The organism is Micromonospora sp. NPDC005163 (assembly GCF_053599835.1).
Genome location: NZ_JBSFYP010000006.1, coordinates 110,397 through 161,668, shown reverse-complemented (window position 1 = coordinate 161,668; position 51,272 = coordinate 110,397). Strand labels below are relative to the sequence as shown.

Below are 51,272 nucleotides of genomic sequence, written 5' to 3'. Positions count from 1 at the left end.
ATGTGCAGTACCCGGTTGATCTGTCGGTTCCCGGCGCGGGAGAGGCGGTGGCGTACTTGCTCGCCGGATGACGCGTCGATGGGGGCGGTGCCGTTTCAGGAGGCGAAGTGGGCTCGGTTCGGGAACCGGGTGATGTCGCTGATTTCGACCAGCAGCCGGGCGGCGCCGGACGGTCCGATGCCGTGCAGGTCCATCAACCGCTTAACCCTGCACCGGGAAGGAAGAGGCGTTGATCATCACTACGACGGGGCCCCGCCGACGCGTACGTGCGGCCACCGCGGTGCTGGCCGTCGCCGGCGCCGGGTGCTCCTCCTTCACCGAGGCTCCCACCAGCACCCCGTCAGCGACCGCCGCCGCCCCGTCCTCGACCGAGGATGCGGAGGCCGCCGAGGCCCGGGCCGACGCCCTGGCCGCCTACAACAGCTATCGGGAGGCGCAGCTGGCCGCGATGGCGACCAGTGACGTCTCGGGCGGGGATTTGCGGCGGTACACGGCTGACCCGCTGCTGACGCAGATCCGGCTGACTCTGCAGCAGCACCAGCAGCAGGGACTGATCAACGCGGGCACGCCGTCCTGGTCGCCGCAGGCGACGCAGGTGAATGTCAGCTCTCGGCCCTTCACGGTGCAGATCGAGGACTGCTTCGACCACGGCAACTGGCGTGTGGTCCGCAAGAGCACCGGTGAGGCGGTTTCCGCGCCCGGCCAGAGCACCCGCTACCCGGTCGTGGCCAAGGCGGTCCTTTACGACGACGGCCGCTGGCTGATCCAGACCGCGCAAGCTCAGCGGGAACGGCGCTGCTGAACTCTCGCTGAGCTCGCCCGCTGGTGGAGAGCTGGGTTCTGGGCCACACTTCGCCCCGGCGAGGTCGGAGCAAGGCGGCGGATGAGGATAGCGTGTCCGCCACCCGAGTCGGCAAAGCCGAAATCTGCGGCTGCTGAGCCGGGCGACAGCGGCTCCTACGGTTCGTGCTCTTCCCGCTCTTCCCGGCGGGCGGCCTGCACACCGGCCTGAAACCGGGTACGGGCGCCGAGTGAGGCCATCAGCGCTGCGATGTGTCGCTGCGCGGTGCGGTAGCCGACGCCGAGCTGGCGCGCGATCGCCTCGTCGGTGAGCCCGGAGAGCAGGAGCGCGATGAGCCGTCGGTGCTCGACCGGAGGGCGGTGGTTCGGTGGCGCGGCCGGAGAGGGTTGCAGTGGCAGGGCGGACCGCCACAGCCCTTCGAAGAGGTGCCCCAGGGCGTCGAGGAGCGCGCAGGGCCGGAGCAGCACGGCGCTCCCACCCTCGTCGTCGGGCCGGCGGATGAGCAGGCCGTACCGGCCGTCGGCGAGGTAGAGCTTGAGTGGCAGGGTCGGCAGTACCCGGGCCTGCTGGCCGGCGGCAACGAGCTGTTCGAGCCCGTGCAGGGCGCCCGGCTGTTCGAGGGACGAGCGCTCGTAGATGGTGCGGGAGCGCACGCCTCGCCGGAGCAGCTCGACCCCACCGCTCGTCGTGCCGGCCCCGTCGAGGTACGGGGGCTTGTCCAGGCAGAGGATCTCCGTCTCGGCCGTACGCCGGAGGCGGTGGAGCCGTTCCAGCACCGCCTCGCGCCCGCTGACCACCTCCAGCACGGCGGTCGAGTCGGTGAGGCTGGGGTCCGTGCGGTGGACCGCGGCCAGGCGGTGGAGGTTCTCGCGGGCGGCCTGCAACCGCCGCTCGTACGCCCGGATCGGTGCGTCGAGGGCGACCTCGGGGTCGACGGCCGTGTAGGTGGTCGGGTCGTCGTCGCCCGCCACGACGAGCCCGGCGGCGGCGAGCGCGCCGAGCGCGTCACGCAGCGGCTCGGAACGGATCCAGGACCGGTCGAGGTCGACCGCCGTGGCACCCGGCTGCGCGACGACCAGTTCGTACGCCGCGGACTCGACCGCGGTCAGGCCGGTCGCGTCGAGGTCGCCCTCCGGATGCGTCGGCACTGTCAGACCACGCCTCCGGACGTGGTGATCCAGCCGCGGCGGATGGCCTGGTAGCCGGCCTGGAACCGGCTGGCCGCCCCCAACCGCCGCAGCATCGCGCTGATCCGGCGACGCACCGTGCGTTCGGTGCAGCCCTGCTGGGCGGCGATCGCCGCGTCGGTCAGCCCGGCCGCGAGCAGGGGTAGCAGTTCGCCCTCGACCGGCGACGGTGCGTCGCCGACCTCCACGAGCTGCGGGTGGCCGTCGCGTACCTGCAACGGGACGCCCTGCTCCCAGGTGATCTCGAACAGCGCGCCGAGCATCTCGATCAGGGTCGGGTCGCGGACGAGCATGGCGGACTCGACGTTCTCGGGGTGGACCGGGAGCAGCGCCAGCGGGTGGTCACTGAGCACCAGCTTGATCGGCACGGTGGAGACGCGGATCTCCTCGCCGACGGAGAGCCCCTGTGCGAAGTCGGCGAGCCGGCCGGGATCGTCGAGCCCCCGCCGGTCGTAGATCACCCGATAGTGGATGCCTTGGCGCAGCAGCTCCAACTCCACCGGCTCGTTCAGGGGCGGGACGTCCACGTAGGGCGGAGCGTCGAAGACCCGTACCTCATGACGGGCGCTGAGCTGGACGTCGATGAACGCTTGCTTGATCGCCTGCTTTCCGTGCAGGATCTCGACGAGGCCTCCCGCGTCGTGCGGGTGCTGACCGGCGTGGAAGACCGCCGCCAGCCGGGCGCGCCGGGCCCGGGCGCGGGACAGAGCGCGTTCACCGGCGAGGGTCAGTACATCGGAGACCTCGTCCGGTGCCACCGCCTGGAATCGCGCCGGCGCCCCGGGCAGTCGCAGCGCCAGCCCCAACTCCTCGAGCCGGGCGAGCAGCGCACGGGCCTGCCCTCGCCACGGCTGGTCGGCGGCCGACCGGTCGAGCGTCTCAAGGGGAACCACCGGGCGTTCGAGCAACCACTCGTAGAGCGCCTGCTCGGCCGCCGTGACCCCCAAGATCCGCAGCACCCGTTCATCGTGCGGCAACCCCGGGTTGATGTCCATCCTGTTCCCGCCGGTGGCGTGAACCGGACGTCACAACCGCCTTCTGCCGAATCGGCAGTGGTGGCATCGTCGGCAGGCGCGCTCGCCAGGAAACCTGTGCCGGTGCCGGGTGCGCTCGCGACCATGGCCGATCGGCTCAGCCGGCGGGCGCAGTCGTGAGTCGACTCGCCGAAGGAGAGTGCGCAGCGTGCCAACCGAAGCAGTACCCCTGGATCCGACCTGGCGGAGCGCGACACCGCCCGAACCGGCGCTCCCGTGCGCCGGCCCTGTCACCGTCGCGCCACGGGCGGGAGGTGCCCGATGAGCACCGTCCGAACCGCCCGGCGTGCACGTTGGTCCCAGCTCGTCAGCCTAGTCGCTGCGCTCGGCCTGGTGGCCGGCGTGACGGCCGTGACCGGTGGGCCCGGCCAGCCCGCCGCAGCAGCCCCGGAGAAGCTCCAGCCGGAGCTGCGGGCGAGCATGCGGACCCTTCCGGTGCAGCCGTTCTGGGTACGCCTGGAAGACCGCGCCGACCTGTCCGCGGCGTCGGCCGTCAAGGACTGGAACGCGCGCGGCGCGGCGGTCGTCGAGGCGCTGCGAAAGACGGCCGAGAAGAGCCAGGCCGACGTCGTCCGCCGGCTGAAGGCGGAGGGCGTGGAGTACCACACCTTCTACGCCTCCAACACCGTCTACGTCCCCCGCGGCACCCTCGACCTGGCCGAGACCCTCGCCAAGGAGACCGAGGTCAGCGCCATTCAGGTGCACCGCATGTACGAGCTGCCGGAGCCGCTGAAGGCGCAGCAGGTCGCCGACGTCGACGAGGTGGAGTGGGGCGTCCACGCGATCGGTGCCGACCGGGTGTGGGCGGACGGCACGCGCGGCGAGGGCATCGTCGTGGGCAGCATCGACAGTGGCGTGCAGTTCGACCACCCCGCCCTGGTGAAGTCGTACCGGGGCAACACGGGCGAGGCCGGCTTCTCGCACGACTACAACTGGTTCGATCCGTCCCAGGTCTGCGGCTCGCCGTCGCTCGCGCCCTGCGACAACAACCAGCACGGCACGCACACGATGGGCACGATGGTCGGCGACGGCGGTCCCGGCAACCACATCGGTGTCGCGCCCGGTGCCCGCTGGATCGCCGCCAAGGGCTGCGAGGAGCGGGGCTGCTCCGACTTCGCGCTGCTCGCCTCGGCGGAGTGGATGCTCGCGCCGACGAACCTGGCCGGCCAGGACCCGCGGCCGGATCTGCGCCCGCATATCGTGAACAACTCGTGGGGCACCGACAACGGCGCCGCCAGTGACCCGTGGTTCGCCGACATCGTCGAGGACTGGCGGGCCGCCGGCATCTTCCCGATGTTCTCCAACGGCAACGCGGGCGAGGGAGGCTGCGACACCTCCGGCACCCCGGGGGACTACGCGTCCACCTACAGCGCCGGCGCCTTCGACGTGAACGGCAAGATCGGGTACTTCTCCAGCCGGGGCCCCGGCGCGGGCGGCATCACCAAGCCGAACATCGCCGCCCCCGGAGTGGACGTCCGCTCCAGCGTTCCGGGCGGCGGCTACGGCGTACTGAGTGGCACGTCGATGGCGAGCCCACACGTGGCCGGCGCGATCGCCCTGCTGTGGTCGGCCGCGCCCGGACTCATCGGGGACATCGCCGGCACCACGGCCGTGCTCGACCAGGTCGCCGTCGACGTCAGCGACACCAGTTGCGGCGGTACGCCGACCAACAACAACGTCTGGGGCCAGGGCAAGCTGGACGCCTACACCGCGATCGCGGAGGCCCCGCGTGGCGAGACGGGCCAGTTGGCCGGCAAGGTCACCGACGCGAAGACCGGCGAGCCGATCAGCGGTGCCGAGGTCCGGATCAGCGGCCCGATCCACCGTACGGTCACCACCGGCGCCGACGGCAGCTACGCCGCCACGCTCTCGGCCGGCGAGTACGGCGTCACCGCCTCCGCCTACGGTTACGGCGACGGCACCGCGTCGGCGACCGTCACCGCCGGCGCCAACGCCACCCGGGACATCCGCCTCCAGCGCAGCGCCGAGGTCGAGGTCAGCGGAACGGTCACCGACGACTCCGGACACGGCTGGCCGCTGTACGCGCGGATCAACGCGCCCGGCCTGCCGGTCGAACCGTGGTTCACGGACCCGAAGACCGGCCGTTACGAGCTGACCCTGCCGGCCGACTCGACCTACCACCTGATCGTCACCCCGCTCTACCCGGGCTACCGGACCAGCGCGGTCGACGTACCGGTCGGTGAGGGGGCCGTGGTCCGGGACGTCCGGGCGGGGATCGACGAGACGTCGTGCCTGGCGCCCGGCTACGCGTACCCGCTGCGGGCGAACTTCGAGGGTTGGACGGACCCGGCCGAGCGGGCGGGCTGGACGGTCGAGGACAACCTCGGTGGCGGGCACGCCTGGCAGTTCGACGAGCCTGGCGGTCTGGACAACGTCACCGGGGGCACTGCCGGGTTCGCCACCGCCGACTCCTGGCACAACGACCTGACGGAGGAGGACACCAACCTCGTCTCGCCGGTGGTCGACCTGTCGGGTCAGAGCGCACCGCAACTCGCGTTCAAGACGCTCTACCTGGGTGAGGGCGGGACCGCGCGGGTGGGCATCGACCTGAGCGTCGACGGCGGCTCGACCTGGACTACCGTCTGGCAGAAGAACACCGAGAACGCGCTCGGGCCGGTGAGCGTTCCGCTGCCGCAGGCCGCCGGTCAGGCGCGGACCCGGCTGCGTTTCCACTACGCCGGCAGCGGTATCGCCCTGTGGCAGGTGGACGAGGTCACCGTCGGCGCCTGCGGTCCGACCCCCGGTGGCTTGGTCACCGGCGTGGTGCGCGACGACAACACCGGTGACCCCGTCGACGGCGCGAAGCTGGTCGACAAGGCGAGCCGGAGCGAGCTCGCGGTGAGCGCCGCGACGCCGCTCGACCCGAACCTGCCGGACGGCTTCTACTGGCTGTTCAGCTCGCAGGCCAAGCCGACGTTCACGGTCAGCTACCCCCGGTACGCCACCGGCGAGGCACGCACCACCGTGTCGCCGGACCGCGTCACCACCAAGGACTGGCGCCTGCGCGCCGGGCACCTGAAGGTCAGCGCAGAGAGCCTCGACCTCACCACGCGGCTCGGGAAGTCGGCCACCCGTACCCTCACCCTCACCAACGACGGCACTAGTCCGGTGCACGTCAAGCTGGGCGAGCAGGTCGTCACCCCCACCGGCCCGGCCGGTCAACGGGTCGCCGAGCAGCCCGGCGCGCCGCTGCGGCGCGTCAAGGTGGATCCGCCGAGGACGGGACCGTTGCCGAAGGCGCCGGCGGGCCAGCCGGTCCAGCCGGCGGAGCTGGCCAGTCCGGAGGACGCGACCCCGGCCGTCGAGCCGTGGGTCCGGATCGCCAACTACCCGACCCGGATCCTGTACAACGCCGCGGGCTACCACGCGGGCAAGCTCTACTCCGTGGGTGGGACCACCAACGGCTTCCTGGAGGGAATGACCCGCGGCGGGTACGTCTACGACCCGGTGACTCTCACGTGGAGCCCGATCGCCGACTCCCCGGAGGCGGTCGCGAACGGGTCCGGCATCTTCCTCGACGACAAGATGTACGTCGTCGGTGGCACGAGCATGCAGGGCACCGTGCTCAAGACGGTGTACGTCTACGATCCCGCCCAGGACTCCTGGGGACGGGCGGCGGACCTGCCGCAGCCCGTCAGCGACGCCGCGATCGCGGCGCTCGATGGGCGGCTCTACGTCGTCGGAGGCTGCTTCGAGTCCTGCCCGGCGCACGCCGCGACGGTCTACCGGTACGACCCGATCCAGGACTCGTGGACCCGTCTCACCGACTACCCGGTCGGGGTGAACGCTCCCGGCTGCGCCGGGGTCGCCGAGCGGGTCGTCTGCGCGGGCGGGTACGACGGTGACAACATGGTCGCGTCGACCTTCGTGTTCGACCCGGCCAGCGGCGAATGGACCCGGGGCGCGGACGCGCCGTACGGCGTCTTCGCCATGGGCGCCAGCGGCGCCTACGACAAGTTGCAGCTCTTCAGCGGCCTGCAGAACGGCTCCATGTTGACCAACGAGGCAATCGAGTACGACCCGGTCTCGGACAGTTGGGGCCGCCTGCCCAACGTGAACCTCCCGACCTCCGACGCCGCCACCGCCTGCGGCGTGTACCGGGTCGGTGGTTCGGTGGGCCTGTGGAACCCGCAGCTCAGCGCCGAGATGCTGCCGGGGTACGACTACTGCGGCGGTACGGCGGACGTGCCGTGGCTGTCGGTGGACAAGCGGGAGTTGGACGTGGCGCCGGGCCGTTCGGTCCGGGTGACCGTCCGGGTCGACGGTGACGAGGTCACCCAGCCGGGTGACCTGGCCGCGCGGCTGGTCGTGCTCACCGACGCCCCGTACCCGGGGAGCAACGTGGCGGTGACCGGTCACTTCGAGGCGCCGCCGAACTGGGCGACGCTGAGCGGGACGGTGACCGACGCCGCCACCGGTGGCGCGGTCGGAGGTGCGACCGTGACCGTCTGCGGCGACTACCAGGCCGACGGTCACGGTCAACAGGGCTGCGGGCCGGTCAGCTACACCGTGGTGACCGACGCCCACGGCCGCTACCAGCTGCGGCTGGCGAAGAACCAGAAGGTCCAGGTCACCGCGGCCGCGCCCGGATTCCAGCCGGCGTCGACGGTGACCACGGTCCGGGGGGCGAAGAACACCGTGAACATCGCCCTGCGTACCGGCTGAGGCCGGCACCACTCCTAGGGCCAGTCCCGCCGGAACCGGTCAGCCGGTCCCCGGCGGGGCTGGCCCGCCCCGTGAGCGGGCACGATCGTGGGCCGAGGCCTGCCGGCCCGAGCCCCGGGAGCGCCGGACAACCACCGAGCGGAGGGCCGACCTTGCCCTGGGCGTGGCCGAGTGGCACCTTGAGTCCGAGCCCGGCCGGGCCGTTCTCACGATGCGTGACCGCTCGGCTTCGGGCAGCATGAACCCGACGTCACGGGCGGAGGTTCGACGCATGGCGGAACGGATCCAGCTCCCGACCGGGTGGGTGACCTTCGTGTTCACCGACATCGAGGGCTCGACCCGGCTCGCCCAACTGCTCGGCCCGGACTACCGACCGGTGCTGCGCGAGCACCGCCGGTTGCTGCGCCGGACACTGGCCGGCACCGGCGGCGCGGAGCTGTTCACCGAGGGCGACTCGTTCTTCCTCGCGTTCGCGGACGCGACCGCCGCGTTGACCGCCTGCCTCACCGCCCAGCGGGCCCTGACCAGCCACGACTGGCCCACCCCCGAGGCCGCGCCGAGGGTGCGGATGGGCCTGCACACCGGCTACGCCGAACCACGCGACGGCGAGTACGCCAGCCCCGATGTGCACCGTGCGGCCCGGATCGCCGCCGCCGCGCACGGCGGCCAGGTGCTCTGCTCGGCGTCCACCGCCCGCCGGGCCGACCCGCTGCCCGCCGGCGCCTCCCTGCTCACGTGGTGCCGGTGGAGGCGACCAGGTCCTTCAGTTCCTTGTCTGCCTCCTTGGAGCGCCGGTAGACCCGTTCGAGGTCACCGATCAGCTCCGCGGCGACCCGCCGTCGAGCCTTGCCGACCGCGTCACGGGGCCGGACCGTGGCCAGCAGTGCCTTGGCCTGGGCGGCGGACAGACTCTTCTTCGCCCCACCCGGAATCAGTTCCAGCAGCAGTTGGTGCAGCTGGGACACCATCCGGGTGTGGTCCTCACCGAGGGAGCGGCGCCGGTCGACCAGAATCCGCAGCAGAGCGAGCTGCTCATCATTGACCACCGGGCGCAGCCCGGCCATGCGGGTGCCGACCAACGCGATGGAGTGAGCGTCGGTGGCATCAGTCTTGCGGCCCTGCTCGGTGGCGAACACCCGCACCCTGGCCGACAACTTCGGCGGGACGTCGAGGACCTGCTCGCCATCGGCCAGTAGCCGGTTGGCAATGTGCCGACCGATGCCCTGGCAGCCCTCGATCGCCCAGACCCGGTGCGGCCATCGGCTGGCGTACTTCCTCATCGCCATGTAGCCGTCGCGGTCGGTGTCGAACCGGCCGCCGCCGACGACGGTCTCATCGCCGGCCATGACCTCGATCGTGGCAGAGCGCTTGTGCGGGTCCATCCCGATGACCACACGATCTGACGTGCCACTCACCGCGTCCTCCGATGCTCGATCCACCTGGGTTGTCGAGCCGGGAGGGCAACGCTACTGCGACGCATCCACCTGGGCAGGTTGCGATGGCCAGCCGTGGCGTTCGCCCTGCTGTACTTCACGCTGTCGATCGTGCTCCCGATCGCCGCGCTGGTGCTGAGCGCGGTGCGCACCTCCCCGTACATGATGTCGTTCCGCGATCTCACCAAGCCGGGTTCGGTGGACTTCAGCTCGTTCGGCACCGTTCTCCACTCCGACCTCTTCCTCAGTGCGGCCGGCAACAGCGTGGTGGTGGCTCTGCTCGCCGCCGCCGCCGGCACGGTGCTCTCCTTCCTCGTCGCCTACGTGCTGCACCGCACCAAGGCTCGCGGCCGTGGCGCGCTGCAGTCCGTGTCCATGGTCCAGCGGCCAGAACGACGGTGCCGCGGCGTGCGTGGTCACCACGCCGGACCGCGCTCGTGATCTCGGGCTCGACCCGATGGTCAGGCTGGTGGGCTGGGCAGTAGCGGGTGTTCCTGCCGCGACCATGGGAATCGGCCCCGTACCAGCGACAGCAGCCGTACTGGGCCGCGCCGGGCTGACCCTCCACGACGTCGACCTGATCGAAGTGAACGAGGCGTTCGCCGCCCAGGTCCTGGCCTGCTTCGACGAGTGGGGCATCAAGGACGACGACCTGGACCGCGTCAACGTCAACGGCTCGGGAATCTCGCTGGGCCACCCCGTCGGCGCCACCGGCGTTCGAATCCTCACTACCCTCGCGCACGAGATGCGACGCCGCGACGCCCGGTACGGACTGGAGACAACGTGCATCGGCGGTGGTCAGGGCATGGCCGCGCTCTTCGAGCTCGCCTGAGAAGGACCGGCCGTGCCTCAACTCTGGGAAAGGCCGACGGCGAAGCGTTGGTTCTTCCATTTATGCGTCTCCACAGCACTGCTCCAGGCCGTCTACAACGCTGTCCGCGTACTCGTGTCGTATCGGGCCCTCGCACTGGGCGGCGACGCCCTGGCCATCGGGATCATAACGGCACTGTTCTCGCTTGTGCCGTTGATCGTGGCCGTCCAGGTGGGGCGGGCTGTCGACCGGCGGCACGCGGCTGCCGTACTTCGCACAGGGGTGGTGCTTACTGCGGTCTCCGTACTGGTGGTCGCGGTCAGTGGTGACCTGGTCGTCCTCGCCCTCGGCAATGTGCTCCTGGGATTCGGCCAGATCCTGACCACGGTCTCCGGGCAAGGTCTCGTACCCATCCTCTCGAAGCCCCACGAACTCGACCGCCGGTTCGCCGGCTGGACATTGAGCGTGTCGATTGGCCAGTCGGTCGGCTTGCCCCTGGCCGGGCTCGTTGCCGCCGCGAGCAGCGACGAGCGCTCTGTGGCCACCACCCCGGCGCTCCTGACGATGATCGCTGGCGCAGTGCCCGCGGCACCGTTCGCTTTCGTCCTAAGTGAACGCTCTTCTCCCGCCGGAACGTCCGCCAGGGACGTGCAGCAGTCCGTGTTCAGAATGCTGGCGATCCCAGGCATGCGGCCTGCGCTATTCAGCAGCCTGGTGGTCCTGACCTCGATGGACCTGCTCTCGGCCTACCTGCCGGTTCTCGGAGAGCAATTTGGCTTCAGCGTGATCCTTGTCTCGCTGCTGCTGACCGTGAGGACGACGGCGTCAGTCGTGTCTCGCGCCGTCCTGCCGCGCCTGCTGAAGTCCTTGCCACGCCCCTGGCTCCTGGTCTCCGCCACGTTGTGCTCGGCGTTGCCGATGGCCGCGGTGCCGCTCCTTCGCGAGCCCATGGCAATGGCGCTTCTGCTGGCGATTGCCGGCTTCTTCTGGGGCATTGGGCAACCATTGACCATGACCTGGGTCGTCGGACTGGTGTCACAACCGAACCGCGCATCCGCCCTGTCGCTCAGACTCACCGGGAATCGACTGGGTCAGGTTCTCGTGCCGCTAGGGGCCGGCGTGGTGGCCGGTGCCGCAGGCGCCGCGTCGGTCTTTGTCGTGACAGGTGCCCTGTTGTGGACGTCAGCAGGCATCACCTGGCGCGCCATACGCGAAGGCGCAGAGTAGGAGGGCGGGGGAAGAACTGGGCCCGGCAGGCCTATCTACGGATAGCCTCAGCCATTCACAGGCGGGCGGGTGCCGCCTAGGGCTGGGCGGGCCGGTGTTCGACCAGCCAGGCGGCGAACTGCTGGGGGGTACGAACGCCGTGGTCCAGGACGGCGGCGTAGATCACCAGGCCACCGATCTGGTCTGGGTAGCCCGGTAGCCGGTGCCACACGTCTTTGATCGGCAGGACCGCGTCCCACTGCTCGTCGGTGATGGACTCCCGCAGCGCCTCGTGCCGGGCGGTGGCGTGCGGATCGCGCAGCCACACGGACAGATCGATGCGCCAGGTGCCCGGCTGCCTCTGCAGGGTGATGGGCACGTGGTACCGCTCGTCACGGATTGCGCCGGTGCGGCAGCGCGGGCCGCGTTCGTCCCGGGCGCTTGGCCAAGGCAGGAGAGCCGGCTGAAATATCGGGACGTCGCTGAAATTTGTACGGAAAAGAATCTTGGCGTACTGAAATCTCCGGTGAGAACCGACACCCGTCATGGCCGGTGTTCAACGCAGCCAGCAGGTCGACCACCTCACCGCCCCGGCACTCCCCGACCACCAGCCGGTCCGGGCGCATCCGCAACGCCTGCCGGACCAGGTCGGCGAGGCTGACCACACCCGTTCCCTCGACGTTGGCGGTTCGCGCCTGGAGCCCCACCACGTGCGGATGCCCCGGGTGCAGTTCGGCGGCGTCCTCCACCAGCACGATCCGCTCGGTGGCCGGCACCATTCCCAGCAGCGTGTTGAGCAGGGTCGTCTTGCCCGACCCCGTACCGCCGGTGACCAGGTACGCCAGCCGGGCCGCGACGACGGCGGCGAGCAGCGGTGCCACCGGTCGCGGCACCGTCCCCTGGCGCACCAACTCATCGAGGGTGAACGGGCGGTGCCGGAAGGTCCGCAGGGACAGGTAGGGGCCCTCGGTCGCCACCGGCGGCAGCACGGCGTGCAGCCGGGTGCCGTCGGGCAGCCGCGCGTCCGCGTACGGGGAGCCGTCGTCGAGCCGCCGCCCGGCGCTGCCGATCAGTCGCTGCGCCAACCGCCGGACGTCCTCCACCGAGCCAACCGGCACGGCGACCTGGTGCAGCCCCGACCCACGGTCGACCCATACCCGAGTCCCGTTGACGAGGACGTCGGTCACCTCCGGGTCGGCCAACAGCGACGCCAGTGGCCCGGCGCCGACGAGGTCGTCGTGGACCCGGTCGGCGATCCGCAGGACGGCGGTGTCACCGAGCACCGCGGTGGTGGGCTCGGCCCGCACCGCGGAGACGATCGCCGCCGGGGTGACCGGGGTGGTGTCGGCGGCGATCCGTTGCCGCACCCGGGCGGCGAGTGTGTGCTCCTCCGGCCGGCCGGTCATGCCGCACCCGTAGCGGGCACGCCGGTGAGGTCGGAGACGATCCGCTGGCAGAGCGTGGCCAGCGGTCCCTTGCCGGCGGCGGCCGGCGCCTCGCCCCGTTCAAGACCGCGGCAGAGCCCCGGCTCGGGGCGCAGCGTGCCGGCGAGGGGAAGCCCGAGCGCCCGTGCCACCTCGGTCGCCCGCAGGTGGCCCGGTGCGGGGCCGCGTACCACCACCGAGAGCGCGGCGCAGTGCGGGGCGGCGGCGGCCACCACTCGCGCGGCGGCCGCCGTGGCACGCAACTCGGCCGGGACGACGACGAACGCCTGATCGGCCGCCTGCAAGGCGATCATGGCGGCGTCGTCCAACTGCCGAGGGAGGTCGACGACCACGAAGTCCCGGCCGCGCCGGGCAGCGTCGACGGTGGCGGCCATCGCCGCCGCGGGCAGGGCCAGCAGGTCGCCGCGGTCCCAGGAGAGCACCACCAGGTCGCCCCGGCTGGGCAGAGCCCGGACCAGCGCGGGGGCGTCGACCCGCCCGTCCGCGCCGGTGAGCGACGGCCAGCGCAGCCCGTCCAGCTGCTCCCAGCCCAGCACGAGGTCGAGACCGCCGCCGAGCGGGTCGGCGTCGACGAGCAGGGTACGCAGCCGCGCCCGGGCGGCGGTCACGGCGAGCCCGCCGGCCAGCACGCTCGCCCCGGCGCCGCCCCGGCCACCGAGCAGCGCGACGATCCGGGCGCCGGAACCGTCCGGCCGGTCCGGGCCCTGCTCGGCGAACCGATCGACCAGCCACGGCTCCGCGGCGGGCAGCATGGCGACGTGCTCGGCCCCGATCAGCTCGGCGATCTGCCAGCCGGGGTCGAGCTGGCCGGCCCGACCGACCAGCACCAGCCGGGGCCGCTGCGGCAATCGGGCACGCAGACACGACTGCGCCTGATCGGCACCGAGCAGCACCAGCGGCGCGGGAAGCCAACGGGTGCGGGCGGCGGCCGGGTCGGCGGCGAGCTCGACCTCGGTGCCGCCGGCGGCGGCGAGCCGGAGCAGGTCGTCGAGCAAGTCGCCGTCCTCCGTGACGACCAGCGGTAGCCGGCGGATCGGCGGAACGGAGGTACGGGGTGGCATCGCGGCCTCCAGCGGTCGGGCTCGGTTGTGCCGCCGACCCTGCTCGGAATCCGCCCCGCAGACCGCCCCGGCGACGCTGTCTGTGGACAACGCCGCGGGCTGTGGACAACGCCCGGCGTGACAGTTGATCTGCTATGTGCGCGGCCTGTCCGACCGACGCTCCGCCTCGATGGAACGCGCAGCGGGGCCGCACACATAGGAGCGGCCCCGCTGCCCTCGGTCAGCCGAGTCGGTCGGAACTGGTACGCGACCGGCACGAGCACCGACCCCGGGCGGCCGGCGGGGCGGGATGGTGGGTGACACGCCCGCCCGCCTGCACGTATAGGCAGGTCCTGTATCTCAGGCTTGGGCGGTGGCAGAACCTGTTCGCGAACCAGCAAGGTCGATGGCCTTCGGGATGGAGCGCCAACCCGCGCGGCTCGTCGCCTTCAGCGATGCCGTCTTCGCGATCTCCATCACCCTGCTCGTACTGGAGATCCATCCACCGCAGGACACCCGGCACCTGACCCACGGTCTCGCTGCGTTGTGGCCGTCCTACCTGGCCTACGCCCTCACCTTCCTTCTCATCGGGCAGGTGTGGGCCAACCACCACGTCATGTTCGACCACCTGCGCGCCGCCGACCGGGTGGTCCTGCTGCTCAACACTCTTCTGCTGATGACCATCGCGTTCCTGCCATTCGCCGCGTCCGTGCTGGCCGCCGCGTTCCGCGACGGACATGGGCAGCGGACCGCCGTGGTCTTCTACGGCATCTCGCTCGGAGTGGCAGCCACTCTGTTCAACGCGATCTGGGCGTACGCGCGCCGTGATCGTCGGCTGCTGGGAACCGTTGATCCCGCCGGCGCGAGAGCCATCAGCAGGCGGTTCCGGATCGCACCGTTCTGGATCGCCGCCGGAGTTGTGCTGGGTGCCCTGGTCCCCGTCCTCGGCGTGGCCGTGATCACCGCGTTGATCCCCTTCTACTGGTTGCCGATCGCGGGCGAGATCGCCCGGCCGAAGCGGCGGCGCGGCGGCGGAGGTCGGGAGTGACCCCTCCCGGGAGGGCGTTTTGGAGGACCGAGGCGACCTGTGACCTGGTGTGGCGCGCTCGCAGCGATCGCATCCCAGTCACACATCAAATGTCGGATCACACGCCGGCAGGCCGGTGTCCGGTCTCGGGACCTGCGTGACAGATCGGTATCAGGACTTGCGTGACACTCCGCCAATGTTGGCCACAGCGCGCGGTGAAGCTCCGTGACCGCCAGGAACATCGACGGACCGGACTCACTGACTCGGCTCACGCTCCGGGCACGACGCTCAATCGTTATACGCACACACCACGGACGACTACGCCGCACGTGTCCTGGAGGCGTTCGACCGCTCTGCCGCCTCCCTGCTGCCTCCGGTCGGGGAAACGCCGTCCCTGGACGACCTGGACGGGCAGGAGGACGACCTGTGACCTGCTACGGAGCGCTCCCAGGACAAAGGGACGACCCCCGTCGGGGGGAGACGGGGGTCGTCGAAGGTTCGGCTCCGGGGGGGTCGAGCCGAACCACTCAGCGGTCACGGGGGGTGCAACCGCCGAGGGTCTGTCTGTTTTCCGAGATATGAAAGCTCGTCGTGCGGACAAGTCTGCCTGAGCGGGCCCGTCACGTCGAGTGGTGTCCACTCCACTCACTGCGAAAATCTCCTTGCGGAGTGTGAGCGTGATCACGCTGAGCGGAGGTGGTGGCGCCGGCCCGCAGGTCCGAGGGGTGGCCTGACCCCGGGCACCCGCCGACCATAGACCATCCGGCTAGACTTTCGCGCCGTGGGCCGAAGTGCCGCTTTCTTCGATCTGGACAAGACCGTCATCGCCAAGTCGAGCGCCCTGGCGTTCGGTCGGCCGTTCTACCGGGACGGGCTGATCACCCGGCGTGACGTGGTCAAGTCGGCGTACGCGCAGCTGATGTTCCGGCTGGGCGGCACCGACGAGCAGACCATGGCCCGAACACGGGACTACCTGGCTGCGCTCTGCAAGGGCTGGCCGGTGGAGCAGGTCCGCCAGATCGTCGCGGAGACGCTCCACGAGCTGATCAACCCCTACGTGTACGCCGAGGCCGCCGCGCTGATCGTGGAGCACCAGGCGGCCGGCCGGGACGTGGTGCTGGTCTCCGCCTCTGGCGAGGAGATGGTCCGGCCGATCGGTGAACTGCTCGGGGTGACCGATGTGATCGCCACCCGGATGACGGTGCGGGACGGCCGGTACAGCGGCGAGGTCGAGTTCTACGCGGCCGGCCCGAGCAAGGTCGAGGCGGTCAGCGAGCTGGCCACCGCCCGGGGCTACGACCTGGCCGACTCGTACGCCTACTCCGACTCGTACAGCGACCGACCGCTGCTGGAGTGCGTCGGCCACCCGAGTGTGGTCAACCCGGACCGGCAGCTGCGCAAGCTGGCCTCGGAGAACGCCTGGCCGGTGCTGGAGTTCCGCCACCCGATCCCGCTGGGCCGTCGATTGCGGGAGCGTCCCGCCGTCCCGGTGGCCGCTGCGGCACTGGGGGTCGGCGTGGGTGTGGCCATCGGCATCGCCTGGTACGGCCGGCACCGTCGCACCCGCTCCGCCGCCACCGCCTGACCTCCACACCCACCCTCCCGCGCAACACCTGGTGCCCGCTATCCGGACAGTGCCTGTTGCGTGGGTGTAAGCAGAGCAAAGGGCTCATGGACCTGTGGTGGGCGTATTGGCGCTCTTCGCGTTTCTTGTGAGCCACCACAACTCCATGATCGACAGGAGCGGGAGCGCGGGGTCAGGTGGCGGCGAGGATTTCGTCGCCGATGGCGGTGAGCTGGTCGGCGCCGACCTCTACGGCCGCCATGTAGTGGCGTAGCCAGGAGCGCAGACCGTCCGGGGTGCCGGTGGCGAAGGCGCCGGCCGAGCCGACGTACTCGGGTTCCCGCTCGCGGTGGCCGACGTCGACGGCGAGCAGGCCGCGCGGGTCGAAGCCGCTGGCGAGCAGCACCAGCCGCGCGGCGCCGCGGGCCACCACGCCGGACGGGCCGGCGAACGGGCGCAGGTTCAGCAGTTCCCCGTGCACCACGGCGGCGAGCACCAGCGGGGAGACCTTCGTGCCACCGGCGACCAGCCCGGCGAGACCGTCCAGCCTGGCGGCGACCACCGGGTCGGCGACCGGTCGGCCCAGCTCGTCCTCCGGCACCATGTCCCGGGCGGCGAGTACGTGCAGCTTCGCGAGGGCCTGCCGGGGCGCCTTCGGCCAGAGCTCGCTCAGCCCGGGCAGGGCACCGGCTACCCGCAGCGCCCCCTGGAGCACCGGGTCGGTGACGGTGCCGGCGCGAACCGCCTCGCGCTCGTGTGCGTACCCCTCGAGGGCGGCGCTGGCCACCGCGGACCGGAGGCTGACCTCGGCCGCGACCTGGCCGCCGTGCCGGCGCAGCGCGCGGTGCCCGAGCGCCTGGTCGAACCGCTCGCGGGCCTGCTCGACGGCGGCGGCGATGTCGGCGAGCGCGAGCAGCGGGGCGAGCGGGTCCGTGGTCACCCCGCCACGCTAGCGACCCGGCCCGGCCTCCGGGGCCGCACCCGCCCGCAACGCGACCCGGGCCACCGCCCGCCGCAGCGCGCCCGACGCGGGCACGACTGCGCGGGCCGTCGGGCGCGCGGCGGAGGCCGCTCGGCGCGAGGGAAGCGGGCAGCGGTCGCCTGCCGGAAGCCCCACGACTACCCTAGCGAGACGCAGGTCACCCGAGGACGAGGAGTCACGGCATGAGCGAGGCATTGGCCAATCTGCTGAACGAGACGCGCCAGTTCCCCCCGCCGGCCGAGCTTGCCGCCAACGCCAACGTCACCGCCGACGCGTACACCGAGGCCGCCGCCGACCCGCTCGCCTTCTGGGCGAAGCAGGCGGACCGGCTGGCCTGGTCGAAGAAGTGGGACGAGGTGCTCGACTGGTCGAACCCGCCGTTCGCCAAGTGGTTCGTCGGTGGGCAGCTCAACGTGGCGTACAACTGCCTGGACCGGCACGTCGAGGCGGGCCGGGGCGACAAGGTCGCCATCCACTGGGAGGGCGAGCCGGGCGACACCCGCACCATCACCTACGCCGACCTGCACGAGCTGACCTGCCGGGCGGCGAACGCACTGACCGAGCTGGGGGTCACCGCCGGCGACCGGGTGGCGATCTACCTGCCGATGATCCCGGAGGCGGCGGTCGCGATGCTGGCCTGCGCCCGGATCGGCGCCGCGCACAGCGTCGTCTTCGGCGGCTTCTCCGCCGACTCGCTGAGCAACCGCATCCAGGACGCGAGCGCCAAAGTGGTGATCACCGCGGACGGTGGTTACCGGCGGGGCAAGCCGTCGGCGCTGAAGCCGACCGTGGACGAGGCGGTGGCGAACTGCCCATCCGTGGAGCACGTGCTGGTGGTCCGCCGCACCGGCGGGGAGGTGGCCTGGTCGTCGAAGGACCTCTGGTGGCACGAGACGGTGGAGACCGCGTCGGCCGAGCACACCGCGCAGCCGTTCGACGCCGAGCACCCGCTGTTCATCCTCTACACCAGCGGCACCACGGCGCGGCCGAAGGGCATCCTGCACACCACCGGTGGCTACCTGACGCAGACGTCGTACACCACGCACGCGGTCTTCGACCTGAAGCCGGAGACGGACGTCTACTGGTGCACCGCCGACATCGGCTGGGTGACCGGTCACTCCTACATCGTCTACGGGCCGCTCTCCAACGGCGCCACCCAGGTGATGTACGAGGGCACTCCGGACACCCCGAACAAGGGCCGGTTCTGGGAGATCGTCGACAGGTACGGGGTGACCATCCTCTACACCGCTCCCACCCTGATCCGGACGATGATGAAGTGGGGCGACGAGATCCCGGCCGGCTTCGACCTGTCCTCGCTGCGGCTGCTCGGCAGCGTCGGTGAGCCGATCAACCCGGAGGCGTGGATCTGGTACCGGCAGAACATCGGCCGGGGCGAGCTGCCTGTCGTGGACACCTGGTGGCAGACCGAGACGGGCGCCATCATGATCTCGCCGCTACCCGGGGTGACCGCGGCCAAGCCGGGCTCGGCGATGACCCCGCTGCCGGGCATCGCGGCCGACGTGGTGGACGACCAGGGCCAGTCGGTGCCGAACGGCGGTGGCGGGTATCTGGTGCTGCGTGAGCCGTGGCCGTCGATGCTGCGCACCATCTGGGGTGACGACAACCGGTTCCTGGAGACCTACTGGAGCCGGTTCGAGGGCATGTACTTCGCTGGTGACGGGGCGAAGAAGGACGACGACGGGAACATCTGGCTGCTGGGTCGGGTGGACGACGTGATGCTGGTGTCCGGGCACAACATCTCCACCACCGAGGTCGAGTCGGCGCTGGTGTCGCACCCGTCGGTGGCCGAGGCGGCCGTGGTGGGCGCGACCGACCCGACCACCGGGCAGGCGATCGTCGCCTTCGCGATTCCGCGCGGCAGCACCGACATCGCCGGTGCGGCGGGTGAGCAGCTGATCGCCGATCTGCGCAACCACGTGTCGAAGACGCTCGGCCCGATCGCCAAGCCGCGGCAGATCATGCTGGTGCCGGAGCTGCCGAAGACCCGCTCGGGCAAGATCATGCGCCGGTTGCTGCGCGACGTGGCGGAGAACCGGTCGCTCGGTGACGTGACGACGTTGCAGGACTCGTCCGTGATGGAGCTGATCTCCTCGGGGATGAGCGGCGCGAAGGCCGACGAGGACTGACGGCAGGCGTACATATCGGAGGGTGGCGGTCCGTGCGGACCGCCACCCTCCGTCATTTCTTACGGGTACGACCCACACCGCCTCAGCACTGTCACATCGGTCAGTCGGAGGAGTCCGGAGAAGCTGAACGGACATACGCGGCGGGCCGCCTCTGTGCTTTGGGCCGGTTGTGATTTAGGTTCACGCAGGTTGGGAGAGTTCGACAGACATCAGATCGATGGTCGGCTACCTCAACGTCCTCCTCCCCGTGCCCGAGAAATGGAGCGGCATGAACCACAAACCGCAGTCCGGGGCGCGACGACGACTACTCGTCGCGCTGCCCGCTATCGCCCTCGCGGCCACGTCACTGACCGTGACCGGCAGCGCGGCAGCCCAGACGTCGTCCGCCGCCACCCCCCGGGCGGTGATCGGGGCCGACGAGCACTACATCAACTACGCCGAGCCCGAGGTGCAGCCGGACACTTCCGGCCGCGAGGTCAAGGGCAAGGGTGGCGTCTACACCCCCGCCGTCGACGATGCGCGTGCATTCGACAAGAAGCACGCTCGGGGCAACCCGGTGACCGCCCGGCAGCTGGCCAAGATCGAAGCGAAGTCGATCAAAACCGGCAAGAGCCCCCGGAAGATCAAGCAGTCGCCGACCACCCAGACGGCGAAGCTGCTGACGCTGCTGGTGGAGTTCAACGACCAGGCGAACGACGACTTCACCGGGGTGATGGTCCCGAAGACGGTGTTCGAGGACCGGACCTGCGTCCCCGGCACGGTGCAGAACGGCCCGAAGCACAACAACATCCCGAACCCGGCGACCCTGCCGCACGAGGACAACAACTCGATGTGGGTGCCGGACTTCTCGCCGGCCCACTTCGACAAGATGCTCTACAGCAAGACGGGCATCACCGAGCGGGTGCGCAAGGACCTGAAGGGGCCGGACGGCAAGCGGGGCATCGACCTGTCCGGTCGCACCATGCACAACATGTACCTGGAAATGTCCAAGAACGCGTACACGGTTGCCGGGCAGGCCAGCCCGTGGGTCACTGTGCCGCACTCGGAGGGATGGTACGCCGCCAACCGCTGCTTCCAGGACGAGAACGGCAACTGGGTACCGGGCCGTGAGCAGTCGATGAACGGCCACCCGGAGAACCCGGCCGGCGCCGGTCGTCTGGCGACCGACGCGATCGACGCGCTCGCCGCGACGGACCCGAACTTCCCCTGGGCCGACTACGACATCGAGGACCAGGCCGACCGGGACGGGGACGGCAACGTCTTCGAGCCGGACGGCGTGATCGACCACCTGGTGCTGGTGCACGCCGGGCAGGGCAAGTCCCGCGGTGGCGGCGCAGAGGGTGTCTACGCCGTCTGGGCGCACTCCTCCACGGTCGCCGGTGGCTACACCATCCCGGGCACGAACATCAAGGTGTCGAACTACATCGTGCAGCCGGAGGACGCCGGTGTCGGCGTCTTCGCGCACGAGTTCGGCCACGACCTGGGCCTGCCGGACCTCTATGACACCTCCGGCAACGCCGACTCCGACGTGGACTTCTGGGACCTGATGGCCTCGGGCTCGCACTCCGGGGAGATCTTCCAGGCGCTGCCGACCCACATGGGCATCTGGGACAAGTGGGTGCTCGGCTGGGCCGATCCGCTGACCATCCGCCCCGGGTCTAACCCGCGCGAGGTGAAGCTCGGACAGAGCTCGCGTACGCCGATCGACTCCGAGGACGGCATCAAGGTCGACCTGCCGGACAAGGTGACGACGCTGGCCACGCCGCACAGCGGCACGAAGATGTGGCACAGCAACAATGACCAGGAGTGGGCCGACGTCAAGCTAAGCCGTTCGGTCGACGTGCCGGCGGCTGCGGACGCCAAGTTCTGGATGTGGAACAACTACATCATCGAGCAGGACTGGGACTACGGCTTCGTCGAACTCTCGACCGACGGCGGTACGACCTGGACTGAGCAGAAGGTGTACGACGAGGGCGGCACGGTGGTCACCACGCCGGACGGCTACCCGGACCCGAACGGCCGGATGAACGACTTCGGCGGCAAGAAGTACGGCCTGACCGGCAGCACCAACGGCTGGCGTCATGACTACGTCGACCTGTCGGCGCACGCCGGGGCGACCGTGCAGCTGCGGTTGCGCCAGGCGACCGACGAGGCGTTCCAGGAGCGCAACTGGTTCGTCGACGACTTCTCGGTCACCGGCGGCGGTGCCACCACCTGGAGTGACGACGTCGAGGGCGGCGCCAACGGCTGGACGGCCACCGGCGGCACCTTCGTCGACACCACCGGCGCCGGCTGGAAGGTCTCCAGCGGCACCGAGATCCACGCCCAGTTCTACCTGGCAGAGTGGCGCAACTTCGACGGCTTCGACAAGGGCCTGAAGTACGCCTACGACACGATCTACTCGCACGACGCGTGGAAGGTCGACCGCATCTCGTACAACGCCCCGGGCATGCTGGTCTGGTACCGCGACACCGCGCTCGGCGACGTCAACCACGTCACCGGGCAGATGACCGCGCTGCCCAGCTACGGCGCGAAGGGTGGTTTGCTCATCGTCGACTCGCACTTCGACCCGTACCGGCGTAAGGGCGAGGCGGCCGTGAAGGACCCGTCGGTGACGGACAACCTGCCCAGCCGTCCGCAGTCGGCGAACGCGGCGTTCACGCTGCAGAAGACGTACCCCTTCACGGAGTGCCTGGAGGCGGCGGACGAGCCGTACAGCGCCTACTGCACGAAGTTCAAGTCCCAGCCGGGCGTGAAGGCGTTCACCGACGCCAAGGGCTGGTACCCGGGCATCGAGATGCGGGACGGGGCGGCGTACGCCCGGGACAACGACGCCTCGGTGGTGCTGCCGTCGCGGAACAACGCGCCGTACACCACCCGGGTGACCCACCCGGACGGCAGCCCGGCGCCGGAGTTCTACGGCGTGACCCTGGGCGGCGGCGCGATCGTGCTGGGCACCGGTAACCCCGGCGACCAGGGCGTCAACTACGGCGTCTCGCTCACCATCAAGAAGGCGGCACGGGACAACTCGTCCGCCACGGTGTACGTCACCCCGGCAAGGAACTGACCGCAACAGGTCTGTCGTCCGACGGATCAACGGGCGGCCCGCTCGGAGCACCACGCTCCGGGCGGGCCGTTCCGCATTCGGTCCCACCGCACGGCGTGACGTTCTCGTCGGCTCGGGCGCTGGAGATCGGGAACCTCATAATCCCGTGCAGAATTGATGATCTTGATAGAACCGTGATGTAAATAGTTGCCTGAGGCCACGACTATCTGGTCATGATTTGTCGCCCCAGAACCCTCCAAAACCACCTTCGGCCCGCTTGATCGACTCGTGACAACCGGCCGGACTCTCTGTAAAGGTGTGTGGCGCACATCATGACAGTGATTGCTTCGACGTTCACTGTCATGTAACACAGGTCCACAAAGGAGGAGACCTTTGAGGAGACGAGTCACAGCCGGTCTGGCCACCGCCACGGCCGCGCTGCTGGCGGCGGGAGTCGTGGCGACGCCGGCCTCCGGCGCCCCGGCGGCGAACCCGACCCCCTCATCCGACAAGGCGGAGCACGGCCGGGACAACCTCCCCGACCCGAAGGCGGATCAGCAGCGGGAGATCCGCAAGCAGGCCATCGCCGACCTGCTCTCCGGCAAGGCCAAGCTGGAAACCCGCAACGGCTCGAAGGTCATCAAGATCAAGGACCGGTTCGTCGAGTACCAGCAGCCGCCGAAGGTCGACCCGATCTTCACCATGCTGGTGAACTTCGGCGACAAGACCGACCCGCGCACCGGCGGGGCAGCCGGCCCGGTGGTCGGCCAAATCCAGGAGCCGGACCGGAACTGGGACGGCGGTACCACCGACGACAACAGCACCTCGTGGTCGTCGAACTACGACCGCCAGCACTACCTGGACATGTTCTACGGTAGTAGCGGCGAGTCGATGCGGGACTTCTACCTGAAGCAGTCCGGCGGCCGCTACACCGTCGGCGGCGACGTCAGCGACTGGGTCACCGTGCCGTTCAACGAGGCGCGGTACGGCTCCAACGCCATCCCCGAGAGCGACGGCTCGTGGAACTTCGTCAAGGACAGCGCCACGTCCTGGTACGACGCCCAGGTCAAGGCCGGCAAGACCCCGGCCCAGATCAAGGAGTACCTCTCCCAGTTCGACATCTGGGACAGGTACGACTTCGACGGCGACGGCGACTTCAACGAGCCCGACGGCTACATCGACCACTTCCAGGCGGTGCACGCCGGTGAGGGCGAGGAGGCCGGCGGTGGCGCCGAGGGCGAGGACGCCATCTGGTCGCACCGCTGGGGTGCCTTCACCGACCTCATGGGCAAGGCCGGGCCGGCCGGCAACCTGGCTGGTGGCGTGCAGATCGGCGACACCGGCCTCTGGATCCGCGACTACACCACGGAGCCGGAGAACGGCGGCCTGGGCGTGTTCGCCCACGAGTACGGCCACGACCTCGGCCTGCCGGACCTGTACGACACGGCCGGCGGCGACAACGGCGTGGGGTTCTGGAGCCTGATGTCCTCCGGTTCGTGGCTGAGCCACGGCAAGGACGACATCGGGACGACCCCGGGCTACATGGACCCGTGGTCGAAGCTCTTCCTCGGCTGGCTGAACCACTCCACGGTGGAGTACGGCAAGGGCACCTCCCAGGTGACGCTCGGGCCGGCCGGTGACAGCGATGGGCCGAAGGCCCAGGCGGTCGTCGTCAACCTGCCGCCGCAGGAGCAGACCAGCACCTACAACACGCCGTTCGGTGGGTCGAACGAGTGGTGGGGCGGCAGCGCGGACAACCTGAACAACAGCCTGACCCGCCAACTCGACCTGACCGGCGCCAGCTCGGCCTCGATCAACGCCAAGGCCTGGTACGACACCGAGGAAGACTACGACTTCTTCTACGCCGAGGTGTCGACCGACAACGGCGCCACCTGGGCGTCGCTGAGCAGCCCGCTCAATGACGTCGGGGAGACCGGTCTCGACGGGTCGTCCGGCGGCAAGTGGGTGGACCTGGACTACGACCTCGCGGCGTACGCCGGAAAGGCCATCCAGTTGCGCTACCGCTACCAGAGCGACGGCGGCAAGCACCTGGCCGGCGTGTTCCTGGACAACATTTCGCTGGTCAAGAACGGCACGGCGGCGTGGACCGACGACGCCGAGACGCTGGCCGCCGAGTGGACCGCCCGGGGCTTCACCCGGATGGGCGGCTCGGTGACCGACTCGTACCCCCGCTTCTACATCGCGGAGAACCGGACCTACTTCGGGTACGACGACGCCCTGCGGACCGGTGGGTACAACTACGGCTTCACCAACACCCGGCCGAACTGGGTGGAGCGGTACGCGAACCAGCCCGGCATGCTGGTCTGGTACGTGAACTACGCGTACGGCGACAACAACACCTCGGAGCACCCGGGGTACGGCCTGGACCTGCCGGTCGACGTCCGCCCGGGCGCGATCACGGTCAAGGGCCAGGGCACCATCACCAACCGCCGTAACGGCTTCGACGCGACGTTCAGCCGGTACGACAAGCCCGCCCAGACCTTCCACCTCAACGGAGTGCCGGTCACCCTGCCGAAGCTGAAGGCCAACCCGGTCTTCGACGACAGCGCGGTGAACCGCTACTGGACGGCGGGCAACGAGCAGAACTCGGTGAAGGTGGCCGGCAGCGGCACTCAGATCGAGATCGTCAAGCAGGGTAAGAAGCCGACCGATGAGATGGTCGTGCGGATCAGAAACTGATCTTCAGGTGGGTGGGTGGGGCCGGTGGCGGAGACGCCGCCGGCCCCACTGTCGTATGCCCGATCGCATTGATCGAAATACGTCACTAAAAGCGCCTTCGGCCGATCCATGCTGGTCAGCGTCGCTGATGAAGCGCAGGGGTGTGACGGTGAAAAGCATTCCCAACAAAATCTTGCAATAAATCGACGCGCCCGTCTTCCCACCCGTCCCGGCAGTGTCTATGTTCACCATTGGTCCCACTAGTGGGATCGATCTATCACCGGCCCGTACCCCTGTTTGGGCCGGGTTCCCTCACACCGGAGGTACCACGTGCGCAAAGTCGCAGTGGGTCTGCTCGGGCTCTCACTGACGGCGACAGGCCTGGCGTTCGGACCGTCCGCCAGTGCCGCGCCGCAGCCGAAGTTGCCGACGGCCGCTCCGTCGGTCGCCGAGCCCGCCTATGCGGACCACGACCTGCCGAACCCGTTGGAGGACAAGCGGCGCGCGCTGCGCCAGGAGGGCCTCAGCGAGGTCCTGTCCGGCAAGTCCAAGGCGGAGAAGGTCAACGGCAGCACGGTCGTCAAGGTAGGCAAGACCCAGGCCGACGGGGTCACCGCCCGCGCGGCCAAGGCGGGTGCGGCCAAGACGAAGGATCAGTACGTCGAGCTCTCCCGGGAGCGGACCGACAAGATCTTCGTGATCCTCGCCGAGTTCGGCAACGAGCGGCACCCGAGTTACCCGGATCAGGACACTGACCCGAACACCGCTGGTCCGACCCGCTTCGATGGGCCGCTCCACAACGAGATCCCGGCTCCCAACCGGGCGGTGGACAACTCCACCGTCTGGCAGCCGGACTTCAACGCGGACCACTACCGGCAGGTGTACTTCGGCACCAACCCAGGTGACGAGTCGCTGAAGCAGTACTACGAGGCCCAGTCCTCGGGTCGCTACAGCGTCGACGGTGAGGTCACCGACTGGGTCAAGGTCCGGTACAACGAGGCCCGCTACGGTCGTTCCGGCGGCTACCCGTGCGCCTCGAACGTCTGCACCAACACCTGGGCCCTGGTCCGGGACGCCGCCAACCAGTGGGTCGCCGACCAGAAGGCCTCGGGTCGCACCGACGCCCAGATCGCCGCCGACGTCAAGTCGATGGACGAGTGGGACCGGTACGACTTCGACTCCGACGGCAACTTCAACGAGTCGGACGGCTACATCGACCACTTCCAGATCGTCCACTCCGGCGGTGACGAGGCCGACGGTGACCCGCACCAGGGTGAGGACGCCGTCTGGAGCCACCGCTGGTACGCCTTCGCCTCCGACCAGGGCAACACCGGTCCGGTCAACTTCCCGGCCGGCGGCACCCAGATCGGCAACACCGGCGTCTGGATCGGCGACTACACGATCCAGCCGGAGAACGGCGGCCGTAGCGTCTTCTACCACGAGTTCGGCCACGACCTCGGTCTGCCGGACGACTACAACGTCGTCAGTGGTGGGGACAACAACAACGAGCACTGGACCCTGATGGCCCAGAGCCGGCTCGGTGCCAAGAACGACGACGGCATCGGCGAGCGCGGCGGCGACCTCGGTGCGTGGAACAAGCTCCAGCTCGGCTGGCTCGACCACGAGACGGTCGTCGCGGGGCAGAAGCGCACGCTGACGCTCGGCCCGCAGGAGTACAACTCGCCGGAGGCTCAGGGCGTCGTGGTCGTCCTGCCGGATCGTGAGTACACCTTCGAGAACGGCGCGCCGTTCGAGGGGACCCAGCAGTTCTTCTCCGGCAACGAGGATGACCTCAACAGCTCGATGACCCGGACGCTGGACTTCACCGGGAAGTCGTCGGCCTCGCTGTCCATGAAGGGCCGCTACAGCATCGAGGCCGGGTTCGACTACATGTTCTTCGAGGCATCCCTCGACGGGGGCCAGACCTGGACGACGCTGCCCGGCACCGCCAACGGCCAGCCGCTGCAGGAGATCTCCGCCGGGCGGTACGCGCTGGACGGCAGCAGCAACGGCCAGTGGGTCGACATCAACATCCCGATGAACGTGGCGGCGGGCAAGGTCGCGCAGTTCCGGCTGCGCTACCAGACCGACGGCGGTGTGTCCGAGGGTGGCTTCTACGGTGACGCCATCACCGTGACCGCTGACGGCCAGACCGTGCTCTCCGACGGCGCCGAGACCGGCGCGGCCGGCTGGGCCCTCGCCGGTGGCTTCGAGGTCGTCGCGGCCACCTACACCCGCGAGTTCGACAACTACTACATCGCGGGCACCCGGTCGTACACCTCGTACGACAAGTACCTGAAGACCGGCCCGTACTTCTTCGGCTACGCGAACACCCGGCCCGACTGGGTGGACCACTACGCGTACCAGGAGGGTCTGCTGATCTCCTACTGGAACCTGCGGTTCGCGGACAACGACACGTTCGCGCACCCGGGTGAGGGTCGGAACATGATCATCGACGCGCACCCGCGGCCGATCTACAACCTGACCGGGGCCGCGTGGCGGGCCCGCGTCCAGGTCTACGACGCGCCGTTCAGCCTGAAGAAGGCGGACTCGTTCACGCTGCACCTGAACAGCCAGGCGCAGTACATCCGCGGTCAGGCCGCGGAGCCGCAGTTCGACGACACCCAGAAGTACTGGTACGCGGAGCTGCCGAACCACGGCGTCAAGCTCCCCGCCACCGGAACCAAGATCAAGGTTCTGGAGCAGGACGGCACCTCGATGAAGATCCGGATCAGCTGACACTGATCCCGCACCAACCAGCGACGCCCGGGCAGGTCACCTGCCCGGGCGTCGCCCTTTGGGTGACCTGCCGCACGCGCCAGCATCATCACTCGTTGACCCGCCCCCGGCCACTCGTGTCGGTAGGGGACAACCCGGGCTTCCCCCTGTTCAAGGCGACCACCAGGGCCGTCGAAGGCGACCGAGTCCTAGGCTGTCTGCCATGACCGACCAGCGCGGCGGAGCCGTCGACGAGTCCTGTGTCCTCACCGAGGGGCCGTGGACGCACCGCTTCGTCGGCGCCAACGGCACCCGTTTCCACGTGGTCGAGGCCGGGACCGGGCCAATGGTGCTGTTCCTGCACGGCTTTCCGGAGCACTGGTGGGCGTGGCACCAGATGCTGCCGGCGGTCGCCGACGCCGGCTTCCGCGCGGTCGCGGTGGACCTGCGCGGCTACGGCGCCAGCGACAAGCCACCCCGGGGGTACGACGGCTACACCCTCGCCGCCGACATGGCCGGGCTGATCCGCGCGCTCGGCGAGCGGTCGGCGACCCTGGTCGGCAGCGGCGTCGGCGGCATGGTCGCCTGGACGGTGGCCTCATTCCACCCGTCGTTGGTTCGCCGGCTGGTGGTACTCGGCGCACCACACCCGCTGCGGCTGCGCGCCGCCATCTTCGCCGACCCGCGCGGCCAGTTCGCCGCCTCCACCCCGGCGCTGAAGTTCCAACTCCCCCGCTACGAGCACGTGCTGACCCGGGACGGCGCGGCCGCCGTGGAGGAGATCCTGCACCGGTGGGGCGGACCACGTTGGGTGGCCGGGCCGGACTTCGAGGCGTACGCCGAGCGTTGCCGGGAGGCGATGCGCATCCCGCAGGCCGCGTTCTGCGCACTGGAGGGATACCGCTGGGCGTTCCGCTCGCTGCTGCGCCTGCACGGCTACCGGTTCGTCCGCCTCATGCAGAAGCCGCTGGTCACTCCGACGCTCCAGCTGCACGGCGCGTTGGATGTCGCCGCCCTGCCACGTACCGCCCTGGGCTCCGGTCGGTACGTCGTGGCGCCGTACGAGTGGCGACTGCTCGACGGGGTCGGGCACTTCCCGCACCTGGAGGCACCGGAGCTGGTGCTCGGCGAGATCCTGCGTTGGGCCAAGTCCTGACCGGTCAGACCCTCTGCTCCCGCAGGTCGGTGACCTCGGCGGCCGGCGCCCAGCCCTGGTAGACGCCGAAGTCGAACACCTCCAGCCGCATCGCCTCGGCCACCGGCCAGCGGCCACCGGTGTATTCCACACGCAGCCAGGCGTCGTGTTCGCCGAGCACGATGAACGGCTGCCCCTGCCAGGTGCAGGTGGTCCGCACGTACGCCAGGTCGTCGATCTCGCTCGCCGGCAGCACCCGCACGTACCGGCCGGCGCGGACCTCCTCGAAGCCCTCACCCGGCTCCGGCTGGTAGAGCCGGATGTCATCGCCGTCCGGGCTGGCCTGGTATTCCCGGCCCTGCCAACGGGCCACGTAGCCGTCCCGCATCATGCCTCACCGACCCGTCGCCACAGCACCGCGTCCGTGTCGAGCACCGCGACCACCCGTTCGGTGCCGTCCGCGCCGACCCGCCAGAGTTGCGCGCCGTACGGCAGCCGAGCGCTGTCCACCTTGAACTCGGCCACCACGTCGCTGCTCTCGCCCGGCGCGAAGCCGTTGCCTCGGAACGGCGAACGCTCAATGACCCAGCCCTCCATCGCCCGCATCGCCGGCTCGTTCTGACCCCCGTACGGAATCCGGTAGAGGCTCGGCCGGTGCGCCGGCCAGCGCAGCACGTAGATCTCCTCGGCGTCCCGCGCGAACGGCGAGCCCGGGTAGCTGAGGCCCAGCGCGTCGTACAACTGGGCCGGCGTGGTCAGGTGCGCCAGCTCCCCGGCCCGGTGCACGAAGCCGGAGACCCGGTCGTACCCCCGATCCAGGTAGTACGCGAGCTGGCTCGGTGCGATCGCCTTCTGCATCACGGTCGGCCGGGCGGGGTCGACCGCCGCCGGGGCGTACCGGGGGCGGGCTGCGGGCTCCGCCTCGACCGGCTGCTCCTCCGGGTCCACCTCCAGGTCGTCGCCGAGCCCCACCTCCGCGGCCCAGTTCGCCAGCGCGACGATCTGCTCGCCGGGCAGCTTCGCACCGACCGGGGTGCCGGGGTTGACGGCGAACGACCAGTCCTCGTCCGGCCAGCGCCGGATCAGCTGGGCGAACTTCACCCGGACGATGTCGACATCACCGTCAACGTGGTCGGCGAGACGCTCCGGGGACGTGTAGACCACGACGTACGTCTCGCCGTCCAACTGCCCGGTACGCCATACGAAACCCGGGTCGCCCGGACGGCTGCCGCGCACCGAGTCCGGTGCCGCCGGCAGGAGCACGCGGGCCAGCAGCAGGGTGGACAGGAAGGTATCCGTGCTGCCGGCGCCGGCAGCGCCGAGCAGGTCCTCCTCCACCGTGTTGGCGGGCAGGAACTCGACCGGGGCCGAGGCCTCCGCCGGCGCGGGCTGCCCGTCGCCGACCGGGACCGGGCGGTGCCCGATGTCGTCGGCGTCGGGCCGCGCCGACTCCGGACCGCTCTCCACGTGAGGTCGCGGCGGTTGGCTGCCGAGGTCCGGGCCGACCTGCTCGCCGCCGACGTCGCGGCCGGCCCGATCCGTGCCGTTCATGCCGACGGGTGTTCCGCCGAGGTCGGCGGGATCCACCCCGCCCGGACGGACACCGACCGGGTCGTCGACGCGCACACCACCCAGCGCCGCGTCCGCCGGACCACCCTCACCCGGACCACCCACGCCCGAACCGGCCTCCGCCGGGTCGAACGGACGCGGACCGGAGGGCACCGGGCCGTACGGACGCGGGCCGAACGGGGGCGGGCTGGAAGGCGGTGGGCCGAACGACGGCGACGCCGCGGAGTCCGGGCCGGAAGGGGACGAGCCGAACGACGACGGGGCGGCGGACTTCGGGCTTGGCCGCGCGGTCGCGTCGGCCACGCTGCTCGCCTCGACCGGTTCGGTGAGGTCGCGGGACTCGATGATGGTGCCCTCGATGACGATGGGCGTGAAGCCGCGGCGCGGCGCGGGCGGGCCGGAGACCGGTTCCGCGATGGACGGAGGCAGCTCCTCCACCGGCTCGAACCGGCCCGGGTCGCCGGGCCGGCCGCGCGGGATCGCCTGCGTCTCGTCGGCCGAGGGAGCGGGCCGGGTCAGCGGCGGCTCGCCGGTGGCCCGACCGGGCGACCGGAAGGCGCGGGTCGGCTCCTCGGCGAGCGGGGCCGGCCGGTGGGGCGGCAGGGGCTGGGTGGGCTCGTCGTCCGGCGCCGGTGCGCGTACTCCTCTGGAGACGCCCGGGTCACCGGCTGGCGGCCGCAGCGGCCGGGTGGCGTCCGGATCCGGCATCGGAAAGGCCACGGTCGCGCCATCGCCGGCCGGTGCGTCGGCGGGACGGCGACGCGGAAAGGGCTGGCTGCCCCGCCCGAACCGGGACGGCGGCACCGCGCGGTCGCCGGGTCGGCCCCCACCCGAGGTCGGACCGGCCGCCCGATCCCGGCCGGACGCAGGTTCGAAGAAGGAACGCCCGCCGCTCTGGGCGCTGCCGTTGCCGACGGCCGGGCCGTCGACGTCGGCGCCCGGCCGACTCGGAGGCGGCCAGGCCGGGCCGGGAGCCGGCTGGTCAGCCGGGACGACACCGGGGTGGTCGGCGGGCTTCAACGGCGCGAACCGGGACGCGGCGGGCCGGCTCGTGGGTATGGATTCGGCGCCCGGACCGCCGGGTCGGGGCGGGCCGGTCGGGTACCGCTGACCGGCGGCGGGCATGTCCTCTCCGCGCCGCGACAGCTCACCCGGGCCCGGCGTTCGGGACGACGTGCCGGGGGCCGCCGGAGCGCCCATTCGGGGCACCGCGCCACGCGTCGGCGCGGGCCGCCCGGGCGGGGTCGCCACCGGGTCGGGCCCGGGCGACGTGGATCCCGGGGCGGTCGGAACGTCGCGACCGGTCACACCCGTCCTGGACCGGGCCAGGGTCTCCGCGCGCTCCAGCCGGGCGCGGGCACCCATGGCGCGGCCGGGCAGCCGGACGTCACCCCGGGAGAGCTGGGCGACGAACCAGGCCGGCAGGTATCCCTCGACGGGCAGCCCTGGGTTGACCGCGAGCCACCACTCGTGGTTGGGCCAGCCGACCGCGAGTTCCGTGAAGGGGATGCGCCGGTTGCTGCCGGGGTGCTCGCCGAGGCAGGTCCGCAGCGCGGCGGCGGAGGTGAACGCCAGCACGTGGGTCCGGCCACCGGTGGTCCAGGTGCCCCAGCCGGGGGGTGCCTGACCGGGCGGTGCTGGCGCGGAGACCGGCAACAGCAGATCGGTGCGGGACAGGAGCCGGAAGTACAGCTCCTGGTCGTTGGCGCGCAGCGCGTCCCGCATCGCCACCTCGGCCTCCGTGGCCGGCTCCCATTCGGTCACGGCCACCTCTCCTTCCGAGAACAGGCCACAGGTATCGCGTACAACCTACAAGGTGGTATCAAGATCACAATGGCTGGCCGTCGGCGGTCTGCCGGGACGCCCGTGAGGCGATAACATCCCGTCCCGGAGCCGACACCATACGGAGGCCGTCGATGTCCCGGTCGATTGCGCGCCCGGTCCTGGCAGGGTTGGCGGCCACCCTGCTGACCGGCGCGGCCGCCCCGGCCGTCGCCGCCGGTGCCGCACTTCGAGCGGCTCCGGCCTGCGCCACCCCACTCGCCCCCGTACGGCCGGTCACGGCCCTGCCCTGGCCGCAGCAGCGGTACGACCCCGCACGGCTCGCGCCGCTGGCCACCGGCGCCGGGGTGACGGTGGCGGTGGTCGACTCCGGGGTCGACCGGGCGCACCCCCACCTGGTCGGGCGGGTGCTGGCCGGCACCGACCTCCTCGATTCCGGCGGAGACGGCCGCAGGGACTGCGCCGGTCACGGCACCGGCGTGGCGAGCATCATCGCCGCGGCACCACACGACCCGGCGTCGCCTTCCACGGCCTGGCGCCGGGCGCCCGGATTCTGCCGGTGCGGGTGAGTGAGCAGCAGGTGGTGCAGGGGCGCGAGTCGGGGCGTACGGTCAGCGCCCGCGAGTTCGCCCGGGCCATCCGCTGGGCCGTGGACCATGACGCCGACGTGGTGAACCTCTCCGTGGTGCTGTACGTCGACGACCCGGAGGTCCGCTCCGCCGTGCGGTACGCGGTCGACCGGGACGTGGTGCTGGTGGCCGCCGCCGGCAACCTGCACGACAGCGGGAACCCGCGTCCGTTCCCCGCCGCGTACGACGGGGTGCTCGGTGTGGGTGCGATCGGGGCGGACGGCGGGCGGGCAGGCTTCTCGCAGACCGGCCCCTATGTCGATTTGGTGGCACCGGGCAGCGAGGTGCTGACCGCCGCGCCCGGCCAGGGCCACCACCGGGTCGAGGGCACCAGCTACGCGACGCCGTTCGTGGCCGCCACCGCGGCGCTGCTGCGCCAGTACCGACCCGAACTGACCGCCGCCCAGGTGGCGGAGCGGATCGTCGCCACCACCGATCCGGCACCCGGGGCGGGCGGCGGGTACGGCGCCGGTGTGCTGAACCCGTACCGGGCGGTCACCGAGACCGGTGGCGGGCGACCGGCCGGCCCTCGGACGGTCGCCGCGCTCGCCGACGACCGGGCCGATCCGGCGCTGGTCGCGCGCCAGGCTCGTCGGGCGACGGCCCGGGACCGGGCCCTGCTGGTCGGCGCGGTGATCGGCACGACGGCGGTCACGGTGGTGCTGCTCGCCCTGACGCTGCCCCGGGGTGCCCGCCGACGCTGGCGGCCCGCCGACCCGGCCTGACCCTCGCACCCGACCGCCCCGCTCCCCGATCAGGCGCGGCCGGAGCGCCGACCCACACACGGTCAGCGCTCGCGGCCCGCCTCGACCAACCTCCCTGGACAGCACATCTAGGTCACTGGAACAGCCCGGTGTTCGTCTTCTCGGTGTCCAGATAGTCGGCGGCCGAGTCGTTCACCGCCAGCCTGATGTCGCGCAGCATCGCCTGAAGGTCGTGCGAGGCGGACCGCCACCGCGCCTGGCGCTGCTCATACGCCTGCCGGGCCTCGCCGGCCCAGCTCGCCACCAGCGGCGCGGCGTCCCGTTCGAGCTGGCCGAGCTGCGAGTCGCGCGTGTTCAGCGCCTTCTGGATGTCCACGCCTGCCTGCTGAAGCGCGGCGAAGTTGACGACCAGCACACCGTGGTCCATCGGATCTCCCTCCCGAGCGGGGGTCAGAGCGGCAGCTGGATGCCGCCGCGGTTGGTGCCGGCCACCCGGCTGGCCGCCTCGTCGTCCGAGACGTCGTACTTCCGGCCGGCGGTGCGGATCGCTCCGGCGGTTTCGCGCAGCGCCCGGTGCAGCGCGGCCTGGTCCTGTGACCACTGCTGCTTGACCTGCTCGAACGACCGCCCGCCGGCGCCGCGCCAAGCCTGCTGCAACACCTCCAGCTCGGCCAGCAGGCCGGTCAGCATGGACTGCAACGACTGATCCACCTGCTCGAACTTCGCGGCGGTCTGCTGCATCACCGCGGATTCTGCCTGAGTCTGGGACACCCGGACGTCACCTCGTTTCCTCGGTCGTGACTGGCCGTCGACGCGCCCACCCTGGGGGTGCGCCGCTCGCGTGGCCCGGTCGTCGAGCACGGTGGACGCGGGTCAGCGACGAACTTCGTGGCTGACGGTAGCGGCCCGGTTGCGGTTCTGCTACCCCTCGCCTCTCCCCTGTGGACAACCACGACGGACATCGGTCGCTTACGATGTGCCGCAGCCACGTAGCGGCGTGTGACGAGCCGCGGGAGCGGCCGACCGGCCGGCGCGGTCCACACTCCCTGAGGAGGCGCGGTGCCGGCGACAACCACCGGAGGGTCGCAATCGGCGACTGCGGTCGGGCCCGGGCCGGGTGTTGTCGCGCCAGCGATCGGGCAGGGAATTGGCCCGCCGGGGGCCGGGGCGGGCGGGTCCAGCGGCACCGATGCCGGAGTCGCCGAGCGGGGCAGCCCCCACCGCCGGCCGCCGATCGCCCGCTGGGCCTCCGTGGGTCGGCGCGGGGGCACCGGGGTACGCGCCGGTCAGCTGGTCACCGGGCAGGTCGCGGTGGCGCTCGTCCTCGCCGCCCTGGGCCGGGGCGTGCCGGTCACGGTCGCGGCCCTGCTGGCGGCGGTGCTGCTGGTGGCGACCGCCTGGGTCCGGGTCCGCGGTCGGTGGCTCTTCGAATGGCTGGCCATCGCCGCCGGGCACCTGACCCGCCGGCGCGCGCTGGCCGGGCCGGCGGGCCCGGCGGAGCTGCTCGGCCTGATCGCCCCCGGCACCGTGGTCCGCTCGACGGAGTTCTCCGGCGGGCCGGCCGCGGTGCTGGAGGACACCGGCGGCATGGTGGCGCTGCTGGAGCTCGGCGATTCCGGCGACCTGCTCGGCGACGCGTCCCGGGCCGTCCCCACACCGTCCGCGCTGCTTCCGCCCGTTGGGCCGGACGTGCCGCCGCTGCGGATTCAACTGCTGCTCGCCGGGACGCCGGCCCCGGTGCCGGCGGCGGGCGGCACGGTCGGCACGTCGTACCGGCAGCTCACCGACGGGCGGCTCGCCGGGCGGGAGAGGGCGGTGCTCGCGGTCCGGGTGCTGCGGGTGGACGGCTGGTCCGAGGAGGACCTGCGCCGGGTGCTCGCCGGCACGGTACGCCGGATCGTCCGCCGGCTCCGGCCGTTGACCGCCCGGCCGCTCGGTGTGCCGGCGGCGCTGCGCGTCCTGGTCGAGCTGGCCCACCACGACGGCCATCCGGTGCGGGAGTCCTGGCCGGCGCTCCGGTCCGGCGCTCTCCTCCAGGCCACCTTCCGCCTGAGCCGCTGGCCGCGCGCCGACGGTGCGGGCGCGACCCGGCTGGTGCCACGGCTGCTGGCGCTGCCGGCGACCGCGACGACGGTCTCGCTCTGCGCGGGCCCGCCGCCGGTCAGCGGCACGACGGGGGTGCCGACCGAGCTGACCGTACGCCTGGCCGCCGGAACGGCGACGGAGCTGACCGCCGCCGCGGAGGCGCTGGACCGGCTGGTGACCGGCCTTGGTGGGGAGCTGAGTCGGCTGGACGGCGCGCACCTGGCCGGGCTGGCCCGCACGCTGCCGCTGGCTCTCGCGACGCCCGGTGCGCAGTCGCGGCCCGCGCTGGACGACTGGGAGCTGACCCTCGGCGGGGCGGGAATGATGGTCGGCACGAACCGGCACGGTGGGGCGGTCACCGTTCGGCTGTTCCGGCCGGAGAGCACCCGGGTGCTGCTGGTCGGCGGGGTGCGTGCCGCCCAGTTGGTGGCACTGCGCGCGATGGCGCTGGGCGCCCTGGTGGTTGTCCAGACCGGACGCCCCCGCGCCTGGGAGCCGTTCGTCCGGGGCGTGGGCGCGCCGGGCGGGACGATCCCGCTGATTCCGCCGGGTCCGCCGGTCGCCGACGGGGTGGGCACGGCGCTGCGGCCGTTGCTGCTGGTGGTCGACGCCGGGCCGGTGCCGGCCGACGCCGAGCCGGGTCCGCCCTGGCGGGCGACCCTGGTGGTCCGGGACGAGCTGACCCCGGCGGACGTGGACGCGCTGACCCGGGCCGACCTGGCGGTGCTGCAACCGCTGGACGCCACCGAGGCCGCGCTGGCCGGCACCGCGCTGGGGCTGGGCGGCTCGGCCGAGTGGTTGACACGGATCCGGGACGACATGGTGGCCGTGGTGAACCGGCGTGCGCTGCGCTGGGCGCTGCTCTCCCCCACCCCGATCGAGGCGCAGCTCATCGGACGGCCCGCGCGACGCTGAACCGATCCGATCGTCGATCGGCGGGTTACGCCGCTGCCCGGTCCGTGGCACGATCCCCGCCATGGGTTTTCTGAAAGGGCTGCTGATTCGGCTGGCCACCACGGCGCTGGCCTTCTGGCTGGCCACACTCCTCATTCCGGGCATCACTCTGGAGTCGAACTCCACCGTCGAGACGGTCACCACGCTGCTCCTGGTGGCGGCGATCTTCGGCGTGGTCAACGCGGTGCTCCAACCGATCATCAAGACCGTCGGTTGTGGCTTCTACCTCCTGACCCTGGGTCTCATCGCGCTGGTGGTGAACGGGCTGCTGTTCCTGCTCACCAGCTGGATCGCCGACCAGGCCGGGCTGCCGTTCTCGGTGGACGGCTTCTGGCCTGCCGCCGTGCTGGGCGCGCTCTTCGTGAGCATCGTGACCTGGATCCTCGGCGCCATCCTCGACCGGGACTGACCAGGATCGCCCCGGACCGCCCGGGGCCCCGGCCGTGGCCGGAGCCCGGGCGGTCCGGTGACCAGAGTCCGGGAATTGGCCGGCGCGGGGGCCGGCCCTGGCGGCTAGCGTCATGCGGTGTTCTCGCTGACCCGCTCCGACGGCCACCTGCTCAGCACCGATCCCGCCCGGCTCGATCTGGATCGGTTGCACCGGTGGCTGTCCACCGACGCGTACTGGGCACTGGGCCGGGACCGGGAGACGGTCGTCCGGGCGTTCGCCGGCTCGCTGCCGTTCGGCGTCTACCGGCCCGGGGACGGCCGCCAGGTGGCGGTGGCCCGGGTGGTCACCGACGGCGCCACGTTCGCCTGGCTCTGCGACGTGTACGTGGACCGCCCCGCCCGGGGTCACGGGTTGGGCGGCTGGCTGGCCGCCGGCGTCCGCGACCACCTGGCCGAGCTGGGCGTACGCCGGATCCTGCTCTGCACCAACGACGCGCACGAGGTGTACGCACGGGTCGGTTTCGCTCCCCTGGACGAGCCCACGCGATGGATGCAGCTCGACCGGCGTCCACCGGTGACCCCGGTCACCGGAAAGGAACAAAGCGCGGTTTGACCCCTTACGGTGAAGGCGTGACGTCACTCCGCCTGGGATACCTCTACGGCCTCGGCGCGTACCTGCTCTGGGGCTTCTTCCCGCTCTACCTCAAGCTGCTGCGACCGGCCGGTCCGCTGGAGATTCTCGCCCACCGGATCGTCTGGTCGGTGGTCTTCGTGGCCCTGCTGCTGGCCGCGCTGCGCAACGTCGGCTTCCTGCGGGCGTTGCTGCGCCGGCCCTGGGCACTGGCCGGAATCGTCGTCGCCGCAGCCCTGATCGCGATCAACTGGGGCACCTACATCTACGGGGTCAACTCGGACCGGGTGGTGGAGACCGCGCTCGGCTACTTCATCAACCCGCTGGTGGTGGTGCTGCTCGGGGTGACGGTGCTGCGGGAGCGGCTGCGCCTGGCGCAGTGGGTGGCGCTGGGCATCGGCGCGTCGGCGGTCGCGGTGCTCGCCGTGGACTACGGCCGGCTGCCCTGGCTGGCCCTGACCCTGGCGTTCAGCTTCGGCGGCTACGGCCTGATCAAGAAGCGGCTCGGGCTGCCCGCCGCGGAGGGGCTCTTCGTCGAGTCGGCGGTGCTGGCGCTGCCCGCGCTGGGCTACCTGGCCTGGCTGACCCGGCGTGCCGAGTCGACCTTCGGGCAGGTCTCGGCCGGGCACACCGCGCTGCTGGTGCTGGCCGGCGCGGCCACCGCAATCCCACTGCTGCTCTTCGCCGGGGCCGCCAACCGGCTGCCGCTGACCAGCCTCGGCATGATCCAATACCTGGCGCCTATCCTCCAGCTCGGCTGCGGTGTGCTGATCTTCCACGAGCCGATGCCACCGGCCCGCCTCGCCGGCTTCGCGCTCGTCTGGCTCGCCCTCGTCGTCTTCACCGCCGACGCCGTCCGCCAGTCCCACCGCACCCGCGCCCACGCCCGCGCCGCCACCCCTCGCACCCCCGTTCCCGCACCCTGATCCGGGGTCAGGGGACGGCGTAGGACAGGACCGGGGTGCCGTCGGCACGTTGAAGTTCGACGCTGACCAGCTCGGCGTCTGTGAACCGGGTGGCGCCGGTGAACTGCAGGGCGTCGCCCGGCGCGGCCAGCCAGGAGCCGATCTGCTCGGTGGCACCGTCGGGCCCACGCGCCACCAACCGGAAGGTGTACGCCTTGCCGTAGCCGGTCCGCGGGTCGTACCCGCAGCGCATGGTCACCTCGGTGCCCCAGTCGGTGCCGGTCAGCCCGATCTCGGCGTGCACCGGCCCGGCGGCGGCCACCGGCCGCATGGCGACCATCGACACCTGCGGCCCGGGATTCCCCGGAGAACCCGGGGTGCCACGCAGCACCGTCGCGGCGCCCACGCCGACCACCAGCGCGAACGCGGCGGCGACCAGCCCGGTCAGCGCGTACCGCCGGCGGGTTGCCCACCGCTCACGCCGCCGACGGGCCCTGGCCTCCTCGATCAGCGCGGGCACCCGGGGCGGGGCGGGTGGCGGCAGGAACTGCTCCAGACCCGCCGGGTCGAGACGACCGAGCAGCCCGGGCAGGACGGCGATCTCGGCGACCGCGTCCCGGCAGGAGGCACAGCCGGCAAGGTGCCGCTCGTACGCCGCCCGCTCGGCGGGGGCCAGGGCGCCCAGCACGTACGCGCCGTCGTCGTGCGCGAACTCGCACCGGGTCATCCCGTCACTCCCATCTCAGCCAGGACCAACCGTAATGACCGCAGCGCGTAGTGGGTGCGGGACTTCACGGTGCCCGGCGGCACACCGAGCCGGGACGCCGCCTCGGCCACCGACCGCCCCTGGTAGAAGCACTCGACCAGGACCTCACGGTGGGTCGGGCTGAGCCGGTTCAGCGCCTCGGCGACGGTCCACGCCTCCACGGCGCGCTCAGCCTCGTCGATCACCTCCGGCGGTTCCGGTATCTCGTCGGTGTACACCTCACCGACCCGGGTGGACCGCCGACGCCAGGCGTCGATGGCGAGGTTGCGGGCGGTGGTGAAGAGCCAGGCCCGCACCGAGCCGCGTCGCGGATCGAGCGACTCCGGGTGCCGCCAGGCCCGCAGCAGCGTCTCCTGCACCAGGTCCTCAGCCCGCTGCCGATCCCCGTTGACCAGCCGGAGGGCGTGGGCGTACAGCGCCTCCGCGTGCTCGTCGTGCAGCGCGCGCAGCAGTTGGGCGTCGTGGTCGCTGATGGCGGTCTCCTCACTCCCGGCGCGCGTCGGGCGGTGCGTCCGCTCGTGAATACGTGCGGTCACGCCGATCGGTTCAGCCCGAGGTCAGACCGGTTACGTGCGGTTGGCGCCCGCGGAGGTGTTCACGCCTGGTTCACATCGCGGCCGACGACCGCTCACCGCGTCCTCCTAGCGTCCGGCTGGTACGCCCGGCCATCGACTGATCCCGCGTGCCACCGACCTTCCCAGGAGGCTCCTTCCATGAGCGACCGTCCCCGGCTGCTCCCGCTGTTGGGTGCCACTCGCCACGGCAGCCGTGACGCCATGACCTGTCTCTACCGCTGCGGAAACGCCTGTGACCACCCGGTCCCGAACACCTCCGACAACGCGTACTTCGGTGATGTGGTGAACGCCGAGGTCTCACGGCGCGGCGTGGTCCGGGCCGGCGCGGTCGGCGCGCTGGTCCTCGGCTTCGGTGGTGCGGCGGCCGGCGCGGCGCCCGCCATGGCCGCCCCCGCGATCCCGGACGTCCCGGAGGCGTTCGGTTTCGGACGCCCCAGCACCGGTGTCGGCAGCGGCGCGCTGACGTTCAAGCCGATCCCGCCGAACAAGTTGGACACGCTGGTCGTGCCGAACGGGTACGACCACGCCGTGGTCATCAAGTGGGGTGACCCGGTGGTGCCGGGCGCGCCCGAGTTCGACGTGCACCGGCAGACCGCCGCGGCGCAGTCCCGGCAGTTCGGCTACAACAACGACTTCGTGGGCGTGTTGCCGCTGGACAAGCGCGGCAACCGGGCGCTGCTCGTGGTCAACCACGAGTACACCAACGAGGACCTCATGTTCCCGGGCTTCCCGGGTTTGGACGGGCTCTCGGTGGAGCAGCTGCGCACCGCGATGGCCGCACACGGCATGTCCGTGCTGGAGATCGAGCGGGTCGCCGGCACCGGGCAGTGGAAGCCGGTCGACAACGGCCGTCGGCCGTACAACCGCCGGATCACCGCGCTCGGCACCAGGTTCGACCTGACCGGCCCGGCGGCCGGCTCGGCCTGGCTGAAGACCGCCGCCGACCCGAAGGGCCGTACGGTTGTCGGCACGCTGAACAACTGCGCCGGCGGCGTGACCCCGTGGGGCACCGTGCTCTCCGGTGAGGAGAACTTCAACCAGTACTTCGTCGGCGCCGACGGGGCGCCGGCGGAGCTGAAGCCGAAGCTGGACCGCTACGGCATCAGCACGGCGTCCCGCTACCCCAGCGGCAGCCGCAAATGGGAGCGCGCCGACGAGCGCTTCGACCTGGCCAAGCACCCCAACGAGGCGCACCGGTTCGGCTGGATCGTCGAGATCGACCCGTTCGACCCGGAGAGCCGCCCGCGCAAGCACACCGCGATGGGCCGGTTCAAGCACGAGGGCGCGAACGTGATCGTGGCCGGGGACGGCCACGTGGTCGCGTACATGGGCGACGACGAGCGGTTCGACTACCTGTACAAGTTCGTCTCGGACAACAGGTTCATGAAGGGCAACTCCTGGGCTGCCCGCAAGCACAACCTGACGCTGCTGGAGTCCGGAACCCTGTACGTGGCGCAGCTGGACCAGACCAGCGCGGCCGAGATCGACGGCTCCGGCAAGCTCCCCGCCGACGGCGCGTTCAACGGCCGGGGCCGCTGGATCAAGCTGGTCAGCGGCAACCGTTCGTTCGTCGACGGGATGACCGCCGCGGACGTTCTCACCTTCACCCGGCTCGCCGGCGACAGGGTCGGCGCGACCAAGATGGACCGCCCCGAGGACGTCGAGCCGAGCCTGCTCACCGGCAAGGTGTACGTGGCGTTGACGAACAACACCAACCGGGGCGTCGGCAGCAGCCCGAAGGCCGACGAGGCCAACCCGCGGAACGCCAACAAGCACGGGCAGATCCTGGAGCTGGTGGAGGACCGCGGCGACAACACCGCCGAGACGTTCGCCTGGTCGCTGCCGATCGTCTGCGGCGACCCCACCGACCCGTCGACGTTCTTCGCCGGGTACGACAAGACCAGGGTCTCCCCGATCTCCTGCCCGGACAACATCGCCTTCGACGCCACCGGAAACCTGTGGGTCTCCACGGACGGCAACGCGCTGGGCAGCAACGACGGTCTCTTCGCCACCGCGGTGGAGGGCCCGGAGCGTGGGCACCTCAAGCAGTTCCTGACCGTGCCGCTCGGCGCGGAGACCTGCGGCCCGTTCATCACCGGCGACAACCGCTCGGTCTTCGTCGCCGTGCAGCACCCGGGTGAGATCACCGGGGCCTCGGTGGAGAACCCGGCCTCCAACTGGCCGGACGGCGACTACGCCAAGCCCGGCGTGGCGGTCACCTGGCGCCTGGACGGCGGCCCGGTGGGCAGCTGACGTTGCTCCGGCGGTCCGGCGCTGGACCGCCACGAGAGGCCCTCTCCCAGCCGGGGAGAGGGCCTCTCGGCGTCCGGGTCAGTGGTCGGCGGCGATGCCGTCGGCGACGGCGCGGGCCACCGTGAGCAGCTTGGCCCGGACCACGCGGGCGGAGGTCATCATCTCGCTGGCGGGCAGCGCGCAGGCCAGCACGACCCGGCGTTCCATGTCCTTGTCCGGCGTGACCAGCACGGACGCGCAGGCCACCCCCTGGCGGAACTGGCCCAGCTCCAACTGCATCCCCCGCCGGTCGCCGGCGGCCAGGTCGGCCTCGAACGTCTCGGTGCTGGTCAACGTCGCGGTGGTGAACGGACGCATGCCGTACTCCCGCAGGTAGCGGAAGCGCTGTTCGGCGGTGAGGGTGGCGAGCAGGGACTTGCCGAGGGCGGTGGCGTGCGCCCCCTCGTCGAAGCCGGGGACCAGGTCCTCCAGGTAGGGCGACCGGGGGCCCTCGGCGACCGCCGTGAGGGCGACCTGGCCACCGACGAAACGGCCCAGGTAGTGGCTGTAGCCGGTGTCCGCGGCGGCCCGCCGCAGCGTCTCACCGACCGCCGGCGGCCCCCGGAACGCGGTCACCAGCTCCCGGTAGCGGTCGGCCACCTCCAACCCCACGATGTACGTGCCGTCCTCCCGACGGATCACGTAGCCCTCGTAGGCCAGGGTGCGGACCAGGTGGTACGTAGTGGCCACGGTCAGCTCGCAGCGCCGGGCGATCTGCTTGACGGTCAGGCCCTTCGGGGCGCGACCGACCGACTCCAGCACCCGCAGCGCTCGGGACACGCTGCGGATCAGGTCCGAAGGTTCTGCCAAGGGGTCGCGCACAACCACCTCCGCCGCCGGGGACTTACACCATATGAAAAACAGGCCCGGTGCGAAATGCCTGTTCGGGTCGAGGATGCCAGATCACCATCCACGCCTTGTGCACCGGCGGTCACCGGGAGTGGTCCGAGCGCGACTCGCGTAGGTTTGCCGGACGATGACCGACACCGCCCTCACCCCCGATCCCGACACCGCCCGCACCCGCCCGATCCGGGCCGGCGCCGGTGCTGTCCTCACCACCGTGGCCTGCGTGCTGCCCGTCTTCCTGCTCGGCGGCCTCGCCGTGCAGATGGGCGCGGACCTCGGGTTCTCGCCGGCCGGTCTGGGCCTGGCCGTGGCCGTCTACTTCGGGGTCAGCGCGCTGGCCTCGGTGCCCTCCGGTCGCCTGGTCGAGCGGTACGGGCCGGCAATGGTGGCCCGCTGTGGCATCGTGCTGGCCGCCGCGTCGATGCTCGCCGTGGCGGTGTTCGCCCGGTCGTATGCGGCGCTGGTCGGGCTGTTGGCGCTCAGCGCCGCCGCGAACGCCCTCGGTCAGTTGGCCAGCAACGCCGTGCTGGCGCAGCACGTCCCGACCCGCCGGCAGGGGCTGTCGTTCGGCGTCAAGCAGGCGGCCATTCCGGTCTCCACCCTGCTGGCCGGCGCGGCGGTGCCCACCATCGCCCTCACCGCCGGCTGGCGCTGGGCGTTCGTGGCCGCCGCCGGTGCGGCGCTGACGACGCTGCCCGCCGTACCCCGGCACGTGCCCGGCCGCGCCCGGCGGGCAGGCGCCACACGTGCTGGCCGGGCCACGGTGGCGCTGGTGGTGATCGGTGTGGCGGCGGCGCTGGCCGCGGCCGCGGCCAACGCGCTGGGCACCTTCCTGGTGGACTCAGCGGCCGCCCGGGGGCTCTCACCGGCCCTCGCCGGTCTCACGCTGACCCTGGGCAGCGCGGTCTGCGTGGTGGCCCGGGTGGGTGCCGGCTGGTTGGCCGACCGCCGCACCGGCGGTCACATCGCGCTCATCGCCGCGATGCTGGTGGTCGGTGCCGGTGGGCTGGGCCTGCTCGCGTTGACCGGCACGGTGCCGCTGGTGGCCGGCGTGGTGCTCGGCTTCGGCCTGGGCTGGGCCTGGCCCGGTCTGGTGAACTTCGCGGTGGTCCGGCTCCACCCGCAGGCCCCGGCCGCCGCCACCTCGATCACCCAGACCGGGGTGTACGCGGGCGGCTGTCTCGGCCCACTGAGTCTCGGCCCGCTCGCCGCCCACCTCGGCTACCCGACGATGTGGACCACGGCGGCGGTGTCCATGCTGCTCGCCGCCGCTCTGATGCTCGTCGGCAGCCGCCTGCTGAGCCGCATCGCCGCCGGGGCGAACGGAGCCGGAGATCAGCTGGTGCGGTCGGCGATGTAGTCGCAGAGCGATTCGAGGGCACGGCGGGACGGGCCGGCCGGGAGCGGGGCCAGGCGCGCGCGAGCGTCCTCGGCGTAGCTGCGCACGGTCTCCCGGGCACGCTTGAGCGCCGGGCTCTCCCGGAGCAGCCCCAGCGCCTCAGCGTGCAGCGCGTCGTCGGTCAGCGGGCCGGTGGCCAGGATCTCCCGCAGCCGCACCGAGGACGCGTCGAAGTCGTCCGCCGCGCGGGCGTAGAGCACCGGCAGTGTGGGGACACCCTCGCGCAGGTCCGTGCCGGGCGTCTTGCCCGACTGCACCGACTCGGAGGCGATGTCCAGCAGGTCGTCGGAGAGCTGGAAGGCGACGCCGATCGTCTCGCCGTAACCGGCGAGGGCTTCCACGTGCTCCGGGGCGGCACCGCTGAACATGCCGCCGAACCGGGCCGACGTGGCGATCAGGGAGCCCGTCTTCTCGGCGATCACGTGCAGGTAGTGCGCGACCGGGTCGTCGCCGGCGCGCGGCCCGACGGTCTCCGCGATCTGGCCGTGCACGAGTCGGGCGAAGGTCCGCGCCTGCAACCTGACCGCTTCCGGGCCCAGGTCGGCCGCGATGTCCGCGGCCCGGGCGAAGAGGTAGTCACCGACCAGGATGGCCACCGAGTTGGTCCAGCGGGAGTTCGCGCTCGGCGCGCCCCGGCGCACGGCCGCCTCGTCCATCACGTCGTCGTGGTAGAGCGTGGCCAGGTGGGTGAGCTCCATCACCACGGCCGCCGGAACCACCCGCGGGCTGGTGGGGTCGCCGAACTGGGCGCCCAGCGCCACCAGCAACGGCCGGAACCGCTTCCCGCCGGCCTCGACGAGGTGCCGGGCGGCCTCGGTGACGAACGGGTCGGCGCTGGCCACACTGGCCCGCAACTCGACCTCGACCCCGTCCAGCAGACCCAGCACGGACGCCTCGACGCGGGGATCGGCGAGATGGAGGCCGAGCGCGCCGAACTGACTCGTGCTCGCCCGACCCCGGCGACCGCCGGAACCGGTGGCACCTGAACGCTGGCCAGCCGGAATCACCACGCATCAACCATGCCACACCCCTTCTACCTGCTCCGGGCGGGGGATACGCACGGGGGCCGGCACGCGAACGCGTGCCGGCCCCCGGATTGCCGAGGCTCTGGTCAGCGCACGAAGTCGGCGGCTCCGGTGGCCAGGTCGAGCAGCGGCGCCGGGGCGATGCCCAGCACCAGGGTGGCCAGCACGCCGATCATCAGCGCGGCGGAGGTGAGGCCGCCGGGCACGGTGACGGTCGGCGTGGACTCGCCCGGCTCGGACAGCCACATCATCACCACGACCCGCAGGTACGGGAAGGCCAGCACCATGCTGGTCAGCACACCGGCGATCACCAGCCAGGCGTGACCGCTGTCCAGCGCCGCCCCGAAGACCGCGAACTTGCTCATGAAGCCGCTGGTCAGCGGGATGCCGGCGAAGGCCAGCAGGATGAACGTGAACAGCCCGGCGAAGAACGGCGAGCGTCGTCCCAGCCCGGCCCAGCGGGACAGGTGGGTGGCCTCCCCGTCGTCGTCCCGGACCAGGGTCACCACCGCGAACGCGGCCAGCACCGAGAAGCCGTACGCGACCAGGTAGAACATGGTGCCGGCGAGCCCTTCGCGGCTCGGCGCCAGCACGCCGACCAGCAGGTAGCCGGCGTTGGCGATCGAGGAGTACGCGAGCAGCCGCTTGATGTCGGTCTGGGTGACCGCGAGCACCGCGCCGACCAGCATGGTCAGCACCGCCACCGTGCCGAGCACCGGAGTGAAGTCCCAGGCGGCGCCGGCGAACGCGACGTGGAAGACACGCAGCAGCGCGCCGAACGCGGCGACCTTGGTGCAGGCGGCCATCAAACCGGTGACCGGGGTCGGCGCGCCCTGGTAGACGTCCGGCGTCCACACGTGGAACGGGGCCGCCCCGGCCTTGAAGAGCAGGCCGATGGCGAGCAGCGCCATGCCGGCGAAGAGCAGCACCGGGCTGGCCGGCGACTCGGTCACCGCCGCGTTGATGGTGGCGAAGTCGACCCCGGCCACCCGACCCGGGATGCCGGCGGTGAAGCCGTAGATCAGCGCCACGCCGAACAGGAAGAACGCCGAGGCGTACGCGCCGAGCAGGAAGTACTTCATCGCCGCCTCCTGGCTCAGCAGCCGCCGGCGACGAGCCAGCGCGCAGAGCAGGTACAGCGGCAGCGAGAAGACCTCCAGCGCGATGAACATCGTCAGCAGGTCGTTCGCCGCCACGAAGATCAGCATGCCGCCGATCGCGAACGTGGTGAGCGGGTAGACCTCGGTGAGCCCGTTGCGCCCCTCGGCCTGCCGCCGGTCGTCGGCCGACTCGGCGGTCACCGCGGCCTGGGCGACGAACGCCCCGCCGCGCTCCACCGAGCGGTCACCGATCAGCAGCAGCGCCATCGCAGCCAGCACCAGGATCGCGCCCTGGAGGAAGAGCGTCGGACCGTCCACCGCGAGGGCCTGACCGGCGGTGATGATCCGGTCGTCGGCGTTGAGGACGACCATCGTCAGCGCGGCGAGGACGGCCAGCAGGGCCAGCGTCAGCTGCACGACGTGCCGCAGGCGCCGGGGAACGAAGGCCTCGACCAGCACGCCGAGCAGGGCGACGCCCAGCATGATCATGATCGGGGCGAGCGCCGCGTAGTTGAGCGACGGCAGTTTCAACTCGGTCACTGGGCCGACCTTTCGTTCACGACTGCGGGGCTCGCAAGCTCACTCCTCGCGTTCACCGGCCTGCCTCCTGGACGGTGCCGCCCACCGACGGGGCGGGGTCGGTCCTGCCGATGTCGTCCATGGTCGCCTGGACGGCGGGGTTGATCACGTCAGTGACCGGCTTGGGGTAGAAGCCGAGCAGCACGATCAGCGCGATCAGCGGGGCGACCACGACCTTCTCGCGCAGGTTGAGGTCCTTACGCATGCCGTCGACCTCGGTCAGTGCCGGGTTGAGCGTGCCCTGGGTGGTGCGCTGGATCATCCACAGCACGTACGCGGCCGCGAGGATGATGCCGAGCGTGGCAATGACCGCGACCGGCTTGTTCACCGTGAAGGTGCCGATCAGCACCAGGAACTCGGAGATGAACGGCGCGGTGCCGGGCAGCGCGAGCGAGGCGAGACCGGCGAAGAAGAGCACCCCGGCGAGCAACGGAACCAGCTTGCCGGCACCACCGAAGTCACTGATCAGGGCCGAGCCGCGCCGGGTAATCAGCATGCCCACCACCAGGAAGAGCAGGCCGGTGGCCAGACCGTGGTTGAGCATGTAGAGCACCGCGCCGGTGCCGGCCTGGGTGGTGAAGGCGAAGATGCCCACCCCGATGAACCCGAAGTGCGCGATCGAGGTGTACGACACCAGCCGCTTGAGGTCGTTCTGGCCGACCGCCAGCAGCGCGGCGTAGACGATGCCGATCACGCCCAGCGCCAGCGCCCACGGCGCGAACCACTTCGACGCCTCGGGGAACAGCGGCAGGCAGTAGCGCAGAATGCCGAACGTGCCGACCTTGTCCAGCACGCCGACCAGCAGCGCCGCGGCGCCCGCCGGTGCGGCGCCACCGGCGTCCGGCAGCCACGTGTGGAACGGGAAGAACGGCGCCTTGATGGCGAACGCGAGGAAGAAGCCGAGGAACAGCCAACGCTCGGTGCCGGTGCTGATGTCGACCTGCGACAGCGCCTGCCAGTCGAAGGTCTTCCCGCCGACCACCCACAGCCCGATCACCGCGGCCAGCATGAACAGGCCGCCGACGAGCGAGTAGAGGAAGAACTTCACCGCCGCGTACTGCCGCTGGTGGCCGCCGTAGCTGCCGATCAGGAAGTACATCGGCACCAGCATGACCTCGAAGAACACGTAGAACAGGAAGACGTCGGCGGCGGCGAAGACGCCGATCATCGTGCATTCGAGGACCAGCAGCAGCGCGAAGTAGACGGGCACCGACCGCTTCGACGACTCCGCGTCGTGCCAGGACGCCAGGATCACCAGCGGAACCAGCACCGCGATCAGCATCAGCATCACCAGCGCGATGCCGTCGGCGGCGAAGGTGAAGCTGACGCCCCAGTTCGGGATCCACGAGTACGACTCGCGGAACTGGAACCGGTCACCGCCGGCGTTGAAGCTGACCCACATCACCACCGAGAGCACCAGCACCAGCAGCGACCAGGCGAACGCCACCTGCTTGGCCAGCTCCGGCCGGTGGCGCGGCAGGAACGCCACCACCAGGGCGCCGACCAGCGGCGCCACGGTGAGCACCGAGAGGAACGGGAAGTTGGACATTATTCGGCCTTACCTCCGTCGTCACTGCGTGGTCCGCCGGCGGGGGCGGCCGGAAAGAGGTCGATCACGCCAACCACCCGGCCTGCACCGCCAGGAACGCCGCCATCACCAGCAGCGCACCGGCCAGGATCGAGGTGGCGTACGAGCGGACGAAGCCGGTCTGCAGCCGCCGGAGCCGGGCCGAGCCACCGCCGACCGCGGCGGCGAGCCCGTTGACCAGTCCGTCGACGCCCCGGTTGTCGAGGAAGACCAGCGCCCGGGTGAGGAAGATGCCCGGCTTCTCGAAGACCGCCTCGTTGACCGTGTCGGTGTAGAGGTTGCGCCGGGCGGCGGTGACCAGTACGCCGGCCGGCTGCGGCGCGGTGGCCGTACCGGCCCGGAACAGGAACCAGGCGAGCCCGGCGCCCAGCACGGTGACCAGCAGTGAGAGCACCGTGATCACCGTGTGCGAGAGGACCGGTTCGTGCGCCTCCTCGTGGGCGCCCAGCCCGGCGGTCGCCGTCAGCCAGTCCGGGACCGAGGTGGCGAGCAGGAAGCCGGCACCGACCGAGCCGACCGCCAGCAGGACCAGCGGGATGGTCATCAGCGCGGGTGACTCGTGCGGGTGTTCGATGTCCTCGGTCCAGCGCTTCGGGCCGTGGAAGGTGAGCACGAAGAGCCGCGTCATGTAGAACGCGGTCAGCCCGGCGCCCAGCAGAGCAGCCCCGCCGAAGAGCCAGGCGGTCCAGTCCGACCGCTCGAAGGCGGCCACGATGATCGGCTCCTTGGAGAAGAAGCCGGAGAACGGGAACATGCCGATGATGGCCAGCCAGCCCATCATGAAGGTCAGCCAGGTGATCTTCATGTACTTCGACAGCCCGCCGAAGCGGCGGATGTCCACCTGGTCGTTCATCCCGTGCATGACCGAGCCGGCGCCCAGGAACATGTTGGCCTTGAAGAAGCCGTGCGCCAGCAGGTGCACGATGGCCAGCGCGTACGCCGCGCCGCCCAGGCCGACGCCGAGGAACATGTAGCCGATCTGGCTCACCGTCGACCAGGCGAGCACCCGCTTGATGTCGTCCTTGGCCGCGCCGATGATGCAGCCGATCAGCAGGGTGAGCGCGCCGACGCTGACCACCACGAGCTGGAGCGTCGAGTTGGCGGAGAAGATCGGGTTGGACCGGGCGATCAGGTAGACGCCCGCGGTGACCATGGTGGCGGCGTGGATGAGCGCCGACACCGGGGTGGGGCCCTCCATCGCGTCCGGCAGCCACGCCTGGAGCGGGAACTGGCCGGACTTGCCGGTCGCGCCGAGCAGCAGCAGCAGGCCGAGCACCAGCACGGTCGAACCGGCCAGCGCGCCGACGCCGTTGAACACCTCGTCGTACTGGGTGGTGCCCAGGGTGGCGAACATGATGAAGATGCCGATGGCCAGGCCGGCGTCGCCGACCCGGTTCATCAGGAAGGCCTTCTTGCCGGCGGTGGCGGCGCTCGGCCGCTCGTACCAGAAGGAGATCAGCAGGTACGACGCCAGACCGACGCCCTCCCAGCCGAAGTACAGCATCACGTAGTTGTTGCCGAGCACCAGCAGCAGCATGGCCGCGACGAACAGGTTGAAGTACGCGAAGAACCGGCGGCGGCCGGCGTCGTGCGCCATGTACTCCACGGCGTACAGGTGGATCAGGAAGCCCACGCCGGTGATCAGCAGCACGAAGACGGCGGCCAGCGGGTCGAACAGCAGGCCGAAGTCGACCCGCAGATCACCGACGGCGATGAAGTCCCAGAGGCTCAGCTCGACCGACTTGTTCTCCAGGCCACGCAGCTGGAAGAAGGAGGCCAGGCCGAGCACAAACGCGGCACCGATGGCGGCGACGCCCAACCAGTGCCCCCAGCGGTCGGCCCGCCGGCCGAGCAGCAGCAGGATGGCCGCGCTGACCAGCGGGATCGCCACGAGCAGCCAGACGCTGCTGAGCAAGCCCGTGGCACCGGCGTACTGCACAGTCTCTTCCACTTGCTTGCCCCTTAGTACTTGAGCAGGTTGGCGTCGTCGACGCTCGCGGAGCGTCGAGTCCGGAAGATCGACATGATGATCGCGAGACCGACCACGACCTCAGCCGCCGCCACCACCATCACGAAGAACGCCATGATCTGACCGTTGAGGTCACCGTTGATCCGGCTGAAGGTGACCAGCGTCAGGTTGGCCGCGTTGAGCATCAGCTCCACGCACATGAACAGCACGAGCGCGTTGCGCCGTACGAGCACCCCGGCGGCGCCGATGGTGAACAGCACCGCGGCGAGTACCAGGTAGTAGTTCGGCTCGACCGAGAAGAACCCGTCCATTACTTGTCCGTCCCCTTCAGCGTGGTCTCCTCGGCGGTCAGCTCACGCTGCGGAAGGATCGCCGGGGTGCTGCGGTCGGTCAGGCGGCCGTCGGGCAGCCGGGCCGGGGTGGCCACCGAGGAGGAGGTCGCGAAGATTCCGGGGCCCGGCTTGGGACCGGGATAGCTGCCCGGAGCGAAGCGCGCCCGCATGGTGGCCGGCTGGTCCATCTTGTCCTGCTTACGTCGCTCG

37 protein-coding genes and 4 pseudogenes (1 of these 41 only partly in view) are annotated in these 51,272 nt (G+C 71.2%); 20 read left to right on the top strand and 21 right to left on the bottom strand.

All coding sequences use genetic code 11. From position 1 onward, the window contains the following. A pseudogene (locus ACWD6N_RS07585) lies at positions 1 to 194 on the bottom strand (transposase); the annotation flags it as partial. A 35-nt stretch (positions 195 to 229) separates the two neighbouring features. On the opposite strand from ACWD6N_RS07585, the gene ACWD6N_RS07580 reads away from it, so the two are divergent. Next, positions 230 to 802, top strand: coding sequence for a hypothetical protein (locus ACWD6N_RS07580; protein WP_354967359.1), 573 nt, complete (start codon positions 230 to 232; stop codon positions 800 to 802). Between the two features lie 155 nt (positions 803 to 957). Here ACWD6N_RS07580 and ACWD6N_RS07575 read toward each other — a convergent pair whose 3' ends face one another. Together ACWD6N_RS07575 and ACWD6N_RS07570 are read right to left on the bottom strand one after the other, a co-directional pair. After that, the gene (locus tag ACWD6N_RS07575) at positions 958 to 1,950 is read right to left on the bottom strand and encodes a hypothetical protein (RefSeq protein WP_387328419.1); all 993 of its coding nucleotides are present in this window, start codon (positions 1,948 to 1,950) and stop codon (positions 958 to 960) included. A 2-nt stretch (positions 1,951 to 1,952) separates the two neighbouring features. Next, entirely contained in the window at positions 1,953 to 2,948 is a 996-nt protein-coding gene (locus ACWD6N_RS07570) for a helix-turn-helix transcriptional regulator (RefSeq protein ID WP_354967357.1), read from the bottom strand. Positions 2,949 to 3,284: 336 nt separating this feature from the next. Here ACWD6N_RS07570 and ACWD6N_RS07565 point away from each other — a divergent pair, with 336 nt between their 5' ends. Both ACWD6N_RS07565 and ACWD6N_RS07560 read left to right on the top strand, forming a co-directional pair. After that, positions 3,285 to 7,709 (top strand): S8 family serine peptidase, encoded by a 4,425-nt coding sequence (locus tag ACWD6N_RS07565; protein WP_387328423.1) that lies wholly within the window; start codon positions 3,285 to 3,287, stop codon positions 7,707 to 7,709. Positions 7,710 to 7,980: 271 nt separating this feature from the next. Next, positions 7,981 to 8,469, top strand: a pseudogene (locus ACWD6N_RS07560) (adenylate/guanylate cyclase domain-containing protein); the annotation flags it as partial. Here the strand turns inward: ACWD6N_RS07560 and ACWD6N_RS07555 are convergent. Continuing rightward, the gene (locus tag ACWD6N_RS07555) at positions 8,441 to 9,091 is read right to left on the bottom strand and encodes an IS110 family transposase (RefSeq protein ID WP_387328425.1); all 651 of its coding nucleotides are present in this window, start codon (positions 9,089 to 9,091) and stop codon (positions 8,441 to 8,443) included. The pseudogene ACWD6N_RS07560 and the gene ACWD6N_RS07555 overlap by 29 nt on opposite strands. A gap of 126 nt (positions 9,092 to 9,217) precedes the next feature. Here ACWD6N_RS07555 and ACWD6N_RS07550 point away from each other — a divergent pair, with 126 nt between their 5' ends. From ACWD6N_RS07550 to ACWD6N_RS07540, 3 genes are read left to right on the top strand one after another with little or no spacing between them, the layout of a single operon-like run. Continuing rightward, positions 9,218 to 9,583, top strand: coding sequence for a hypothetical protein (locus ACWD6N_RS07550; RefSeq protein WP_354967355.1), 366 nt, complete (start codon positions 9,218 to 9,220; stop codon positions 9,581 to 9,583). 16 nt (positions 9,584 to 9,599) lie between these two features. Continuing rightward, positions 9,600 to 9,974 carry an acetyl-CoA C-acetyltransferase gene (locus tag ACWD6N_RS07545; RefSeq protein WP_354967354.1) on the top strand — a complete coding sequence of 125 codons (375 nt, stop codon included), beginning with the start codon at positions 9,600 to 9,602 and terminating at the stop codon, positions 9,972 to 9,974. 12 nt (positions 9,975 to 9,986) lie between these two features. Continuing rightward, on the top strand, positions 9,987 to 11,180 hold the full coding sequence (locus ACWD6N_RS07540) for an MFS transporter (protein ID WP_387328428.1): 1,194 nt from the start codon (positions 9,987 to 9,989) through the stop codon (positions 11,178 to 11,180). A 76-nt stretch (positions 11,181 to 11,256) separates the two neighbouring features. Here the strand turns inward: ACWD6N_RS07540 and ACWD6N_RS07535 are convergent, their stop codons facing one another. The 3 genes and pseudogenes from ACWD6N_RS07535 to ssd all read right to left on the bottom strand — a co-directional run bounded on the left by ACWD6N_RS07535 (position 11,257) and on the right by ssd (position 13,665). Further along, positions 11,257 to 11,538 carry a hypothetical protein gene (locus ACWD6N_RS07535; protein ID WP_354967352.1) on the bottom strand — a complete coding sequence of 94 codons (282 nt, stop codon included), beginning with the start codon at positions 11,536 to 11,538 and terminating at the stop codon, positions 11,257 to 11,259. A gap of 160 nt (positions 11,539 to 11,698) precedes the next feature. Continuing rightward, a pseudogene (locus tag ACWD6N_RS07530) lies at positions 11,699 to 12,565 on the bottom strand (TadA family conjugal transfer-associated ATPase); the annotation flags it as partial. Then, positions 12,562 to 13,665 (bottom strand): septum site-determining protein Ssd, encoded by a 1,104-nt coding sequence (gene ssd, locus ACWD6N_RS07525; protein ID WP_387328532.1) that lies wholly within the window; start codon positions 13,663 to 13,665, stop codon positions 12,562 to 12,564. The pseudogene ACWD6N_RS07530 and the gene ssd, both read right to left, overlap by 4 nt. 352 nt (positions 13,666 to 14,017) lie before the next feature. Between ssd and ACWD6N_RS07520 the strand changes: the two genes are divergently transcribed. Together ACWD6N_RS07520 and ACWD6N_RS07515 are read left to right on the top strand one after the other, a co-directional pair. After that, complete coding sequence (locus tag ACWD6N_RS07520) at positions 14,018 to 14,692, top strand: TMEM175 family protein (protein ID WP_354967351.1); 675 nt, start codon at positions 14,018 to 14,020, stop codon at positions 14,690 to 14,692. Between the two features lie 760 nt (positions 14,693 to 15,452). Continuing rightward, entirely contained in the window at positions 15,453 to 16,256 is an 804-nt protein-coding gene (locus ACWD6N_RS07515; RefSeq protein ID WP_210911022.1) for an HAD family hydrolase, read from the top strand. Between the two features lie 172 nt (positions 16,257 to 16,428). Here ACWD6N_RS07515 and ACWD6N_RS07510 read toward each other — a convergent pair whose 3' ends face one another. After that, on the bottom strand, positions 16,429 to 17,175 hold the full coding sequence (locus ACWD6N_RS07510) for a Fic family protein (RefSeq protein ID WP_354967350.1): 747 nt from the start codon (positions 17,173 to 17,175) through the stop codon (positions 16,429 to 16,431). Positions 17,176 to 17,399: 224 nt separating this feature from the next. Here ACWD6N_RS07510 and acs point away from each other — a divergent pair, with 224 nt between their 5' ends. The 5 genes from acs to ACWD6N_RS07485 all read left to right on the top strand — a co-directional run bounded on the left by acs (position 17,400) and on the right by ACWD6N_RS07485 (position 28,963). Then, the gene (gene acs / locus ACWD6N_RS07505) at positions 17,400 to 19,364 is read left to right on the top strand and encodes an acetate--CoA ligase (protein WP_354967349.1); all 1,965 of its coding nucleotides are present in this window, start codon (positions 17,400 to 17,402) and stop codon (positions 19,362 to 19,364) included. Positions 19,365 to 19,632: 268 nt separating this feature from the next. Beyond that, positions 19,633 to 22,431, top strand: coding sequence for an immune inhibitor A domain-containing protein (locus ACWD6N_RS07500; RefSeq protein ID WP_354967348.1), 2,799 nt, complete (start codon positions 19,633 to 19,635; stop codon positions 22,429 to 22,431). A gap of 372 nt (positions 22,432 to 22,803) precedes the next feature. Further along, complete coding sequence (locus ACWD6N_RS07495; protein ID WP_354967347.1) at positions 22,804 to 25,110, top strand: immune inhibitor A domain-containing protein; 2,307 nt, start codon at positions 22,804 to 22,806, stop codon at positions 25,108 to 25,110. 324 nt (positions 25,111 to 25,434) lie between these two features. Continuing rightward, positions 25,435 to 27,828 carry an immune inhibitor A domain-containing protein gene (locus ACWD6N_RS07490; protein WP_354967369.1) on the top strand — a complete coding sequence of 798 codons (2,394 nt, stop codon included), beginning with the start codon at positions 25,435 to 25,437 and terminating at the stop codon, positions 27,826 to 27,828. Between the two features lie 202 nt (positions 27,829 to 28,030). Continuing rightward, positions 28,031 to 28,963: an alpha/beta fold hydrolase gene (locus ACWD6N_RS07485; protein WP_354967346.1), complete on the top strand. Its 933-nt coding sequence runs from the start codon at positions 28,031 to 28,033 to the stop codon at positions 28,961 to 28,963. Between the two features lie 4 nt (positions 28,964 to 28,967). Here ACWD6N_RS07485 and ACWD6N_RS07480 read toward each other — a convergent pair whose 3' ends face one another. After that, on the bottom strand, positions 28,968 to 29,333 hold the full coding sequence (locus ACWD6N_RS07480; protein WP_354967345.1) for a hypothetical protein: 366 nt from the start codon (positions 29,331 to 29,333) through the stop codon (positions 28,968 to 28,970). Then, a complete protein-coding gene (locus ACWD6N_RS07475; protein WP_387328439.1) occupies positions 29,330 to 32,275 on the bottom strand; it encodes an SseB family protein in 2,946 nt (981 codons plus the stop codon). Before ACWD6N_RS07475 ends, ACWD6N_RS07480 begins: the two co-directional genes overlap by 4 nt. A 152-nt stretch (positions 32,276 to 32,427) precedes the next feature. Between ACWD6N_RS07475 and mycP the strand changes: the two are divergent. After that, positions 32,428 to 33,647 (top strand): annotated as a pseudogene (gene mycP, locus ACWD6N_RS07470) (type VII secretion-associated serine protease mycosin). A gap of 112 nt (positions 33,648 to 33,759) precedes the next feature. On the opposite strand, the gene ACWD6N_RS07465 reads toward mycP, so the two are convergent. Both ACWD6N_RS07465 and ACWD6N_RS07460 read right to left on the bottom strand, forming a co-directional pair. Continuing rightward, entirely contained in the window at positions 33,760 to 34,053 is a 294-nt protein-coding gene (locus tag ACWD6N_RS07465) for a WXG100 family type VII secretion target (protein ID WP_354967343.1), read from the bottom strand. 23 nt (positions 34,054 to 34,076) lie between these two features. Further along, complete coding sequence (locus ACWD6N_RS07460) at positions 34,077 to 34,397, bottom strand: WXG100 family type VII secretion target (protein WP_354967342.1); 321 nt, start codon at positions 34,395 to 34,397, stop codon at positions 34,077 to 34,079. Between the two features lie 288 nt (positions 34,398 to 34,685). Here ACWD6N_RS07460 and eccE point away from each other — a divergent pair, with 288 nt between their 5' ends. The 4 genes from eccE (at position 34,686) to rarD (ending at position 38,612) form a co-directional block, all read left to right on the top strand. Then, positions 34,686 to 36,626 (top strand): type VII secretion protein EccE, encoded by a 1,941-nt coding sequence (gene eccE, locus ACWD6N_RS07455; RefSeq protein ID WP_387328444.1) that lies wholly within the window; start codon positions 34,686 to 34,688, stop codon positions 36,624 to 36,626. A 61-nt stretch (positions 36,627 to 36,687) separates the two neighbouring features. Continuing rightward, positions 36,688 to 37,074, top strand: coding sequence for a phage holin family protein (locus ACWD6N_RS07450; protein ID WP_354967340.1), 387 nt, complete (start codon positions 36,688 to 36,690; stop codon positions 37,072 to 37,074). A gap of 117 nt (positions 37,075 to 37,191) precedes the next feature. Next, positions 37,192 to 37,668, top strand: a complete 477-nt coding sequence (locus tag ACWD6N_RS07445; protein WP_354967339.1) for a GNAT family N-acetyltransferase — start codon at positions 37,192 to 37,194, stop codon at positions 37,666 to 37,668. Positions 37,669 to 37,685: 17 nt separating this feature from the next. After that, entirely contained in the window at positions 37,686 to 38,612 is a 927-nt protein-coding gene (rarD, locus tag ACWD6N_RS07440; protein ID WP_354967338.1) for an EamA family transporter RarD, read from the top strand. Between the two features lie 7 nt (positions 38,613 to 38,619). Here rarD and ACWD6N_RS07435 read toward each other — a convergent pair whose 3' ends face one another. Next, positions 38,620 to 39,318, bottom strand: coding sequence for an anti-sigma factor family protein (locus ACWD6N_RS07435; RefSeq protein WP_354967337.1), 699 nt, complete (start codon positions 39,316 to 39,318; stop codon positions 38,620 to 38,622). Continuing rightward, positions 39,315 to 39,830, bottom strand: a complete 516-nt coding sequence (locus ACWD6N_RS07430; protein WP_354967368.1) for a sigma-70 family RNA polymerase sigma factor — start codon at positions 39,828 to 39,830, stop codon at positions 39,315 to 39,317. The genes ACWD6N_RS07435 and ACWD6N_RS07430 overlap by 4 nt, the downstream gene beginning before the upstream one ends. Positions 39,831 to 40,070: 240 nt before the next feature. Between ACWD6N_RS07430 and ACWD6N_RS07425 the strand changes: the two genes are divergently transcribed. Beyond that, entirely contained in the window at positions 40,071 to 42,185 is a 2,115-nt protein-coding gene (locus ACWD6N_RS07425; RefSeq protein ID WP_450004534.1) for a PhoX family protein, read from the top strand. Between the two features lie 78 nt (positions 42,186 to 42,263). Here the strand turns inward: ACWD6N_RS07425 and ACWD6N_RS07420 are convergent, their stop codons facing one another. Beyond that, positions 42,264 to 43,046 carry an IclR family transcriptional regulator gene (locus ACWD6N_RS07420; protein WP_354967335.1) on the bottom strand — a complete coding sequence of 261 codons (783 nt, stop codon included), beginning with the start codon at positions 43,044 to 43,046 and terminating at the stop codon, positions 42,264 to 42,266. A gap of 154 nt (positions 43,047 to 43,200) precedes the next feature. On the opposite strand from ACWD6N_RS07420, the gene ACWD6N_RS07415 reads away from it, so the two are divergent. Beyond that, the gene (locus ACWD6N_RS07415) at positions 43,201 to 44,430 is read left to right on the top strand and encodes an MFS transporter (protein WP_354967334.1); all 1,230 of its coding nucleotides are present in this window, start codon (positions 43,201 to 43,203) and stop codon (positions 44,428 to 44,430) included. Here the strand turns inward: ACWD6N_RS07415 and ACWD6N_RS07410 are convergent. From ACWD6N_RS07410 to ACWD6N_RS07385, 6 genes are all read right to left on the bottom strand, one after another. Then, the gene (locus ACWD6N_RS07410; RefSeq protein WP_354967333.1) at positions 44,406 to 45,479 is read right to left on the bottom strand and encodes a polyprenyl synthetase family protein; all 1,074 of its coding nucleotides are present in this window, start codon (positions 45,477 to 45,479) and stop codon (positions 44,406 to 44,408) included. The two genes, ACWD6N_RS07415 and ACWD6N_RS07410, sit on opposite strands and share 25 nt — an antisense overlap. Positions 45,480 to 45,580: 101 nt before the next feature. Then, entirely contained in the window at positions 45,581 to 47,134 is a 1,554-nt protein-coding gene (gene nuoN / locus ACWD6N_RS07405; RefSeq protein WP_354967332.1) for an NADH-quinone oxidoreductase subunit NuoN, read from the bottom strand. 52 nt (positions 47,135 to 47,186) lie between these two features. Then, positions 47,187 to 48,722, bottom strand: a complete 1,536-nt coding sequence (locus ACWD6N_RS07400) for an NADH-quinone oxidoreductase subunit M (protein ID WP_354967331.1) — start codon at positions 48,720 to 48,722, stop codon at positions 47,187 to 47,189. Between the two features lie 64 nt (positions 48,723 to 48,786). Further along, positions 48,787 to 50,712, bottom strand: a complete 1,926-nt coding sequence (gene nuoL, locus ACWD6N_RS07395) for an NADH-quinone oxidoreductase subunit L (protein ID WP_354967330.1) — start codon at positions 50,710 to 50,712, stop codon at positions 48,787 to 48,789. A gap of 11 nt (positions 50,713 to 50,723) precedes the next feature. Next, on the bottom strand, positions 50,724 to 51,041 hold the full coding sequence (nuoK, locus tag ACWD6N_RS07390; RefSeq protein WP_354967329.1) for an NADH-quinone oxidoreductase subunit NuoK: 318 nt from the start codon (positions 51,039 to 51,041) through the stop codon (positions 50,724 to 50,726). Then, a protein-coding gene (locus tag ACWD6N_RS07385; protein ID WP_354967328.1) for an NADH-quinone oxidoreductase subunit J crosses the window boundary here: on the bottom strand, positions 51,041 to 51,272 show its end. It continues 539 nt past the right edge of the window; 232 of the gene's 771 nt are visible here — the last part of the coding sequence; the start codon falls outside the window, past its right edge — the gene reads right to left on this strand; the stop codon is at positions 51,041 to 51,043. Before ACWD6N_RS07385 ends, nuoK begins: the two co-directional genes overlap by 1 nt.

Coding starts and splice junctions, on each gene's coding strand:
- ACWD6N_RS07435 (WP_354967337.1), bottom strand. CDS start 39,318: ATGACCCGGTGCGAGTTCGCGCACGACGACGGCGCGTACGTGCTGGGC.
- ACWD6N_RS07450 (WP_354967340.1), top strand. CDS start 36,688: ATGGGTTTTCTGAAAGGGCTGCTGATTCGGCTGGCCACCACGGCGCTG.
- ACWD6N_RS07545 (WP_354967354.1), top strand. CDS start 9,600: ATGGTCAGGCTGGTGGGCTGGGCAGTAGCGGGTGTTCCTGCCGCGACC.
- nuoK (WP_354967329.1), bottom strand. CDS start 51,041: ATGGACGGGTTCTTCTCGGTCGAGCCGAACTACTACCTGGTACTCGCC.
- ACWD6N_RS07500 (WP_354967348.1), top strand. CDS start 19,633: ATGAACCACAAACCGCAGTCCGGGGCGCGACGACGACTACTCGTCGCG.
- ACWD6N_RS07480 (WP_354967345.1), bottom strand. CDS start 29,333: ATGATGCGGGACGGCTACGTGGCCCGTTGGCAGGGCCGGGAATACCAG.
- ACWD6N_RS07555 (WP_387328425.1), bottom strand. CDS start 9,091: ATGGACCCGCACAAGCGCTCTGCCACGATCGAGGTCATGGCCGGCGAT.
- ACWD6N_RS07565 (WP_387328423.1), top strand. CDS start 3,285: ATGAGCACCGTCCGAACCGCCCGGCGTGCACGTTGGTCCCAGCTCGTC.
- acs (WP_354967349.1), top strand. CDS start 17,400: ATGAGCGAGGCATTGGCCAATCTGCTGAACGAGACGCGCCAGTTCCCC.
- ACWD6N_RS07415 (WP_354967334.1), top strand. CDS start 43,201: ATGACCGACACCGCCCTCACCCCCGATCCCGACACCGCCCGCACCCGC.
- ACWD6N_RS07400 (WP_354967331.1), bottom strand. CDS start 48,722: ATGTCCAACTTCCCGTTCCTCTCGGTGCTCACCGTGGCGCCGCTGGTC.
- ACWD6N_RS07485 (WP_354967346.1), top strand. CDS start 28,031: ATGACCGACCAGCGCGGCGGAGCCGTCGACGAGTCCTGTGTCCTCACC.
- ssd (WP_387328532.1), bottom strand. CDS start 13,665: ATGCCACCCCGTACCTCCGTTCCGCCGATCCGCCGGCTACCGCTGGTC.
- ACWD6N_RS07465 (WP_354967343.1), bottom strand. CDS start 34,053: ATGGACCACGGTGTGCTGGTCGTCAACTTCGCCGCGCTTCAGCAGGCA.
- ACWD6N_RS07425 (WP_450004534.1), top strand. CDS start 40,071: ATGAGCGACCGTCCCCGGCTGCTCCCGCTGTTGGGTGCCACTCGCCAC.